48 protein-coding genes (1 of these 48 running past the window's edge) are annotated in these 57,671 nt (G+C 36.9%); 11 read left to right on the forward strand and 37 right to left on the reverse strand.

Annotation, left to right across the window (positions count from 1 at the left end):
- Positions 1-363 (reverse strand): CvfD/Ygs/GSP13 family RNA-binding post-transcriptional regulator (locus ACYT32_RS08945; protein WP_395265900.1); only part of this gene is annotated, 363 nt, incomplete at its 3' end.
- A 78-nt stretch (positions 364-441) separates the two neighbouring features.
- On the opposite strand from ACYT32_RS08945, the gene ACYT32_RS08950 reads away from it, so the two are divergent.
- Positions 442-1,437 (forward strand): NAD(P)/FAD-dependent oxidoreductase, encoded by a 996-nt coding sequence (locus ACYT32_RS08950; protein WP_395265899.1) that lies wholly within the window; start codon positions 442-444, stop codon positions 1,435-1,437.
- Positions 1,438-1,530: 93 nt separating this feature from the next.
- On the forward strand, positions 1,531-2,169 hold the full coding sequence (locus ACYT32_RS08955; RefSeq protein ID WP_395265909.1) for a DedA family protein: 639 nt from the start codon (positions 1,531-1,533) through the stop codon (positions 2,167-2,169).
- A gap of 9 nt (positions 2,170-2,178) precedes the next feature.
- On the opposite strand, the gene ACYT32_RS08960 is transcribed toward ACYT32_RS08955, so the two are convergent.
- The 6 genes from ACYT32_RS08960 to ACYT32_RS08985 are packed head-to-tail and all read right to left on the reverse strand — an operon-like array spanning position 2,179 to position 6,461.
- A complete protein-coding gene (locus ACYT32_RS08960; protein ID WP_395265897.1) occupies positions 2,179-2,781 on the reverse strand; it encodes a TIGR01906 family membrane protein in 603 nt (200 codons plus the stop codon).
- Positions 2,774-3,550 carry a TIGR01457 family HAD-type hydrolase gene (locus ACYT32_RS08965; RefSeq protein ID WP_395265896.1) on the reverse strand — a complete coding sequence of 259 codons (777 nt, stop codon included), beginning with the start codon at positions 3,548-3,550 and terminating at the stop codon, positions 2,774-2,776. The genes ACYT32_RS08960 and ACYT32_RS08965 overlap by 8 nt, the downstream gene beginning before the upstream one ends.
- Positions 3,551-3,555: 5 nt before the next feature.
- Positions 3,556-4,125, reverse strand: coding sequence for a YutD family protein (locus tag ACYT32_RS08970; RefSeq protein ID WP_395265895.1), 570 nt, complete (start codon positions 4,123-4,125; stop codon positions 3,556-3,558).
- 9 nt (positions 4,126-4,134) lie between these two features.
- Positions 4,135-5,502 (reverse strand): bifunctional metallophosphatase/5'-nucleotidase, encoded by a 1,368-nt coding sequence (locus ACYT32_RS08975; protein WP_395265894.1) that lies wholly within the window; start codon positions 5,500-5,502, stop codon positions 4,135-4,137.
- Between the two features lie 6 nt (positions 5,503-5,508).
- Entirely contained in the window at positions 5,509-6,120 is a 612-nt protein-coding gene (locus ACYT32_RS08980; protein WP_395265893.1) for a metallophosphoesterase, read from the reverse strand.
- Complete coding sequence (locus ACYT32_RS08985; protein ID WP_395265892.1) at positions 6,120-6,461, reverse strand: hypothetical protein; 342 nt, start codon at positions 6,459-6,461, stop codon at positions 6,120-6,122. Before ACYT32_RS08985 ends, ACYT32_RS08980 begins: the two co-directional genes overlap by 1 nt.
- A 66-nt stretch (positions 6,462-6,527) precedes the next feature.
- Here ACYT32_RS08985 and ACYT32_RS08990 point away from each other — a divergent pair, with 66 nt between their 5' ends.
- The 4 genes from ACYT32_RS08990 to ACYT32_RS09005 all read left to right on the forward strand — a co-directional run bounded on the left by ACYT32_RS08990 (position 6,528) and on the right by ACYT32_RS09005 (position 12,759).
- Positions 6,528-7,958 carry a glycerophosphodiester phosphodiesterase gene (locus ACYT32_RS08990; RefSeq protein ID WP_395265891.1) on the forward strand — a complete coding sequence of 477 codons (1,431 nt, stop codon included), beginning with the start codon at positions 6,528-6,530 and terminating at the stop codon, positions 7,956-7,958.
- A 65-nt stretch (positions 7,959-8,023) separates the two neighbouring features.
- Complete coding sequence (gene pepV, locus ACYT32_RS08995; RefSeq protein WP_395265890.1) at positions 8,024-9,421, forward strand: dipeptidase PepV; 1,398 nt, start codon at positions 8,024-8,026, stop codon at positions 9,419-9,421.
- 116 nt (positions 9,422-9,537) lie between these two features.
- Entirely contained in the window at positions 9,538-12,276 is a 2,739-nt protein-coding gene (locus ACYT32_RS09000; RefSeq protein ID WP_395265889.1) for a transglycosylase domain-containing protein, read from the forward strand.
- A 177-nt stretch (positions 12,277-12,453) separates the two neighbouring features.
- Positions 12,454-12,759 carry a hypothetical protein gene (locus tag ACYT32_RS09005; protein ID WP_395265888.1) on the forward strand — a complete coding sequence of 102 codons (306 nt, stop codon included), beginning with the start codon at positions 12,454-12,456 and terminating at the stop codon, positions 12,757-12,759.
- Positions 12,760-12,814: 55 nt separating this feature from the next.
- On the opposite strand, the gene ccpA is transcribed toward ACYT32_RS09005, so the two are convergent.
- Positions 12,815-13,816: a catabolite control protein A gene (ccpA, locus tag ACYT32_RS09010; protein WP_395265887.1), complete on the reverse strand. Its 1,002-nt coding sequence runs from the start codon at positions 13,814-13,816 to the stop codon at positions 12,815-12,817.
- A 172-nt stretch (positions 13,817-13,988) separates the two neighbouring features.
- On the opposite strand from ccpA, the gene ACYT32_RS09015 reads away from it, so the two are divergent.
- Entirely contained in the window at positions 13,989-15,089 is a 1,101-nt protein-coding gene (locus tag ACYT32_RS09015; protein WP_395265886.1) for a M24 family metallopeptidase, read from the forward strand.
- A 482-nt stretch (positions 15,090-15,571) separates the two neighbouring features.
- On the opposite strand, the gene ACYT32_RS09020 is transcribed toward ACYT32_RS09015, so the two are convergent.
- The 4 genes from ACYT32_RS09020 to murI form a co-directional block, all read right to left on the reverse strand.
- Positions 15,572-15,874: a hypothetical protein gene (locus tag ACYT32_RS09020; protein WP_395265885.1), complete on the reverse strand. Its 303-nt coding sequence runs from the start codon at positions 15,872-15,874 to the stop codon at positions 15,572-15,574.
- A gap of 2 nt (positions 15,875-15,876) precedes the next feature.
- A complete protein-coding gene (locus tag ACYT32_RS09025; RefSeq protein ID WP_395265884.1) occupies positions 15,877-16,284 on the reverse strand; it encodes a DUF948 domain-containing protein in 408 nt (135 codons plus the stop codon).
- A gap of 66 nt (positions 16,285-16,350) precedes the next feature.
- The gene (locus ACYT32_RS09030) at positions 16,351-16,950 is read right to left on the reverse strand and encodes an XTP/dITP diphosphatase (protein ID WP_395265882.1); all 600 of its coding nucleotides are present in this window, start codon (positions 16,948-16,950) and stop codon (positions 16,351-16,353) included.
- Positions 16,947-17,753, reverse strand: a complete 807-nt coding sequence (murI, locus tag ACYT32_RS09035) for a glutamate racemase (protein ID WP_395265880.1) — start codon at positions 17,751-17,753, stop codon at positions 16,947-16,949. Before murI ends, ACYT32_RS09030 begins: the two co-directional genes overlap by 4 nt.
- A gap of 133 nt (positions 17,754-17,886) precedes the next feature.
- Between murI and ACYT32_RS09040 the strand changes: the two genes are divergently transcribed.
- The gene (locus tag ACYT32_RS09040; protein ID WP_395265878.1) at positions 17,887-18,366 is read left to right on the forward strand and encodes a DUF2507 domain-containing protein; all 480 of its coding nucleotides are present in this window, start codon (positions 17,887-17,889) and stop codon (positions 18,364-18,366) included.
- A gap of 113 nt (positions 18,367-18,479) precedes the next feature.
- Here the strand turns inward: ACYT32_RS09040 and ACYT32_RS09045 are convergent, their stop codons facing one another.
- The 22 genes from ACYT32_RS09045 to pglZ form a co-directional block, all read right to left on the reverse strand.
- Positions 18,480-20,507, reverse strand: a complete 2,028-nt coding sequence (locus tag ACYT32_RS09045; protein ID WP_395265877.1) for a hypothetical protein — start codon at positions 20,505-20,507, stop codon at positions 18,480-18,482.
- Positions 20,508-20,620: 113 nt separating this feature from the next.
- The gene (gene trxA, locus ACYT32_RS09050; protein WP_395265876.1) at positions 20,621-20,932 is read right to left on the reverse strand and encodes a thioredoxin; all 312 of its coding nucleotides are present in this window, start codon (positions 20,930-20,932) and stop codon (positions 20,621-20,623) included.
- Between the two features lie 67 nt (positions 20,933-20,999).
- A complete protein-coding gene (locus tag ACYT32_RS09055; RefSeq protein WP_395265875.1) occupies positions 21,000-23,354 on the reverse strand; it encodes an endonuclease MutS2 in 2,355 nt (784 codons plus the stop codon).
- A 53-nt stretch (positions 23,355-23,407) separates the two neighbouring features.
- Positions 23,408-23,950 (reverse strand): CvpA family protein, encoded by a 543-nt coding sequence (locus tag ACYT32_RS09060; protein ID WP_395265874.1) that lies wholly within the window; start codon positions 23,948-23,950, stop codon positions 23,408-23,410.
- Between the two features lie 111 nt (positions 23,951-24,061).
- The gene (locus ACYT32_RS09065; RefSeq protein ID WP_395265873.1) at positions 24,062-24,361 is read right to left on the reverse strand and encodes a DUF1292 domain-containing protein; all 300 of its coding nucleotides are present in this window, start codon (positions 24,359-24,361) and stop codon (positions 24,062-24,064) included.
- 10 nt (positions 24,362-24,371) lie between these two features.
- A complete protein-coding gene (ruvX, locus tag ACYT32_RS09070) occupies positions 24,372-24,806 on the reverse strand; it encodes a Holliday junction resolvase RuvX (protein WP_395265872.1) in 435 nt (144 codons plus the stop codon).
- A complete protein-coding gene (locus ACYT32_RS09075) occupies positions 24,807-25,064 on the reverse strand; it encodes an IreB family regulatory phosphoprotein (RefSeq protein ID WP_010018752.1) in 258 nt (85 codons plus the stop codon). It abuts the gene before it with no gap.
- Between the two features lie 63 nt (positions 25,065-25,127).
- Positions 25,128-27,764: an alanine--tRNA ligase gene (gene alaS / locus ACYT32_RS09080; protein ID WP_395265871.1), complete on the reverse strand. Its 2,637-nt coding sequence runs from the start codon at positions 27,762-27,764 to the stop codon at positions 25,128-25,130.
- Between the two features lie 247 nt (positions 27,765-28,011).
- On the reverse strand, positions 28,012-29,358 hold the full coding sequence (locus ACYT32_RS09085; protein WP_395265870.1) for a DEAD/DEAH box helicase: 1,347 nt from the start codon (positions 29,356-29,358) through the stop codon (positions 28,012-28,014).
- Positions 29,359-30,315 carry a DHH family phosphoesterase gene (locus ACYT32_RS09090; RefSeq protein WP_395265869.1) on the reverse strand — a complete coding sequence of 319 codons (957 nt, stop codon included), beginning with the start codon at positions 30,313-30,315 and terminating at the stop codon, positions 29,359-29,361.
- Positions 30,308-31,444, reverse strand: coding sequence for a DNA polymerase IV (dinB, locus tag ACYT32_RS09095; protein ID WP_395265908.1), 1,137 nt, complete (start codon positions 31,442-31,444; stop codon positions 30,308-30,310). Before dinB ends, ACYT32_RS09090 begins: the two co-directional genes overlap by 8 nt.
- A 15-nt stretch (positions 31,445-31,459) precedes the next feature.
- Complete coding sequence (gene zwf / locus ACYT32_RS09100; RefSeq protein ID WP_395265868.1) at positions 31,460-32,899, reverse strand: glucose-6-phosphate dehydrogenase; 1,440 nt, start codon at positions 32,897-32,899, stop codon at positions 31,460-31,462.
- A gap of 165 nt (positions 32,900-33,064) precedes the next feature.
- Complete coding sequence (locus ACYT32_RS09105) at positions 33,065-33,196, reverse strand: hypothetical protein (protein WP_395265867.1); 132 nt, start codon at positions 33,194-33,196, stop codon at positions 33,065-33,067.
- A 96-nt stretch (positions 33,197-33,292) separates the two neighbouring features.
- Complete coding sequence (gene yajC, locus ACYT32_RS09110) at positions 33,293-33,775, reverse strand: preprotein translocase subunit YajC (RefSeq protein WP_395265866.1); 483 nt, start codon at positions 33,773-33,775, stop codon at positions 33,293-33,295.
- Positions 33,776-33,872: 97 nt separating this feature from the next.
- Entirely contained in the window at positions 33,873-35,015 is a 1,143-nt protein-coding gene (gene tgt / locus ACYT32_RS09115) for a tRNA guanosine(34) transglycosylase Tgt (protein ID WP_395265865.1), read from the reverse strand.
- 9 nt (positions 35,016-35,024) lie between these two features.
- Positions 35,025-36,062, reverse strand: a complete 1,038-nt coding sequence (gene queA, locus ACYT32_RS09120) for a tRNA preQ1(34) S-adenosylmethionine ribosyltransferase-isomerase QueA (RefSeq protein ID WP_395265864.1) — start codon at positions 36,060-36,062, stop codon at positions 35,025-35,027.
- A gap of 745 nt (positions 36,063-36,807) precedes the next feature.
- Positions 36,808-37,845 (reverse strand): Holliday junction branch migration DNA helicase RuvB, encoded by a 1,038-nt coding sequence (ruvB, locus tag ACYT32_RS09125; protein ID WP_395265863.1) that lies wholly within the window; start codon positions 37,843-37,845, stop codon positions 36,808-36,810.
- A gap of 13 nt (positions 37,846-37,858) precedes the next feature.
- Positions 37,859-38,449: a Holliday junction branch migration protein RuvA gene (ruvA, locus tag ACYT32_RS09130; protein WP_395265862.1), complete on the reverse strand. Its 591-nt coding sequence runs from the start codon at positions 38,447-38,449 to the stop codon at positions 37,859-37,861.
- Between the two features lie 3 nt (positions 38,450-38,452).
- Entirely contained in the window at positions 38,453-40,384 is a 1,932-nt protein-coding gene (gene mutL, locus ACYT32_RS09135) for a DNA mismatch repair endonuclease MutL (protein WP_395265861.1), read from the reverse strand.
- A 15-nt stretch (positions 40,385-40,399) separates the two neighbouring features.
- Positions 40,400-43,045 carry a DNA mismatch repair protein MutS gene (gene mutS, locus ACYT32_RS09140; protein ID WP_395265860.1) on the reverse strand — a complete coding sequence of 882 codons (2,646 nt, stop codon included), beginning with the start codon at positions 43,043-43,045 and terminating at the stop codon, positions 40,400-40,402.
- Between the two features lie 13 nt (positions 43,046-43,058).
- The gene (locus ACYT32_RS09145; protein WP_395265859.1) at positions 43,059-43,862 is read right to left on the reverse strand and encodes a TIGR00282 family metallophosphoesterase; all 804 of its coding nucleotides are present in this window, start codon (positions 43,860-43,862) and stop codon (positions 43,059-43,061) included.
- Between the two features lie 121 nt (positions 43,863-43,983).
- Positions 43,984-46,503 (reverse strand): BREX-1 system phosphatase PglZ type A, encoded by a 2,520-nt coding sequence (gene pglZ / locus ACYT32_RS09150; RefSeq protein ID WP_395265858.1) that lies wholly within the window; start codon positions 46,501-46,503, stop codon positions 43,984-43,986.
- A 165-nt stretch (positions 46,504-46,668) separates the two neighbouring features.
- Between pglZ and ACYT32_RS09155 the strand changes: the two genes are divergently transcribed.
- From ACYT32_RS09155 to ACYT32_RS09165, 3 genes are all read left to right on the forward strand, one after another.
- Positions 46,669-48,486: a DUF262 domain-containing protein gene (locus ACYT32_RS09155; RefSeq protein ID WP_395265857.1), complete on the forward strand. Its 1,818-nt coding sequence runs from the start codon at positions 46,669-46,671 to the stop codon at positions 48,484-48,486.
- Positions 48,487-48,595: 109 nt separating this feature from the next.
- Positions 48,596-50,197, forward strand: a complete 1,602-nt coding sequence (gene pglX / locus ACYT32_RS09160; protein WP_461793430.1) for a BREX-1 system adenine-specific DNA-methyltransferase PglX — start codon at positions 48,596-48,598, stop codon at positions 50,195-50,197.
- A 514-nt stretch (positions 50,198-50,711) separates the two neighbouring features.
- Positions 50,712-51,800: a tyrosine-type recombinase/integrase gene (locus ACYT32_RS09165; RefSeq protein ID WP_395265855.1), complete on the forward strand. Its 1,089-nt coding sequence runs from the start codon at positions 50,712-50,714 to the stop codon at positions 51,798-51,800.
- Between the two features lie 55 nt (positions 51,801-51,855).
- Here ACYT32_RS09165 and ACYT32_RS09170 read toward each other — a convergent pair whose 3' ends face one another.
- The 3 genes in view from ACYT32_RS09170 to brxC are tightly spaced (at most 36 nt apart) and all read right to left on the reverse strand, a layout consistent with a single transcriptional unit that may run on beyond the window.
- The gene (locus tag ACYT32_RS09170) at positions 51,856-52,170 is read right to left on the reverse strand and encodes a hypothetical protein (RefSeq protein WP_395265854.1); all 315 of its coding nucleotides are present in this window, start codon (positions 52,168-52,170) and stop codon (positions 51,856-51,858) included.
- 36 nt (positions 52,171-52,206) lie between these two features.
- Positions 52,207-55,341: a BREX-1 system adenine-specific DNA-methyltransferase PglX gene (gene pglX, locus ACYT32_RS09175; protein ID WP_395265853.1), complete on the reverse strand. Its 3,135-nt coding sequence runs from the start codon at positions 55,339-55,341 to the stop codon at positions 52,207-52,209.
- A gap of 16 nt (positions 55,342-55,357) precedes the next feature.
- Positions 55,358-57,671, reverse strand: the 3' portion of a protein-coding gene (brxC, locus tag ACYT32_RS09180) for a BREX system P-loop protein BrxC (RefSeq protein ID WP_395265852.1). Its footprint extends 1,340 nt past the window's final position; the window shows 2,314 of its 3,654 coding nt (coding positions 1,341-3,654); its start codon lies off the right edge, out of view — the gene reads right to left on this strand; its stop codon occupies positions 55,358-55,360.

The following is a 57,671-nucleotide window of genomic DNA, read 5'->3' on the forward strand; positions in this document are numbered from 1 at the left end:
TCTTTTTTCTGAAATCCGCTCTTTAGCAGCTTTTACCCACTCGCTTTTATGGTCAGCGACTGTCTTATATCCAATATGATTCCGATAATTTGTCCAGAAATGCTTATGTAAAATAGGTCGGCCGATTTTCTCCGGTTCCAATGCTCTAACCGACAAGCTGATTTTTTGATTGTATTCATCGATTCCCATTACAATGACTTCAATCTGATCACCAACTTGATATTGCTTTTCAAGGTCTGAGACGAAGCCATGTTTTAGTTCTGAAATATGAATCAAGCCTTGATGGTCATCATCAAGCTTTACAAAAACTCCATAGGACTGAATACCAGAAATGGTACCAAGAAACTTTTCTCCAATTCGCATCAATTTTCCTCCCTTTTTGATTTTCAAGTGTGCAACAATATATCTATACTAATATAACAGAAAACGGTGACTAATTTTATGAATGACAAAACTTATGACATTTCTATTATCGGCGGTGGTCCTGCTGGGATCTTTGCAGCCTACTTTGCCGGACTACGCAATCTTAAAACGGCCTTAATTGAAAGCTTGCCTAAACTTGGTGGTCAACCAGAGACTCTCTACGCTCAAAAACATATCTACGATATCGGTGCTTTACCCAAGATCTCTGGTACTGATCTAACTCAGCAATTAACTGACCAACTAGCTTTAATGGACTCTGACCAATATCTCAATACTTCGGTTTCTTCTATAGTAAGAAAAGATGGCTTATGGGAATTAACTACTAATAAAGAGACTATCTATACCAAGGCAATTATTATTGCTATCGGTAACGGAGCTTTCAAACCTCGTAAACTAACTTTCGATTATGACCCTATTATAGAAGAAAACAATAATCTCTCATACTTCGTCAATGACATCAATGATTATAAAGATAAAGATGTATTAGTTGCTGGTGGTGGTGACTCCGCTGTTGACTGGGCCATCAATCTTTCTAAAATTGCAAAACATACATCCCTGATTCATCGTCGTAACAGATATCGTGCCATGGAATCCAGTGTTGACCAATTGGATCATTCGACAGTCGAACAATTGAATCCATATATTATCAAAGACGTACAGCTAAATCCAGAGCAACCGCAAAAAATCGACGTTACTCTCAAGATGATCAAGTCTGAAGAAATAAAAGTTGTCACGGCGGATAAATTACTCGTTAACTATGGTTTCATCTCTGATTCTAAAATTTTGAGAGATTGGAATCTAGAACTGGAAGGTCCTTTCATTAAAGTCACCTCAGAAATGGAAACCAATTTACCAGATGTCTTTGCAATAGGTGATATCGTCACTTACCCTGGCAAACTACAATTAATTGCCACAGCCTTTGCTGAAGGACCAATGGCTGTTACTAAAGCCTTAAGAAATCTCTATCCTAACAAAGATTATTTCGAACACAGTACCTCGATCTTTGAGAAATAATCCTTAATTTACTTTATTTTTAAAAATATTTTAAGTTAAGCTGGTATAATAAAGTTTAATTTGAATTCTGGAGTTGATTGATTGAGCTACATAATGGGTTTGGTTGACTTTATCTTACATATTGACCACCACATGGTTAATATCGTAAATAACTTTGGCCTTTGGACATACTTAATACTGTTTTTAATTATCTTTATTGAAACTGGAGTCGTTATCTTACCATTTCTTCCTGGTGACTCACTGATTTTTGCAGCCATGGCTTTGGCTGCTAATCCAAAGTATGGATTGATTGGTTGGTTAATGTTTTTGATTTTCCTAGCCGCGGCGGTTTTGGGAGATTCAATGAATTATGAGATTGGCGAACACTTCGGTGAATACGCGACGAGGAATAAATATCTCAGTAAGTTAATCAATAAAGAGCATTTAGATGAAGCGCATCGGTTCTTTGAAAAACACGGTGGCAAAACAATCGCCATCGGTCGTTTCATCCCCTTGATCAGAACTTTTGTTCCATTCGTAGCTGGTAGTGGAACAATGCATTATGGAATCTTCTTGAAATTCAATTTTATTGGAGCCTTCCTCTGGGTATTGATCTGTTCTGCTGCTGGTTATCTCTTCGGTGGGATTCCAGTGGTACAAGATCATTTCTCAATGATCATTATTGGAATCGTTATTGTCTCATTGATTCCAATCCTTATCACTGCTATTAAAAATCGTAAAAAAAGAGCTTAGGGAAAATCCCTAAGCTCTTTTAGTTTTAGCTTGCCAAAAGTTCCAACCTTCGAAGATGATGAAGAACAATACAAAACACTGGGTGAAAAACTCTTCTGGCAAGACATTAATGATTGGATCCTTATTCGGATCAAATAACCAATCGCTGTTTCTGAATAAGACTTCATGAAAAACAACGAAGAATTCATCAAAGTTGAGTAACATCAAAACGGCTAATACAATACCGACAATGCCGATCCACAAAAAGACTCGATTGAAATGAGCTCTAACTTTACGAAACTTGGCTACAATAATCCCTGAAATGATAAATACGCCAAAGTTCAGTAAGAAAAGCTTTTTACAATCTAAAAAGTGCAATCGACCGGCTGGCGAAGAAGCAAAATCACTCAGATGCCAATGCCAATTAAACGGATTGATCAAATAATCCATCATCTGGGCATAATTTTTCATAATCGTGCCGTACTTCATCCCGACCGCTTGCTCTAAATAGTAATGTTTAATATCAAAAGCAAATAATCCATAACTAGCAAAAATCGTAATACTGATTGCCGCCGTTAAGATAAAAAAAGCTAAAGCAATCGTATAAAAGAAATCCTTTTGCGAATTAGACATCCCATTGATCCAGACTTTCTACTTGATGTGTTGGCTTGATTGGTGCATTGTCAATGTCTTCATGCGTACTGACACCAGTATTGACCCACAGTGTATCAACACCGGCATTGATTCCACATTTAATATCAGTATTATAATTATCGCCCACAATCACGGCTTTTTTAGGATCAAAATCACAGGCTTTGACTGCAAAATCAATAATATCACGTTCAGGTTTACCGATATAATGAGCCTTTTGTTGAGTCGAAGTTTCAACCAATGAAATGACTGAACCAGCTCCTGGAACTAGACCACGTTCGTTAGGCAAGTTAGTATCAGCGTTCGTTCCAATAAAGAAGGCTCCACGTTTGATTGCTAAAGTTGCTAATTCAAATTTATGATAGGTTACGTCATAATCTAAACCGACGATCACCACATCAGGATCATACTCATTCAATTTGATACCTGTACCAAAAACAGCTTTCTTTAAACCAAATTCACCGATCACATAAGCACTGTGATTCTCGATCTCATCACCAAACATATTTTGAATATATGCAGCAGTTGCTAAAGATGGCGTCAAAATTTGTTGCGAATGGGCGGTAATCTGATGATTGTTGACCAAATTATCAGCCACTTGCTGTGGAGTCTTGGTTGTATTGTTTGTAAGGAAATAATAATCAATCCCTGCTTGGTTCAAATTGTCGATGAAAATTTTAGCTTCAGGAATCTTATCCTTACCACGATACATTGTTCCATCTAAATCAATTAAATATGTTTGATACTTCATTTATTCTATTCACCTATTTTTCTAATTTTAAAAGCTTTCTTGGTTGAACTAGTCGTTTTCTTAGTTGGCACATGCCGTTTGGAAACTTTATTGTTCTTATGCTGCTTGTTACGGACTTGTTTTGGCTTATGTTGTTCAGCCTTTTTACCGGTCGTTCTAGTCTTGAATTTATGATTGTGCGTACTATTATGGGTAACCCGATTCGTACTCTTACGATGATGACGCTTCAATGGCGCTTTCTTAACTTTTTCCAAAACAAAATAAGCGCAGCCAAAATTACAGTACTCTAACAAATAATCTTCCAGATGAGAAATACGATTATCTAAGGTACTCTCTTGTCTTTCATCTTCATAAAAACCCTTAAAACGTAATTGGTCATAGCCCCAATCGCCAACAATAAAATCATACTTTTCCAAAACATTATTGTAACGTTCTTCAATTCGTTCCTTATTAAAGCCACCGTCATGGTTTTCTACGACTCGATACTGGGTTTTATTAATAGTTATCAAATTATCATCCAGTTTGATCAGATCGACCAATTTTGTGGCTTCTTTATTGTCCTCAATTTCTTGCAAGTAATCACCTCAAATCGGATATTTTTTCTTCAAGTAATCGCCGAATACATTTCGCAAGAATTTAGGATACATAATTTCATTATCGCCCGCGATTTCAATCGAAGGAAAGTATGGTACAAACAAATAATGATCCAATAAAGCTAAAGTATATTCTCGATCTTTTTCTAATTCTTTACCATTTATGTAGACATTTCGTTTACTATCTATTTCTATGCCACGATAAACCAGTTCGCCAAATATCTTACCACGAAAACCCATCCCTTTTTGTAAATGATTACGCAAAAAGAGTCGATTCTTTTCCATTTCCATAACTAATCGCCAAACATTGTCCCCTGTCATCGTTGTTTTCAAGACATGAATAGCATGTGGCAAGACATCATGGAGATTTTTCTCAGAAATAATTCCTTTTGGCAAATCGGCTAAAAATAACCCTGAACTCAACACTGCTACGTCAGTTTGAGCAAAGTCTTGAACGGCACTTAAAGCCTCTTGAATAATGGAGTTGGAATCAAGATAATTGCTGCTTAATGTCTTGGGCAAATTGGCGACCTTCTTTTGATCCAGTAACTGTTCACCCAAATCAAATTGTTGCTTGATCCACTTTTCGTCGCTGGGCAACTGGTTCAAACTATCTGTCGCCACGGTAAAAGCTGACTTCTTAACTATTTTTTTATCGTCATCCAATTCTAGATTAATGGTCCCGATATTTTGCCCGTACTTACCGGCAGCTGCCAACAAAACACCATTATCCAGTTCTCCCTTAGGAAATAAGTGATGGGAATGGGAACCGATGATCAAATCAATTTCTGGATGCTTTTGGGCAATCAAACGATCCATTGAGACACCTAAATGCGACAATAAAATGATTACATCACAGTCTTCAACCAAACGTAACGACTTAGGCAGCATCTCTTGAATTAATCTAATATCCCAATTTAACAAAGGATAAGTCAAAATATAAGGTGCCGTTAAGCCCATCACTCCAATTTTGGTACCTTGCTTGGTGGTGAATTTCTCCACTGGCTTAGCAAAATCAGCCAAACGAGATGGATTTTCTTCATAGAGATTGTTCAGAACTACTGGAAATTGGGCGTGATCATACAAATGTTCCAACTCTTCATGACTATTGCCTAGGCCCTCATTATTTCCAATCGTTACCGCATCATAATGCAAGGGATTCATCCATTCAATATTGGCTTGACCATTGGTAGCTTCAGTCAACGGATGAGCTCGGTCAGAGGCATCACCAATGTCGAATAAATAAAACTCATCGGCTAGACTTTTTTGGCGTGACTCGTCAATAAAACGGGCCACTCTCGGAAAGTTTTCGAAATGGGAATGTAAATCGTTCGTATGCACTATTTGAATTTGTTCCATAATATCCTACTTTCTTTGCAAATTAGCCAAATCCTGTTTCTTCTTATCATACATCTCCAAAATCTCTTCGCCTCGTAATGGTGAACCCCAAGGCAAATCTTCTGACAAGTATTCTCTTTCAGGTGCATCGACACCCACATTGATATTTTCAGCAATGGGCACGCTGTAGTGATGAATATGACCATGTAAATTGATGATCTTTTCAACCTTGCCTAAAAGCATGGGATAATGCGTACAATAAAATTGATGATGATCAAACTTTAATAATGAGCCGACATCTTCAAATTCAAATCTAGGCTTGCCATCACTTAAAAGCTGATTATGTTTATCAACATATTTGAAGAGTGAACGATAGTCATGATTGCCTTTAATTAAAGTAATATGACCATTCAATTGGCGCAAAATTTCATATGTTTCTTCATCAGTTGGCGTATTCTTAGGACGCATCGAAATGTCCCCCAAATGGTAGACGCGATCATTTTCATCAACACGAGCATTCCAGGCCTCAATCATGGCTTGATTCATTTCCTCGACGTTACCAAAATGGCGTGGGGCAAAATTATTTGGCTGTAACAATTGATAATGATAAAAATGTGTATCAGCGATAAAATAATTCATTAGTTATTTGCTTCTTCCTTATTATCTGAAGTAATATGATTAGCTTTCAAAATATCATTGAAGGCATCCAAGACTTTACCAGCAGGTTTCTTATATTCAACCCATTCTTTTAAATTCATTGGTGGAACGGTATAATTTTCGTTAACGTAATCCTCGTAAATGCTGACAGCTGAAGAATGTGGAATATTAAGTTTGAGAATCCGTACTTCTTTAATCATTCCCAACTCGGCAGCCTTCTCAGCACGACCGTTCATTACGATATTGGCAAGCTCGTAATATTTGGTGCCATCGTTACGAGTTATCTGCTCAATCATATCTAAGGTTTGTTTTTCATTGTCCATTTATAAATACCTCACAATTTACTACTGTCTCTAGTATATAATATCTAAAAAATTAGGGAGTTAATTATGGTCTCAAAAAGTTTCAATCTTTTTAAAATACTACTGGCCTCGTTTATCTTTATTTTTGCCAGTGGCTTTACAGTCATCGGCCATCGTGGTGATCCAATCAATGCCCCCGAAGAAACCTTTGAAAGTTTCGATAAAGCTTTTTCTGAAGGTGCTGATTACGTGGAATTGGATATTCACGAGTCCAAAGATAACGTCTTAGTTGTCTCACATGATCGTGACTTAGAGCGGGTAACGGGAACTTCCGCAATCGTGTCCGAACATAACTTTTCTGAACTCGCTCAACTTCAACAAAAAAATGGTGAACCGATCCACAGTTTGAATCAAGTTTTTCAGCATTATAAGAATAATCCTAAAGCAAAATTTCTCATTGAAACGAAGAAAACCAAAAAGGGTAATCCTCAAAATATGGAGGAATTACTCAAACAAGTTATCGATGAAAATGGCATGCAAGATCGAGTTATGTTCCATTCCTTCTCTGTCCACAGCATGGAAAACGAAGCTAAACTGATGCCTGACATCCCAAGAATTTTCATTGCTGGTTCCACCAAACGGATCAATTTCGATATTTTGCAATATGTCACTGGCGTCAATTTATCTTCGAACATCGTCACACCAGAAATTATCAATACCATGCACTTCATGGGCAAAAAGGTCTATGTTTGGGATGAAATGAATGAAAGTCCCAAAAAATGGAATACTTTGATCAACATGCCTATTGATGGAGTGGTGACGAACTATCCCGCAACTGGTAATGAATATCGGGAATTGAAAGATCAATCTAAATCTGAGGCTTTGAATCAAAATGTTTATTATTTCAGCAGTCAAAAAGAAGTTATCTATGAGAATCCCTATCGCCTGATCAAAACTGATAAGTATGTCACTCCCCTAGGAGGATATCACATCACTAATATTATTAAGTTTAATGGCGAAAAGTACGTGCAACTAGGTGAAAATAAATTTGCCAACGCAACCGGCTTCAATTCAGAGTTTGCTCTGAAAGATCTGCGGCAATACTTTGGCTCTAAGGCAGTTTTCCGCAATCAACAGCCTGATAACTACCTTTATAGCGACCCGAATGATTCAAGTTCAATCGTCAACCGTTTGAATGTCAATCAACCACAACAAATTATTACGGTCCAAAAAATCGGTACGCAAACTTGGCTGAAATTAAAAGATGGCTGGATCAATGCTAGAAATGTTTTGATCCAATTGAATCCTGAATCATATCTCGGCAACACTTCTTTAGCCGGTTATCAAGAATTACCGACTGGCCAAAGAATCAAAAACATCGACTTGCGCCAAACTTTTGCTAACTTTAAAGTTCCGACGGATCAATCGATCAAAAATGCTGATTTAATCAAGGATGTCAACAATTTTTATATCGACTTTTCCTCGCTTCATGACACCGATTCCATAAACAAAATTTAGGTAAATTAGCCTTTAATGGCAACCTTTGGTAAAATATAAAAAAATCGTGTGGAGGTCAAAGATACATGTCTATAGATTGGGAGAAAGAAGTTTCACATCGTTCAGATGAATTGATAAATGATCTTTCAGAATTAGTAAGTATTGACAGTTCCAGAGATATTGAACACAAAACTAGTGATTTTCCACTAGGACCCGGACCAGCCAAAGCCTTACAGACGTTCTTGCATTTTGCGGACCGTGATGGCTTTGCAACCAAAAATGTCGATAATTTAGCCGGGAGAATCGAATTAGGAGATAGCGACGAAGCTATTGCAATTTTATCTCACGTCGATGTCGTTCCTGAAGGTCCAGGCTGGGACACTAACCCATTTGAACCGGTAATCAAAGACGGTAATTTTTATGCTCGTGGAGCTGCTGACGATAAAGGACCAGGTTTAGCCGCTTACTATGCTATGAAAATTATCAAAGAACTAAATTTGCCAATGAAAAAAAGTATCCAATTGATTCTTGGTACTGATGAAGAAAGCGAATGGGTCGGCATTAACCACTATATGGAAAAAGAAACTATGCCTGAAACTGGTTTCTCACCTGATGCTGAATTCCCTGCCATTAATGGCGAAAAGGGAATCGTTTCCTTTAGAGTTACTTTCGACAAACCAGTTATTAATTTGGTTAAACAATTTACAGCTGGTATTAGACCTAACATGGTTCCTCAAAATGCTGAAGCAAAACTCGATTTAAATGTCGTCTCTGCGGAAGATGTCAAAGCTAAATTGAACCAATTTCTCGACAGTCATCCCGAAATCAAAGGAAGCGTCGAAATTAACGACGACGTTGCCACGCTTAAAATCATTGGTAAAGGTGCTCATGCGATGGAACCATTCAATGGTATCAATGCAGCTACCTATTTAGCCAAATTGCTGACTGAATTTGACTTAAATGACAGCGAACAGACTTACTTTGGATTCATTGCTGACAGATTACACTTAGACTTTGCGGGTAAAAATCTTGGTATTGCCAACAAAGATGAAGTTATGGGTGAATTAACAGTTTCTCCTAATATTTATGAATACGACGCTCAAAAAGCCAGCTTGCTCTTAAACATTCGCTATCCTAAGGGTGATACTGGCGAAACATTGACTGAAAAAATCAATCAAGCTTTGCCAAATAATATTTCCGCAGCCATTGAAGGTCACAATCAGCTACCTCACTTTGTTGCTAGTGATGATCCATTAGTACAAGCCTTAGTAGGTGCCTATCGAGACCACACTGATGACCAAACCGAACCATTTACTGTCGGTGGCGGAACTTATGGACGAATTTTGAAACATGGTATTGCCTACGGTGCAATGTTCCCTGGCGATGAAAATGTCATGCACCAACCTAATGAATATATAAATATCGATAAGCTATTAAAATCAACTGCTATCTACGCAGACGCCATTTACCGCTTAGTTAAGTAAATACTTGAAAGTTCTGTAGAGGTTCTTTTCTACAGAACTTTTTTTGTTTTTACACTTCTAAATCGATTTTATTATATAATTACGGTATGTAACTTTTTAAGGGAGCTTATTTAAAAGTGAAAAATTTATGGAATAGCATTGTCAACAGCTTTAAAAGTATCCATAGCTGGTCGGACTTTGCTAAGAGAGCTAATCTAACTATTGAAGTTATCAGAAGAATCATTCTTTATTCACTTGCGGGACTTTTGATTCTTGTGAGTTTATCAATCGGTTTAGGTTTAGGTTACGTGTCTGCTTTGACTTCCCAAGTAGCTGTACCTACTAAACATGAAATGAAGACTGAACTTCAAGATGTTAATAATTCAGCTACTTTATATTTTGCTGATGGTCAAAAAATTGAAAATCTTCAAAAAGACTTAGAGGGTAAGAAAATTTCTCTTTCTCAAATGTCACCATATTTGACAAAAGCAATTATCTCCACTGAAGATAGTGACTTTTATCGTCATAAAGGTGTCGTTCCTAAGTCAATTTTTAGAGCGGTTATTTCTGACGTTACCGGTATTGGGGCGCAAACTGGTGGCTCAACCTTGACTCAGCAAACTGTTAAAATGCAGATGCTTTCGTCTGAAACTACATGGAAACGTAAGGCTGTCGAAATTTTTCTAGCCATGCGTGTCGATAAATACTTTAGTAAAAAAGAGATCCTCGAAGACTATTTGAATGCAGCCACTTTTGGGCGTAATAATAAGGGACAAAATATCCAAGGGGTCCAAGCGGCAGCACAAGGATTATTTGGCAAAAATGCTAGTGATTTAAATATTGCTGAATCAGCTTTTATCGCCGGCTTACCACAAAGTCCTTCGATATATACCCCATATGACTATTCTCAAGATGGTTCTAAGGGTAAGTTCAAAGATGATATCAGTCTAGGACTCAAACGTAAAAATGTCGTTTTGTATCGGATGTATCGTGACAATCAAATTACAGAAGCACAATACAATCAGGCCCGCAAATTTGATCTCAAGAGCGATTTTCTCAAGCCTGCATCAGCAAGCACAAAGGAAATCAAATACGGTTATGTTTATAACTTATTGACTCAACAAGCTCGAACAATTTTGATCAAGCGTTTAGTTAAAAACGATGGTCTCAAGTATAGTGATATTAAAAAAGATAAGAATCTTTATGAAAAGTACTATACTCAAGCCGATACTGAATTGCACAACAAGAACTATCAGATTCACAGTACGATCGACAAAGATATGTACATTGCTATGAATCAACAAGTTCAACAATTTAAGGGTAATCTTGGAACAAGCCATACTGACGATGCAACCGATCCTACGACTGGTAAACCAATCAAGGTCGCTGAACCAGTACAAAATGGTTCGGTGCTGCTCGATAATAAGACTGGACAGGTAATTGCTTTCGTCGGTGGTGTTAACTTCAAGAAATCGCAATTGAACCATGCTTTTGATACTCAAAGATCACCTGGTTCATCAATCAAGCCACTGATCACCTTTGCTCCAGCAATTGAAAATGGATTAATTGGAACCCAAACGATGCTCGCCGATTTCAAGACGAAATATAAAGGCTACTCTCCAACTGACTATGGCGAAACGATTCAAAACCGCTTTGTTTCAGCTCGAGAGACTTTGGAAGAATCTTACAATATTCCATCGGTTAACCTTTATAACTACATCAGACAACACGGTGTCAGCTCGAAAAAATACATGTCGAAGATGGGCATTAACTTAACCGACAAAGAATACAGTCAACTAGGTATTACTTTGGGTGGTACTGCCAATGGTGTGACAGTCTTACAACAAGCTAGTGCTTTCTCAACTTTCGCTAATAAGGGTGTGCATGTCGACCCTTACGTGATCACAGATGTTACTGCACCTTCTGGTGAAAAGATCTATCAACACAAAGGTAAAAAGACCAAGGTCTTCACCAAAGAAACTTCATATATCATTAAAAATATGCTTCACGGCGTTGTTACTAAAGGTACTGCTTCAGCATTATCATATGAGGCTAACTTCAGTACGAAGAACCTCTTTGGTAAGACTGGTACTTCAAATGATTACCGTGATAACTGGTTCATTGGTAGTACTCAAGGTGTCACTTTAGCTTCATGGATCGGTTACGATAATTTCTACGGAAATAATTACAATCTAAGTAGTAATTCAACCGATATTAACCAAGAGTTGTGGGCGAATATGGCTAATGCAATGTATCAAGAAAATAAGAGCTACTTTGACACTGGTTCAACTTTCCAAAAACCTAGTGGTGTTAGTTCTTATAAAGTTGATAAGGAAACTGGTACTTACACTGGCTCGATTGGCTATAACGGTATTACAACCAAGGTCAACCAACATACAGCAAATTCGCTTTACTACAAAGGTTCACCAAAATCGATGTCTTACAGCGACTTTGCTATCGGTGGTAAAGAAAAGAACTACAAGCTATTCTGGGACAACTACTTTGGACGCGATAATGGCTACGCCGTTGTTAAACAAGTTGGTTCGAGTGACAAGTCCGCTGAAGAATTGGCGAACGAAAATGGTAGTGGACGGACTTCTGGCTTTAGTAACAGTACTAACAGCAACGATTCTGCCCAAGTTACAACTAACCGCAATAGCTCGACAGAGACTTCTCAGAATAATTCCACGACTACGAATGGAACCACCGAAACCGGAACCGGATCAGGTACAGGTTCTAGTTCAGGAAACGAAACAACAGGCTCCACTTCAACTGGTAATTCTGGAACAACTTCAACTGATAATTCCAATGCTTCCACCGGCGATACAGTCATAGGCAATGCCGAAACTGGTAATACGCCAAGCGTTGGTGAATAGATAATTATTGATTTATCGTATTTAACCAAATGCTCCCCGATTCTTAATTGAACCGGAGAGCATTTTTTATTTCACAAAAGTCATTTTCAAATAACAAATTGATTAGATTACTTTTTCAATTAGCATCTTGTGCTAAAATAAAAATATTACTTTGAATCATGAGGAGATAAATCAGGCATGTATTTCAGTCCAAGTTTTCTACAAAATACCCTCTACATCGTGGCAGTAATTTTAGTTGCTTTCATTGGTGTAGTGATCGGTTATAAATTAAAGCACAACATTAAGTTATGGGACAAGAGCATGACCTTAGCTACGATTGTTTTGCTAAATACCCTCTACTCGATTCTTGGCGGTTTCGTTGACCTACCATACGAATTAAGCTCAGTTATCACAGGTGGACTTTCACTAGTAGCTTTCGGCTATATTGTGGTAATCATTTGGGACTTGCACAAGCAAAAAAGTGCTGACAAAAAGAGGACCTAATTTAAATTAGATCCTCTTTTATATTAATTGATCAAAAATTTGTCAAAAACTCTAGTTATTTTGTTGAACCACGTTTGACAATGCTATATGGCAATTTAATAGTATTTTCATCGATTTGTTCTTGATTCATCATCTTTGTAAGCAGACGCATAGAAACGGCACCGATATCATAAAGTGGTTCCTCGATTGAACTCATCTTTGGACGTGTGACTTCACAAAGAACTGTATCGTTACTTGTGATAAGTTCGAAGTCATCAGGGATCTTAACTCCAGCTTTAATAGCTGAGTTCAAAATACCTGCTGCCAACAAGTCATCAGTGACATAAGCTGCTGTAACACCACTACTTTGAATGGCATCCCAAATTGATTCACCTGCTCTGACAGAATATTCTGCTTCAAAGACCAAGTTAGAAGAGAAATTCAAACGAGCTTTCTTCAAAGCCTTCTTGTAGCCATCTAATCTGTATTTACCATCGATAGGATTTTCAAGGCTACCACCGACAAAGGCGATCTTCTTGTGACCATTTTGAGCCAACTGACCAACAACACTAGCTACGGCATCAGTAAAATCAATGTTTACACTAGCACTTTCATTGTTTTTGTCGACTGAACCGGCTAAAACGATTGGTGTCTTTGAGTTAGCAAGGATACGTTTCAATTTCTTAGACAATTGTTTGCCCATGTAAATCAAACCGTCAACTTGTTTTGATAACAAATTATTCAAGATTTGTTCTTCATCACCAACAGATTCTTGTAAACTAGTTAAGATAATATTGTACTTGTACATGGAAGCAACATCGTCAATACCCTTAGCTAAAGATGCATAATATAGATTAGTGATATCAGGTAAAATTACACCAATAGTTGTACTCTTCTTACTTGCTAAACCACGAGCAACCGCATTAGGACGATAATTTAAACGATCAATAACTTCCAAAACACGTTTTCTTGTTTCTTCCTTTACATTGGCGTTGCCGTTCACAACACGTGAGATAGTTGCCATTGAAACATTAGCAGCTTCAGCTACGTCATAGATTGTAATCACTTTTTTGTCCATTAATATTCACTCTCTCAAACAATATTTTCATTAATTATCTCTAATTTAGCAAACATCTTTACATTTTGCAAGCGGTTTCTACTTTATTGGGGTATGTTTTCATATTTTTTCAAAAAGAAAATCATTTTCAGTGATATACTACAGATAAATCTTTACGTAAAGGAGAATTTTCATGAAGAAACAACTCATCGCACTACAAGAATATTTGGCGCAAAATAATCTCGATGCAGCCTATATCTCTAATCCAACTGATATCAATTATTTTACCGGGTTCTATAGCGACCCTGTGGAAAGAATTCTTGCCCTTCTAGTTTTCCCAAACAAAGATCCATTTATGTTTGCCCCTCAACTAGAGGTTGAAGCAGCCAAAGAAGCTGGCTGGGACAAAGACGTTTTCGGTTATCTCGATCACGAAGATCCATTTGCATTAATGGCAGGTCATATTAAAGACGTGGCCGGTTCTCCAATCAACTGGGGAATTGAAAAAGACGACATGTCAGTTCAAAAGCTCGAAGCTTTGACTAACCAATTCCCAGACGCAAAATTCCCAGTGAACCTCTCACGCTACATGGAAAATGCCAAGCTAATTAAAACTCCTGAAGAAATTGCTGAATTAAAAGCTGCCGGTGAAGAAGCAGACTATGCCTTTTCAGTAGCCTTTAATGCAATCAAAGAAGGACGTACTGAACAAGAAATCGTCGCTGAAATTGAATATGCGATGATGAAAAAAGGCGTTATGCACATGAGCTTCGACACCATCGTCCAAGCAGGTGCCAATGCGGCTAACCCACATGGTGGACCAGAAAAGAATCCTATCAAGAAAGACGAATTGATCTTATTCGACCTGGGAACCGTTCATAATGGTTATATCAGTGACGCTTCCAGAACCGTAGCTTTTGGACAACCAAATGAAAAAGCCCTCGATATCTACAAGGTCGACTTAGAAGCCCAATATGCAGCAATGGACGCTGCTAAACCAGGCATCACCGCCGCAGAGCTAGACAAAGTAGCCAGAGACATCATCAGCAAAGCCGGTTATGGCGAATACTTCATTCACCGTTTAGGACACGGAATGGGAACTTCAGAACACGAATTCCCATCAATCATGGAAGGCAATGACATGGTCTTAAAACCAGGCATGTGCTTCTCAATCGAACCAGGAATCTATATTCCAAACGAAGCCGGAGTAAGAATCGAAGACTGCGTTTACATCACAGAAGACGGTTGCGAACCATTTACACATACATCAAAAGAACTGAAGTATATTAACTAGAGAGCGAAACAAGCCTGGGAATTTCTGAGGATTTACCTAGACCTATGAATTGCACGCGTTTTTTGCGTGTGATTTATAAGTCGTAGTAAACCGCAAGAAATTGGCTTGTGTAGCTCATTTCAATAGAGAGCGGAGGCCGACGTTCTGATTTCGAGCATTTGCCTAGCATCACGAATTATCCACGCCCTTTGTGGATGATTTGGGATGCGTAGCAAAGCACAGAAATCTGTCGGCTGCAGCTCGTTTTCAATAGAGAGCGTAACAAGCCTGGGAATTTCCGAGCACTTGCCTAGACCTCTATGAATTTTAACTTTCTACCTGCCACAACCCAACACCGGTAATTCTCTTTCACCATTCAAAATTGAGAATCCTTAAGTTGTGGCAGATAAAGCATCAACCATTCACAAAAATACAAAGCATATGAAAAGGCCACAACTGATTAATCAGTCGTGACCTTTTTAGTTTGATTATCATAATTAAGACTAAGCTTTAGGATCAATTGTTGAATCTTCATTAAGATCATCTTCGTCAAAAACTATATCTGACGTATCTTCATCAGATTTGATCTTTGACATTTGATCTTTCAACTCATCTGTTTTTTCATTAAAGGAATTTACCAGATCATTGTTGGTATTTAGTCCAACCCCACCGTTATTGAAGTCTCCACGGATGGTTTTAATATTTTCAATGATTTTTTGTCCCGATTCACTTGTCAAATACTTAGAAACAGCATAACCAGATACGCAGCCCAAGACTAGGCCCAATACGAAATTATTTTTTTTCATAATTATCTCTTCTTTCTTGGCCATATCTTAGCAGCAGTTTTGGCAACTGTGGCTAGATTACCTAGTGTCATCAGATTCTGAAAGTTAAAGCCACCGTTTGGCTTCTCTTCAGTAGCTTTAGCTGTTTTCTTACCGATATTTTCAACTGTATCAAACAATGGATTCAACTTCTCTGCCTTACTGTTAACGTCAGCAACTAATGTATTAGTCTTATCGACCAACTTAGTACTTTGATCCATGATTTGTTCTGTATTCTTAGTCAGAACATCAACCATTTTCGTTGTTTCCTTCATTGTTTCTTGCAATTCTTTTAGTAACTTAGCTGTTTGAACTAATGTCATAGCCAAGTAAACAACCAAAACTACAAAAGCGACCGCTGCAATTAAACCTGCAATTTGTCCACCAGTCATAATCTTACCCTCCTGTATTTTAATAGCACTTTCATACTAGCATTTTATCAATCTATCAGCAATAAATTACCAATTAATCCAGCTCTGCCATTCTTGCTCCAACTTTCGAATGGCATTGCCACGATGACTAATTTCATTCTTTTGATCAACTGTTAATTGCGCCAAAGTTTTCTTTAACTCAGGGACGTAGAACAATGGATCGTAGCCAAAGCCATCATCACCCTGTGGAAATTCACCGATCAAACCTTTGATCTCACCTTCGACAACTAAATCGTGGTCATTTTTAGGATTAGCAAATACCAAAGTCGATACGAACCGCGCCGTCCGCTTTTCCTTAGGTACTCCACCTAATTCGCTCAATAATTTGGCATTATTAGCAGCATCATTATGATCACCAGCATATCGAGCCGAATATATCCCTGGGCGTCCATATAAGGCGTCTACTTGCAATCCAGAGTCATCTGCAATCGTTGGCAAATTAAACCGCTCCATCACTGCATGAGCCTTAATTGTGGCATTCTCCGCAAATGTTTGACCAGTTTCTTGGATTTCAGGCATAGCGGGCAAGTCTAAGAGAGTTTTCAAAGTAAATTCTTGATCATTAAAAATACGCTTGAATTCTTTAGCCTTGCCAGGATTCTTTGTTGCAATGATTATTTCTTTCATTGTTCTCCCCCAATTGATACTAATTTGATCTCATCTATTTCAGTATTTAACCAACGTTTGGCTAACTTGGCAAACTGATCAATATTAGCTGTCGCATATAATTTTAAACTTCTTGTCGATTGATCAGCCAATAAATCGTTTTTAATTAAATAACCCTTCGTGATTTCAACTGTATTGACGGCCGGATCTACTAAGGTCATCTTAGGTAGAAATTTATTGATCTGCGATTTCAACATTGGAAAATGGGTACATCCCAAGATCAAAGTATCAAACTGACTGTCCTTGAATGGTGCCAAAGTATTCGCAATTTCTTGTTGGGACTCAGAACTGTCCGCTGAATCATTTTCTACAATGGAAACAAATTTTTGTGCTGGAACTCCTAAAACATTGACGTCTTGATTTATTTCTGCGATGGTCTGATTATAGCTCTTCGAATTGATTGTTGACTCAGTTCCAATAATTCCAATATTATCCGTTTGAGTCGTTTTAACTGCAGCGATTGAACCTGGCCGAATGACACCAATCATTGGCACTGTAAATTCTTTTCGTAAAGTCACTAAAGCATTAGCTGTTGCCGTGTTGCAACCGTAAATGATCAGCTTGACATTTTTGCTGAGCAAATACTGTACCATTTCTCTTGTATAAGATATGATTTGTTCATGACTCTTGATTCCATAAGGCATTCGAGCCTCGTCACCGATAAAAATTACATCCTCATTCGGTAGTTGACTGATTACCTCTTTGACAACGGTTAGTCCACCTAAACCGGAATCTAATACTCCAATTGGTCTTTGATCACTCATAGTGTTACCCCCTGCCTTCATTTAAGCGAAATATTTGTATTCAACGAAATTATTTATGTCTATCTTTTACATTGACTTAAAAAGCAATTATTCTAATGATATAATGAATTGTCTGAAAAAAGGAGTTATAGCAATGGCCGCAAAATCAAAAGATCTTAATAAACCAACTTTAACCGATGCTCTCAAAAAAAGCGCGGATTCTGAAGGTAGCGATACCTTAACTGAAAACTACTTTGCTGTTTCTGTGTTACGTGACTTCATTCTGCCTGACTTGCTTGACAAAGATACTGTCGAATTATTGTATTGGGCTGGCAAGAATCTCAGTCGGCAATTAATTCTTGATATGGAAAGTTTACCTGAACTATTTGCTAAAGCTGGTTTTGGCAAACTAGAAGTCATCAAGCAAACACCTAGCAGTTATACTTACAAGCTAACTGGTCCGGAAGTCGAACAACGTTTTAACACCAATAATGACGATCCAGAATTTTCATTAGAAACTGGAATTGTTTCTGAAACTGTTGAAAAAACAATCTCAGCGTACTGTTTAGGAACATATACCGTCAACAGTAAAGCTAAAAGCGTGACAATTAAAATACAAATTGATCGAAACTAAAGTATACACCAAAAAACGATCAAAGTGAGTGCGTTTATTGCTTAAAAATCATCGCTAACTACTAAAAAGTGAGTCAACAAGCCTGATCCATCAAGGTTTATTGACTCACTTTTTTATAGTTCAATTTGAACTTGTACCAAACTAAGTTGTGGTAATTCGACTGGTATCATCACTTCGTCATCATTAATATGCAGCTTAACTTGTTTTTTAATGCAATTATTGCCACTGCGGTAAATGACCGTAGCCTCTGTGGCCTCGATCGGTTCTGCAGGATGCCAAGTAATCGCATCATAGTTATCTAAAGTAAAATTAGCTACCCAAAGCAAGAGTTCAGCTTCACTTTGAGTCACGACTAGTTTAGTATTGGGCATCTTTACTAAGTAATCTATTCCGGCCATCGAATCAAGCATCTGTTGCAAAACCACTTGTTTAAAGCCGATATACTCTGCTTCCCAACCATATTTATTATCATAATCGAGTGGCAAGATCAAAATGTGGTCGTCTATCAAGCTCATAACGTTGCCTAGTACTTGATGATGTTCATTATAAGCTTGACTCCAAATTTCAACATTAGCTTTAGGATCATAGTCTAATTGCAAGAAATTGCCGATATGTTGCAACATCGAGATGCGGGGATTTTCAACATCTGCAATTGTACGATTATCAATTGCTTCATAAGTTTGGTAACCACTGCGCGCTTTATGCCACTGGGCTTTTTGAATATGTAATAGATCGGCCAATTTCCTATCGAGCAAAACTTGGACTGATTCTCCATCGAGTAAAACTTTATTATCCTGCAACAATTGTGTAATTTCTTCATTGTTCAAATTACGTAAAAACTGACCGCTAATTGCTATTATTTCATCTTTAAAACTGTCACCCGACTTAAAAGGCGTGATGGTCGTAGAAAAGCCAAAACTGCTTAATAATGCGGCCCAACTAGTTTCTCTAGGCAACAATTCAGCTATCTCTAATCCAGCTTTGGTCTGTAACGTATAAGCAGAATCTTGATCGACCAATATTTTAATTCCTCTAGTCTGGCTCATTACTAGTGACTTAGAAGTCAACTGATTTAGAAAAGTTTTACTGTCGGCTAACATTTGCGCATAGTGATAATCATCAATGACCCCATTGCCACTCATATCAAAAATATTCATTAGTATCCCTTTAGCTCCAACTAGAATACTTGTTTCAATTTGAAATTGGGTAAACCGATTTGATTTCGTAAAAGGCGAATACATATAGTTTTCCAGTTCAGGATACAGAATTGCCTTGTCACCTAAGTATGCCGCCGTTGTTCTAGTATAATCTTCAAAAACTCGAGAATACTTCAAAGGAGCAATCTCGTTATAGGCTGGTAAATGCGGTCGAGCCACCAAAGGATGATCATTGCCACTCAGCGTTTCAAACAACTTTTGCCAATCTCTGCCCTCCACAGCATGCCAATCTGGTAAAGAAGTCATTAATGCCAGATTAGTTTCAGGGGAAACTTGATGGACTGCAGCTTCAATTTGAGCCACCGTCTCAATCATTTCTTGACGGGCGACATCTAAATAAACTTTTCTTTCCAAACTAGGTTTACCTGGCTTCAGAATTGCTTTAACAAAGGCATTTCGTGAGATTTTTTTACCCAATTTTTCTTGATAAAGCTGCATATGACGCTTACAAAAACAGGCTAATTTCAAAGGACTGTGATTAAAATGACGAAAATCATCTTCTAACCACAGTTCCTTCGGCTTCAACGTCGCATACTGGGCATAACACTTGCTCAAATAATCACGCCATTTCAAATCGCCTGGGCAGCCCATCGATTGAGCCTCTTTACCATCAATGTCTACCAGTGGATCAAATCCAATCTTAGGATTGATGACCTGTCCCCGATCACTGTGCATAATGGTTGAAAAAGGATTCAAGCTGATCGTAATTCCCTCAACTTGCAATTGAGCGGCCACTTTTTGAATCGCATCTAGCCACACTTGGGTCTCTTCTTTAGTTAAATGTCCTGCATTTATTTCTTCGGCATTCATAAAGAAGGTAACATTGTCGATCATGGCGTTTTGACAAAAGTCCAATAGCTTATCGTTCTTCTTTGGCGTATTATTTTGCGGATCTAGCGTATATCGCAGTGAGTACTGAAACATATAATCCCCCCGTATGTTGAAAATTTACATATCAGTATTATATAACTAAAACGCTTTCAATCTAAAATTTATTTTTTTGGCACAAAAAAGAGCAAGCTTGCGCTTGCCCTTCGTTAATCTGAATAACTATCAAGGATCTTAGTTAATTGTGCTTTGTTATGGAAGCCAGTCAATTTCTCAACAACTTCACCGTCTTTTTTGATGACAAGTGTTGGGATAGCCATGATTCCAAACTCTTTGGGAGTATTAGGATTAGCATCAACATCCATCTTCATAAACTTAACTGAGTCATCATTCTCAGAAAGTTCCTCAATTACAGGTGATTGCATCCGACATGGACCACACCAAGTTGCCCAAAAATCAACTAAGACAACCCCATCTTTAGTTTCCTCAGCAAAATCTTTATCTGTTACTTCATCAACCATTTATCTCACTCCTTTAATTAATTAGATATTATCATTATTAATTGTTCTTTAAAAAGAATTTGCACTTTTATAAATCAACAATTGTGGCACCAGAACCACCAGAGCTTGCAGGAGCGTATCCAAATGATTTAACTCGTGGATTTCTCTGGAGATAATTTGTGACACCTTTTCTGATAACACCCGTCCCAAATCCATGGACAATCGTAACTTGATTATAACCAGCTAACAGTGCTGAATCAATATATTGATCCAATTCCGCCATAGCTTCTTCGTAACGCTTGCCCCTAAGATCCAACTTGCTCGACAGACCAGAACTCTTAGTTCTTCTAACCATAGTTGGCTTTTTCTCAGGTTCTGGTTTAGATTTTTGAACCTTTTCCAATTCATCGGCACTGAATTTCATCTTCAAAATTCCCAGTTGAACCTCATACTGATTATTTTTATCTTTGCGAACGATCGTACCAATTTGATCATAAGTCAGTGCTTTGACATCATCGCCGACCTTTAACTCTTGACGACGTTTATTGCGACGGAGAACTCGGTTCTTCTTGATTGTTTCATCTTGGTGCAAGTTCTTCAAGTTAGTTTTAGCTGAAATGATCTGATCTTCTTTGATGGCCACACCATCACGTTCCATCTTATGGAGGTTTTCGATGATCTTATCAGATTCCTTTTTCGCCTGGGCTACAATTTGATTAGCGCGCACTTTAGCAGCTTGAATCTCTGAGTCTTTAGACTTATCCAAGGCTTCGCTCTTTTGTTCAAAGTCTTGTTGGACATCTTTATTTTTTGCTAATTGAACAGTCAGTTGTTCGTTTTTCTTCTCAAACTCTTTTCGACGATTCTCTAGATCAGCAATCATATTGTTCAAATCTTGACTTTCGCCGTCCATTAAAGCCTGTCCTCGATCAACGACACTTCTATCCATCCCTAAACGAGAAGCAATATTAAAGGCATTACTTGCCCCGGGGATTCCAATCAACAGCCGATAAGTTGGCTTCAATGATTTCTCATCGAACTCCATACTAGCGTTGATAGTTTCTGGGGTATTATAAGCAAAAATCTTCAATTCTGGATAATGAGTCGTTGCCATAATGTCACATTTTGACTGAGCTAACTTTTCCAAAATTGCGATGGCAATGGCAGCACCTTCTTGCGGATCAGTTCCGGCTCCAAGTTCATCGATCAAAACCAAACTGTGTGCTGATACTTTATGAATAATATTGATGATGTTATCCATATGAGATGAAAAAGTACTCAAATTCTGTTCAATCGATTGTTCATCTCCGATATCAACGAAGACTTCATCAAAGACCGCAATCTCACTTTCTTCACGTGCGGGAATAAACAGCCCTGCTTGAGCCATCAATTGAATCAAACCGAGGGTTTTCATTGTGATAGTTTTACCACCGGTATTAGGACCTGTGATCAACATCGTCTTGTATCCATCACCCAGCTTAATATCATTAGCTACAACCCGCTGTGGGTCGATCAGAGGATGTTTAGCATGTTCCAAGTCAACTACGTGATCTTTAGAAATAATTGGCTCAGTAGCCTTTATTTCCTTGGCATATTTAGCTTTAGCATTGATCAAGTCAAATTGAGCTAAGACTTCATTATTTTTTACGATTGCGTCGATTTCTGGACGTACTAAATCAGACAAATTGTTTAAAATACGAATTTCTTCTGATTTTTCAGACAATTTAGCTTCGTGCAACTGATTGTTCAAGCCCACTACTGCTTGTGGTTCAATGTAAAAAGTTTGGCCACTGGCACTTTGGTCATGAACCACGCCGCCAAATTTAGCCTTATACTCAGCTTTAACGGGAATAACAAACCGATCATCACGTAAAGTCACTAAGGCTTCAGTCAGATACTTAGTATTTTTACCCCGAGTAAATTGGGCCATCGTCTGTCTAATCTGGTCGTTTAATTTTCCCATATGGTCACGAATATACTTCAGATCATCAGAGGCAGTATCTAAAACACGGCCTGTTTCATCCAAAGAACGAGCAATTCTGCGAGTTAATTCAGGATTGTCGATCAGACGATCATTCAATTCATATAATTGACGCAACTCGATTTGATTATCTTTTAAATCTTCAAAAAATTCTTTTAATTCACTAGTATTCTGGAGGACTTGACCAATCGCTGCCAGTTCCGTTCCATTTAAATTTCCATCTTTTTTCAAACGATTAGCTTGGTCATGTAGATCAGCTAACTTTCTCACTGGGATCTCGCCCTTAATTCGAACGATATCAGCGCCATCTTTAGTTTGATCGATCAATCTTTGAACGATTGATTCGACTGACATCGGCATTAATTTTTTTAAGAGAGTCTTCCCACGCGTTGTGATTAGATATTTGGCAATCTCAGCTTTGATCTTGTCAAACTCCAATACTTTCAAAGCTTTATTATTCATATATCTCTCCTATTACAAAATAAGACTGAAACAAATTGTCTCAGCCTTAAAGTTTAAACAGCTCCAATCCAAAGATGACTCAGCATAGCGGTCAATAACGGCGTGCTACGAATCATCGCTGAAGCTACAAATGAATGTTGCAAAGCATGTTGAATACCTGCTACTGGGATCATCGCTACCATCAACAACACCATAAAGATAGTTGTGTAAGTAACAATCAAGCCAATAATACCTCCACTTAGAAGGTTCACGTCATTGTACATTGGAAAATAAGTCAGTCTTTTAAAGTAAAGGCCAACGAATCTAACAATGATCCATCCAATGAAACAAACAAATATAAAAGCAAAGGCACGGTAAAATGCATTGTCTAGTTCCATACCAACTTTTGTTGAGAAAAAGGCAAACTCGCTACCCAAACTTGCTGAAGGATAAGGTACGATCATTTCAAATTTTGGTCCTAAGCTTCGAAAAGAAACTAGGGCTAAGCAAAAGAATAAGGCATATCCAATTGCATAAAATGCCTCCATGACAAGTCCACGACGGGCACCAATATAAAATCCATAAATCAAAAGTAAAATAAGTAACAGACTAAGCATTATTTCCCCTTACTTCAATCATGCTAAAAAAGCGAATTTATAAATCATCATTATCTCTGACTTAAAACAACCAAACGATTGGCTTGCGCCAATCGTCGATTATTATCGGTCTTATTCATCCTCGTCACTTGTGAAGGTGTTCAAAACTTCTTGAACCATGTCCCATTCGTCAGGGTCTTCAATTGGATTCAAATCTCCAGCATCGACATCGCCATTTTCATCAGGCGTGAATGAGAATGCTTGAATTTCAATCTCATCAGCATCTTCATCGGCTTTAGGATATAAAAATACGTATGATTTACCATAATCATCTGATTCAAATGTAAAGAGAATCTTGTAGACTTCTTCATTACCTTGGTCATCACTTAAAATAACTTCATCTAAATCTTTTGGTGGTTGTTTTTCGCTCATAATTATCACCTTAATTTCGAGTCAGCTTGCCTTTTGCATCAAGATAATTCTGAAGAATCATCTCTGCGGCAATCTTATCGATTACTTTCTTTCGTTTTCTACGTGAGACATCAGCCTCATCGATTAGCATTCTTTCAGCTTGAACAGTCGTCAAACGTTCATCAATGAAATCGATGGGCAAGTGAAACTTGTCTTCGACCATTTTGCCATATTCACGAGATTTTTCTACTCGAGGTCCCTCAGTATTATTCATATTCTTTGGCAAACCGAGAACAATTCCAGTTGGCTTTTTGTCTTGGATGATTTCACCCAAACGATCTAAGCCAAACTCTTCTTTATCCTCATTGATACGAATAATCTCAACTCCTTGAGCTGTCCAACCTAAAAGGTCGCTGCAAGCAACCCCGACAGTCCTAGAGCCAACGTCTAAGCCTAATAATCTCATTTATTTACCTTGATTGAGATAACTTTTAACTAATTCCTCGATTATCTCATCTCTTTCATGTTTCAAAATCAAATTACGGGCATCATTATGTCTAGGAATGTATGCTGGATCACCAGAAAGTAAGTAACCCACAATTTGGTTAATCGGATTATATCCCTTTTCTTCCAGTGATTGATAAACACTTTGCAATGTTTCTTTGACATCTTTGCCTTTGTTTTCATTAAAGTCAAAACTCATGGTTTTATCAAGTGAACTCATGGCAAACCTCCATATAACTAAAATTTAAGTGACCGAAAAGCTTCAGTTCAATTATAGCCCACTTTAGAAAGATTTAATAATATCTTTAGCCATTTGTAACGCATTTGTTAAACCAGCAGGATTTTTACCACCAGCTTGCGCCATATCGGGACGGCCGCCACCGCCACCTTGAATTTCTTTAGATATTTTCTTAATCAAATCTCCAGCCTTAATCCCTTTTGCTTGGGCATCCTTATTGACTGCAACGACTAAACTAGCTTTATCTTCACCGCTAGCACCAAGGATTAAAATATCTGACTTGTTGTCATTCTTCCAATTATCGGCTAATTGTCTGAGTGCATTCATATCGGCAGGAACTATATTGGCGATAACTTTATAACCATTGATATCTTCAACCTTGTCAAAGACTTCGGCAGACTTTTGACTTGTCAATTGTGTTTGTAAGTTTTGATTATCGCGTTTCAAAGCTTTTATTTCATCGGCCATTTGTATTGCTCGGCTTGGAACATCTTTTAATTGGTTAACTTTAATATTTTTTGCGGTTTCTTGCAAGAGTTGTAATTGTTCATTCAAGTATTTGAATGCTTCTTCCCCTGTTACAGCTTCGATTCTTCTCGTACCGGAACCAATAGCTGACTCGGATGTGATCTTGAACAATCCCAATTCAGAAGTATTTCTGGCATGAGTCCCACCACAGAATTCAGTTGAAAAGTCATCGATTTCAACGACACGGACCATGTCACCATACTTTTCACTGAACAGTGCAATGGCACCCTTCTTCTTCTTAGCCTCTTCAATTGGTAAGACCTCAGTCTTAACAGGAATAGCGGCCCAGATCTTCTCGTTGATGATTTTTTCCAAATCAGCAATTTGTTGATCAGTTAAAGCAGCATTACTGTTGAAGTCAAAACGCAAGTAATCTGGTTCAACTAATGATCCCGCTTGATGAGTTCTAGGACTGACGACATCACGTAAAGCTTGATCCAACAAATGGGTAGCTGTGTGATTGTGACGAACTTTTTCACGGAAATCAACGTCGATCTCTAGTTTATATTTGGTATCGGCAGAAATTGCTGACATAACATTGACTAGATGAATATTTTGACCATTTGGAGCGTGTTGCACATCAATAACTTCGGCTACTTGGTTACCGTTTAAGTCATAGATATTACCAATATCGGCAACTTGTCCACCCATTTCAGCGTAGAAAGGTGTGGTATCAAAGATCAATTGAGCTTGACCTTCGGAAACCGTCTTAACTTCTTTGTCATCGACAACAATATCTTTTAGAGTACTTTCAGTTTCATTGTGATCGTAACCAATAAACTCACTTGGAGTCTTGATTTCCATCAAAGTTTCATCTTGCATACCCATTGATTGCAAGTTACCACGAGCTTCACGGGCACGTTGTTTTTGGGCTTCCATGTTCTCTTTGAAACCAGCCTCATCAACACTTAGACCTTCGTCGTTAGCATATTCACGAGTTAATTCCATTGGAAAACCATAAGTATCATAAAGCTTGAAAGCACTAGCACCATCGATGACTTTTTGGTCTTTCTTTCGCAAGTCAGCAATAACACCGTTAAGTAGAGCTAAACCTGCATCAAGTGTTTCTGAAAAGCGTTTTTCTTCTTGTTTGATAGTCTTAGCAATAAACTCTTGTTGTTGGCTGACTTCTGGATAATAACTTTCCATGATACGACCAACGATTGGCACCAATCTGTAAAGGAATGGTCCATTGATACCTAATTTTTTACCATTCAAAACGGCACGTCTGATCAAACGTCTGATAACATAGCCACGACCTTCGTTAGAAGGCAAAGCTCCATCGCCAATCGCAAATGAAACTGAACGAGCGTGGTCAGCAATTATCTTGAAGGAGATATCATCTTCAGCATTGTCACCATATTTTTTGCCACAAAGCGAGCTAACATCTTCAATCAATGGCATGAATAGGTCAGTTTCAAAGTTAGTCTTTGTACCTTGAATAACTGATACTAAACGTTCCAAGCCTAAGCCCGTATCAATGTTTTTATGTGGTTGTTCAACATATTGACCATTTGGCAAATGGTTTAATTCTGAGAAAACGATATTCCAAACTTCAAGATAACGTTCATTTTCGCCACCAGGATAATTCTCAGGATCGTCTTCAGCTAAATTATTAAATGATTGACCACGGTCATAGAAAATTTCTGAATCGGGACCACATGGACCTTCACCGATATCCCAGAAGTTATCTTCATCTTTTAAAATATGATCTTGAGCGATTCCTACTTCAGCCCATAGCTTTTGAGTTTCAGTATCTTTAGGATAAGTCGTTACGTAAAGACGATCTTTGTTCATCCCGATCCACTCTGGACTTGTTAAGAATTCAAAAGCCCAAGGAATGACTTCTTTCTTAAAGTAATCACCCACGGAGAAATTACCCATCATTTCAAAGAAAGTTTGGTGACGGGCTGTTTTACCAACGTTTTCGATATCGTTAGTTCTGATACATTTTTGAGCACTTGTAATTCGAGGATTATTAGGAACGACAGTTCCATCGAAGTACTTCTTCATCGTAGCAACACCAGAGTTAATCCATAACAAAGTTGGATCGTCATGTGGCACTAATGAAGCACTAGGCTCAATCATATGACCTTTTGATTGGAAAAAGTCTAAAAACATTTTTCTTATTTCTGCACTAGATAAATCTTTCATGTTATCTCCCTAAAAAAACGAAAAATCGCTGCAATTTCAAGGACGCCACTGCGCGGTACCACCTTGTTTGCAACGATTTTCGTTAGCCTCTCAACATTTTTATATACAATTTAATTTGGCAGCATCTTCATAGCGAATACTTAGGCCTTCCCACCGACTAGCCTTCTCTGAAAATATTCGTTACAAGATATATCCAAGGAAAATATTAACCATCAGATTAAAAATTGTCAATGTTTAAAGAAACTAACTAATTATTTTTATTACGTCTTGCTTCTCGTTCTTGTCGTCTATTTTGACGAATTTGAATCTTTCTTTGTTGACGATGTTCTTCATTGATCGCCTGTTTGATCTTCTTTTTATAGCCTGGTTTTCTCTTAGTCTTTTGCTTCTTAACGTAGCCAACTAACTTAGTATCAAGCTTTTCTTGTGTAGCTTTACGATTAGTCCGACGGTCACGTTCAGTTGCATCGACAATTTCACCATGTTTGATATCTTTGGGTTCAAACTTAATGCCTAAATGTTCGATCTCATCAACTTTGTGTTCTTCGCCTGGATCATAGATCGTAATTGCCGTTCCTGACATCTTATTACGACCAGTTCTACCAACACGATGGATGAAAAAGTCCAAATCGTCTGGTATTTCAGCATTGATAACGTGTGAAACCCCATTGATATCAATTCCACGAGCTGCTAGGTCAGTTGCAACGACATATTGAAATTCCATATTTTCAACTTGTTTCATCGCCCGTTTTCTTTCACGTGGCGTTAAACCACCATGAATTCGAGCCACTTTTAGACCTTGGTTACGGAGATATTGGTAAATCTCATCAACAGTCTTCTTCGTATTGGCAAAAATTAAAACCAAGTATGGTTCGCCTAAGGTTACTAGTTGATAAATCAATTGTTTCTTGTCACGACCATGACTAGACATCAACCAGTTATCCACATTCTTAGGAATAACACTGTCGTTTTTGATTTCTACTCGTTGAGGGCCATGCATATATTTATTCAAAAATGGCTCTAATTTTTGAGGAATGGTAGCTGAAAAGACCATCATTTCCCGGTCTTCGGGCAACTTATTAGCGATATGATCGACATCGTCCAAAAAGCCCATATCCAATGTCATATCCGCTTCATCAACGACGAATATTTGCACATTTTCGACATGCAGATCATTTTCACGAATCAGATCCCAGAGTCGACCTGGAGTTCCAATCGCAATTTGTGGTTGGTGTGCTTCTAGCTTTTTCTTTTGACGTTCACGGTCTGAACCGCCAACAAAGATAAAGGCATTATATTCTTCTGGATAATTCTTTAAAATTGCTTGAGTATCTTCGTAAATTTGGTAAGCTAACTCTCTACTTGGCGTAGCAATCAACAATTGAACTTCTTGTTCGTCTGTTAAAGCATTCATTGAAGGCAACAAGAAAGCATGTGTTTTACCAGAACCAGTTTCTGATTGCACGATAATATCTTTTTTCTTGTTAACAAGTGAAATTACTGCTTCTTGAACTGGCGTTGGCTCGTCAAAATTAATTTCTTTCAACGACTTATTGATTGCCTCGTTAAAATTATATTGTGAAAATTTAGTCATCTATTCACCCCTCTGATTGTATTCCGTGACTATTTCTATGAGTTCGGCAAACATTTGTTTAACTTCAGCAACGTCCTTAGCTGTGGCTCCACTAGCAAGTGGATGTCCGCCACCATCGTGATTTTTAGCTAATTCATTGATGATTGGGCCTTGAGAACGTAAGTGCATTCTAAAAGTTCCATCATCTTTTTGAACAGCTTCCATCCAGGTGCAGACTTCCTTTAAACGTCCTGGCGTTGAAACGACTGAATTGGCTTGCTCTTGATTGATGCCTAATTTCTTCATTAAATCTAGATCGATGATTGCATAAGCAGCTCCTGAAGCATCGATTATCAAGTTATCGAATAAGACTCCTTGCAACTTAGCTTGTTGTAAAGTGATCTCATTCATCTTGTTATTGATCGAGGCCGTATCCACCCCTAAAGCAATACAACGACCACCTACTTCCATCGTGTGTTGCGTCGTCGAAGGATACAAGAAACGTCCAGTATCTCCAACGATTCCAGCATATAGATAATAAGCAACTTCTTTGGTCAACTGCAATTCATCGCTGCTATCTATTAAGTCGGCAATGATTTCTGAACTGGAACTAGCGTCCGTGTTAACAAAAAGTTGATCTCCATATGCATCATCATTAGGATGGTGATCGATCTTAATTAAGAAATCTCCATCATCAAAACGTTGATCGTCAATTCGTGGTTGATTAGCTGTATCTGTCACAATGACTAAGGCACCTTGATAGTCCTCATCGTTAACTTCTTCAACAGTGGAAAGCCACTTTAAACCTTCAGTATTATTTCCACCAATTAAGACCTTCTTATCTGGGAAAGCTTGACGAATTGTCACAGCTAAACCAGCTTGGGATCCCAAAGCATCAGGATCGGGATTTTGATGACGTAGAATGATAATTCTATCATATTTTTTGATTGTTGCAATTATTTCAGCAAAGCTATTCATTATAGTAGTCGTCCTCCTTATAAGACAAATTCAAAGAAACCTCTTCAAACGATAACGGATCCAAATTGGTAATCGTGATCCCCAAAAGACGAATTTTTTGATCTGTTACCTTTAATTTATCATAAATATCCCTTGCAACACGATAAATATCAGTTTTTGTTTGAACATAGTCTTGAAAACTCATCCGTTTAGTGATGGTTTCAAATTCTGAATTGCGTAACTTGAGGACGACGGTTTTACCATGCTGGCGTTGTTTCTTTAAATCCTGACTAACTTTCTCTGCCAAAAAATGTAACTCCGCATCGATTTGTTCGTCCGTAACTAAATTACGATTATAAGTACGTTCACGGCCAATCGACTTACGCAAGCGATGTCCTTCAACAGGAGCGTCATCGATTCCATGGACACGTTTATAAATTATGTAGCCCATTTTGCCAAAGTTCTTCAAAAATTCATCTTGATCGATTTTTTGAAGATCTTCACCAGTATAAACATCCATCTCATGTAATTTCTTCTGCATGGCTTTACCAATACCATTGAACTTTTCGATCGGCATAGGTTTGAGGAATTCCTTAGCATACTTACCTAAAATAATCGTTCTTCCAAATGGTTTCCGATAATCAGACGCCATCTTGGCGAGAAACTTATTATAGGAAATTCCCACTGAACAAGTTAAACCAGTCTCCTTGACGATCCGCTGTTGAATGTAATTGGCAATTTTGATCGTATTGACCTCATGCAATTTATTTTCAGTCACATCTAAGTAAGCTTCATCCAGTGCCACTGTTTGGTAATTATCAGTCACATCGCCAAAAATATCGTGAATTTGATTAGAAACACTACGATATAGTTCAAAATTGGGCGGGGTAATAACTAACTTACTCTTAGGAATCAGATCAACCGCTTCTTGAGCTGGCATAGCTGAATGAGCACCGTACTTGCGGGCATTATAATTGGCAGTTGTCACAACTCCGTGATGTTGATGTTTTCTAGGATCTTGAGCCACGATCAAACATTTTTGCTTATATTCTGGATGTTCCCGTTCTTCGACGGAAGCGAAAAAAGCATCCATGTCAACATGGATGATCTTTCGATTTTCATTAATTTTTATCGGTATTTGTAAAAAGATAAGACGACACCGCCTTTAATCCCAGACCCATGAATTGCCGTCACGTTCCAAAAGCATTTCCGCAGAATCTGGTCCCATTGTTCCACTAAGGTAATTAGGAAAATCAGGTGTTTGACTATCCCAACGCTGTCTAATGACATCAATATACTTCCAAGTACTTCTCAATTCATTCCACAGTGTAAAGTGAATTCTATTACCAGATAAGATATCGATAATCAAGCTCTCATAAGCTTCACGAGCAGTGTCAAATTCAGCTTCTTCAGGGAACTTAATGAAGTTTTGGCCTGAATCCTTGTAATTAATACCATTGATCAAAATACTTTGACCATTGACTCTTTCAATCAATATTGTCACAACTGTATTAGGTCTGATACCCAATTCTTCAACCTTTTCATTGAAGACGATATCGATACGTGAAGACTTGGCTGGCATTCTCTTACCTGAACGAACGTAGAATGGTACCCCACTCCAACGGTCAGAATCAAATTGAATTTTACCAGCTGTAAAAGTTTCAATTTGTGAATCTTCAGCGACTTTGTCTTCTTGTCGATAAGCTTTTAAATCACCAAGCTTATCCGTGTCATATTGTCCTCGAACAAAATCTTGGTCAACTTCTTCAGGAGTTAACAACTTCAAACTATTAAAAATTTCGGTTCGATTTTCGTGGATAATTTTAGATTTTGTTGCTTCAGGATCGTCACTAGCCAAAGAAGCAATTATTTGCATAATATGGTTTTGAACCATATCACGTAAAACCCCGGCAGTTTCATAATATCCACCACGGTCTTCTACCCCAAGTGATTCAGCTAAAGTTACTTGAATATTAGAAACATATTGATTATTCAAAGCTGCTTCAAATTTAGGATTATTCGCACGAATATGAGGAATATCTTGAACCATTTCTTTACCTAAATAGTGATCGATACGGTAAATATCGTCTTCTGGGAAGGCCTTAGAAATATTACCGTTTAGTTCACAAGCGGATTCAAGGTCACGGCCAAATGGTTTTTCAATCACTAGTCGGTTATAACCTGAAGTTTTCAAACCTTCAGAGTTGATATGTTCTGCGACTGTTCCAAAGAAACGTGGAGCAATTGCCATGTAATAGACCCGATTGTGATCAGTTTCGAAACGGTCGTCCAATTTTGCAGCCAAATTCTTCAAAGCAATGTAATGTTCTGAATCATTGACATCATGTGATTGATAGAAAAAGTGTTGAAAAAACTCCTTCATAATTGATTCATCATCATTCTCAAATGTTTCTTTCAAAGAAGTGACAACAGTTTCACGAAAATAATCATCACTCCAAGGACGACGAGCCGTACCGATAACAGCGAAGTGATCCTTTAAGAATCCTGATTTATATAGACGAAATAGTGAAGGATATAATTTGCGGTGAGCTAGATCACCTGAACCTCCAAAAATTATAAAAATTGCTGATTTCTCTTTACCCATTTTAAACTCCTTTGAAGTCATCATGTATTTATATTTTAACTCATGAATTATTAAACATCTTCATTATTGACTTATTATTTTTACATTAAAAATATTAGACCTTAGAGCATACTTTAAGGCAAGTAAAAAGACATTGAACTTTCAATGCCCTTTTTTCTCAAAGAATCATGTTAAATACTTAATCGTTTCCTCAATTGTTGAAAATCCTTGCTGTTGACGAATTTCTTCCAGTTTCTGTTGCGATTGTCGGCTTAATTTATCAGCAGCAATCGGATCATTTTCCTTTTTATCAGTCAATTTTTCTCCAATTCTTTAAAAGCCACTAACTCGAAAGTGAATTAGTGGCTTTTTTAATTTTAACTTAGTAGACCATCAGTCCGACTAATTAAATAATTATTTTTCGTCTTTTGGTGTTTCTGTATCTGCAGCTGTTTCTTCAGGATTGTCATCTTCGACTTTAGCTGAATCTGTAGTTGCATCATCAGTAGTTGTTTCTTCTTTTGTTTCTACTTTGGCATCTTCTTTTGTTGCTTCAGTTGTTTCTTTTGCTGCTTTAGTATCCTTAACAGCATCAGTTGTAGCAACATCTGCTGGAGTTGTCCGACGAATGAAGTTCAAATCAAAAGTTAAATAAATTCCATCACAGTCAACTACGACTTCTTTATTTTCACGATCGATTGAAGCAATTTTACCTTTAATCCCACCAAGGGTAACGACCTTGTCGCCGACGTTCATTTCTTTCAACATTTCTTGACGCTTTTGTTGTTGTTTCTTTTGGGGACGAATTGATAGGAAATACATTCCCACAAACATAATCACAACGAAAATCAATAATGTCATATTTCCACCAGCGCTAGCTGCGCCTAATGTAAGCATATTCAAATTTTCCACCTCTTAATAATTTGCATAAGTATAGAGTAACAAATATCTGTGCTTGTTTCCAGACAACTTGTTTCTCTAAAACAAAAATCTTTTAAAAATTCTTTGCATTTTCTTGATTGAAACCATAATCTTCAAAAACATGTTCTCTAAATTCTAATAAATTGTCGTCCCTAATTGCTTGACGAACACCTTTCATCAAGTTCAGCAAGAAGTAAAGATTATGATAACTAGTTAAGTGAGTTCCAAATAACTCGTTAGCATTGATCAAATGACGAATATAAGCTCGGGAATAATTACGACAAACGTAGCAATCACAGTTATCATCCAACGGACCAAAGTCTCGAGCATACTTGGCATTTTTGACCACCAAACGTCCATGACTAGTCATACAAGTACCATTTCTGGCGATTCTAGTTGGCAAGACACAGTCAAACATGTCGATTCCTCGAATTACCCCATCGATCAATGAATCTGCTGTACCCACACCCATCAAATAGCGTGGCTTGTCCTCAGGTAACAGTGGCGTTGTAAAGTCTAGTACTCGGTTCATTTCATCCTTTGATTCCCCAACTGATAATCCACCGATCGAATAACCTGGGAAGTCCATGCTGACCAAGTCTTTAGCACTTACTTTTCGCAAATCTTCAAAACCGGCACCTTGAACGATACCAAACAATGCTTGCCAGTCGGGATTACGGTGTGCTTTAAGGCCACGTTCAGCCCAACGACTCGTTCTCGCAACTGACTTCTTGATGTAGTCATAGCTTTCGAAGAATGGTGGACACTCATCTAAGCTCATCATGATATCTGGTCCTAAATAATTTTCGATCTTAATGGCTTTTTCAGGCGATAAAAATTCACGGCGGCCATTCAAATGATTCTTGAAGTGCACCCCAGCTTCAGTAATATCTCTAGTATTAGCCAACGAAAAGACTTGGAAACCACCAGAATCAGTTAAGATGCCTTTGTTCCAATTCATGAATTTGTGCAAGCCGCCAGCTTCTTTGACAATATCTTCACCAGGTCGTAACCATAAGTGATAAGTATTGGCCAAAACAATCGTTGCACCGATCTTTTCCAAATCTTCCGGAGCCATATTTTTAACCGAAGCTTCGGTACCTACTGGCATGAAGATTGGCGTTTCAAAGGTCCCGTGAGGTGTTTCCAATAATCCCAAACGAGCACCAGTATGTTTTTCTTTCTTTAATAATGTGTATTTAACAGCTGGTTCCATAAATTCCCTCTACTTAATGAACATTGCATCGCCAAAACTAAAGAAACGATATTTTTCTTCAACGGCGTGACGATAAGCGTTCAAAATATTTTCACGGCCAGTAAATGCGGCCACTAACATAACTAAAGTTGACTTTGGCAAATGGAAGTTAGTGATGAATTCATCAACTACTTTCCATTCATAACCTGGTTTGATGAAGATATCCGTCCAACCAGAATCAGCCTTGATTTCACCGTCAAACTTTGTCCCAATCGTTTCCAAAGTTCTGATTGAAGTTGTACCCGTAGCGACGATCTTACCGCCATTTTTCTTCACGTCATTCAACGTCTTAGCTGATTCTTCATCCAAACGATAAAATTCGGAGTGCATAACATGTTTATCAACATCTGATTCCGTGACTGGTCTAAAAGTTCCTAAACCAACGTGCAATGTCACGTAAACTAATTTAACACCCTTGTCTTCAACCTTTTGAAGCAATTCTTTCGTCCAATGTAGACCTGCCGTTGGAGCAGCAGCGGAGCCATTTTCTTTGGCATAGACAGTTTGATAACGATCAGGATCGTCCAATTTTTCTTTGATGTATGGAGGGAGTGGCATTTCACCTAACTTCTCCAAAATTTCCATAAAGATTCCTTGGTAATGGAACTCAATGATCTTACCACCGTGTTCCAAATCTTCGATCACTTCAGCCTCTAGTTCGCCATCCTCACCGAATTGAACCTTCGTTCCGACTTTAGCACGACGAGCAGGCTTCATTAAAACTTCCCACTTGTCGCCTTCGATATTGTTCAATAACAATACTTCTTCGTGACCGTCGGTATCTTCTTTAGTTCCGTATAAACGGGCTGGTAAAACTCTTGAGTTATTCATTACTAAAGCGTCACCAGGGTTTAAGTAATCTAGGATATCATAGAAGTGTTTATCTTGGTATTCACCGGTTTGGTGATCAAGAACTAGCAGTCTTGATTGGTCGCGGTTCTTGATTGGTGTTTGAGCAATTAGTTCTTCGGGTAAATCGTAATCGAAGTCTTCTGTTGATAGTGACATGGTTTGTCTCCTTTTTATTTTTAAATTTTTTTAGTTGTGGTGGGGATTATGGTATTGGTTCACTGCCGGCTTCCGTTCGGCTCTGAGGGGTCTGGAACGCCATGGGCATCGCTTTGAACCAATTGAAGTGCACAATTGTTTCAAAGTCGAGCCTTGTTCTAAGTGCGCTTCGCCCACTAAGAACAATTTCATGGCTGAGACTCCTCAGAGCTCTCACTACAGCCTAGGTTGTTAAAACATGTTTGGATATCCCTCAAGTGAACAAGTTCAAGAGATAAACCCAGTTCAAAGGCAAAGAATAAGGTCAAAAACTTAAAAGCCTAAAAGCAAAACGAACTGAGGTTTTTAATAACTATCAATGTACTGAATTGATATAAATATAAGTCAATTCAGTACATTTTTTGGTCTTGATCTTGTCCTTTATCTTTTGCCCTTAAGCACTAAGGTTTTCCAGCTTCCACTCTTACCAAGCGCAATCAAGAATGTGGGACCCATATATATATCACTAACAAATAAAGTATGCAGTAGCTTTAGTCAGGAGCGGAAGTTCTGGGGGATATCAGTGGTGAAATTTTACTTAATTGGCGGTTTTTGCCAATTTAGTAAAAGGACGAGCTTGAAGACAAGCGGTTTTCTTGGCTCCAAGTCGGCCCACCACGTTCCATATCCCCCAGAACTGCAGCGGATGACGGCAGTGAACCACCCTGTTATCTCTACTTAGATACGCCAAAACGAGTAAATTGCTTTACTCGTTTTCATCAGGGTATGGCATCCCCATGTGTTCATAACCTTTTCTTGTGACTACTCGTCCTTTGGCGGTTCTTTTTAGGAATCCCATTTGCATTAGATAAGGTTCATAAACTTCTTCGATTGTTTCTTGTTCTTCACCGATGTTAGCGGCAATTACTTTTAGCCCTACTGGGCCTCCGTTGTACAATTCGATGATCATCTCTAAGATACGGCGGTCGATATGGTCTAATCCGGCATCATCAACTTGGAGTTGGTTCAAAGCGGACTCGGACATTTCATAATCGATCGTATCTTTGTTAGCGACTTGGGCAAAATCTCGGACTCGTTTTAAAAGTCGATTGGCGATTCTAGGGGTTCCTCGTGATCGTCTAGCAATCTCATGAGCGCCTTCTTCGTCAACATTGATATTTAAAACGTTGGCAGAACGAAAAACAATCTTCGACAATTCGTCTATGGTATAGTACTCCATTCTTTCCACAATTCCAAATCTATCTCGCAAAGGTGCGGATAATTTTCCGGCTGCGGTAGTAGCACCAATCAAGGTATATGGTACTAATTGATGATGCAAGGAACGGGATTCGCTGCCTTGACCAACGATAATGTCGATATAAAAATCTTCCATAGCTGAATAGAGAACTTCTTCGACGGCTCTAGGCATACGATGGATTTCATCGATAAACAGCACGTCACCGGGTTCAAGTTCATCTAAAACAGCTACCAAATCACCAGATTTTTCGATGGAAGGTCCAGTAGTGGTATGGATATTTACCCCCATTTCATTGGCGATGATCATGGCTAAGGTTGTTTTACCTAACCCTGGAGGTCCGTATAACAAGACGTGATCTAAGGTTTGTTGCCGTTGTTTAGCGGCTTTGATATAAACTGCCAATTCTTTTTTGGCTTTTTCTTGACCTAGATACTGATCAAAGCTTTGTGGTCGTAAAGTTTGTTCTACGATATCTTCGATATTGTCGAGTGAATCGGCATCGGTCAATCGTTCATCTTGATTTTCATTAGACTCGATTTTGGACACTCCATTCTATATTTTATTTGCTCAATAATTTTAAGCCGGCTCGAAGATATTCATCAGCACTTGATAAATGTTCTTTTTCCAATTGCGACTTAACTTTTGTAACTTCTTTAGGTGAATACCCTAGAGACTCTAAAGCGGCCAATCCATCCTCTAATTCTTGATTGCCTGTACTGAATTCTGCCGGAGCTTCGCCTAATGTCATTTGACCTTCAGCTGTAAACTTACCTGACAAATCAAGAATAATTTGTTGAGCTGTCTTTTTACCGATTTTAGGAAATTTAGTTAAATATTTAACATCGTTATTTTCGATGGCATGAATCAATCCTTGCAAGTCTTGGCCGGCTAAAATTGCTAAAGCACTCTTAGGCCCAATTCCAGAAACACTGATTAAATGTAAAAAGATATTTTTCTCATTCAAATCATAAAAGCCATATAAAGCTTGCTCATTGTCACGAACGACCTGTTCAACATAGACCGTTGCTGTTTCATTTTCCTGATAACGATAAGGATTAGCTACTTGAACTTTATAGCCAACACCTTTGACATCCACCACAATATATGAAGGGGTTACTGCTGCTATTAAACCATTTAAATATTCAAACATAATTTATTCACTCTCTCTTGTATCGTGTGGATCTTGAATTCTCTTAAACATTTTTTCGAGATCTTTATTACTGAATTGGACTAATACTGGGCGGCCATGAGGACAATTGTAAGGATTCTCAGCCTTTGTTAGATTCTCTAATAACTGATGAGCCTCTTGGTCAGTAATGTGATGATTGGCCTTAATTGCCCGTTTACAACTCATCATAATGGCATTTTTTTCACGAAACGCCGCTACACTGATTTTAGAATCATTCAACACATAGTCAACCATTTCTTTAATCGTCGACTCTTCTTGACCGGCAACGAACCAAGTTGGATGAGTATTGACGACAAAACTATTCTGTCCAAAGTCTTCTAGATATAGGCCAATACTTTCAAGCAACGGCTTCTTTTCTTTGATCAGAATACTCTCCGCATTTGGATAATCTAACACGATCGGTACTAATAATTTCTGCTGGTCAGTCGAAACTTTACCTATTTCCTTACGATAATACTCGTAATTAACTCGCTCTTGTGCGGCATGCTGGTCGATTAAATAAAAACCGTCTTCACTCTCTGCCACAAGATACGTTCCATGAATTTGACCGATATAACGCAAATCGGGAAAATCTGAAGTCGTTGACGTATCTTGAGCCTTTGAGTCGATCACTTTGACATTCTTAGCCGTTTCAGCTTGCATTCGTAAATCCCAAGCGTGCAGATGCTCTGGATCATTAAAAATTGGCATCCCTGTCATCGGAGTCTCTACCCGTCGATTGACACTGTTTGTTGGTGGCAAAGCAGGCTCATCGTCATCCGATACAGCGTCAATTGTCGCATTAGTCAATGGTTCATTGATCTTATCGATTGAGACAATATCATCCAGGCTGATCTGTTCGGGACGATACGTATCAACTGTTTGATCAGAATCTTTCCGACCAAGGTTCTTAACTGCATCGGGAATCAAATTTTGTCCAGACAAGCGTTGTTTGATACCTTCACTGATTAGATCTCCAATATGACCTTCATTGGACAGTCTAACTTCTTGCTTAGTGGGGTGAACGTTGATGTCGACTAACCCTGGGTCCATCTGTAAATTGATCACCGCAATTGGAAAACGAGCAACCATTAATTTAGAACCATACCCACGAATAATGGCATTCGTCAGTTGAAAATTCTTAATATAGCGTCCATTTAGAATAATTGAAATATAAGAACGATTAGACCGAGTCGTATCAGGTTTTGAAAAATAACCCTTGATCTCATAGTCGGGATCAGAATTCTCAAATTCCAACATATGACTCGCAATCGTTCGTCCATAAATCCCTGCAATTGTCTGTTGCAAGTTGTCGTTACCAGAAGTCCAGACTAAATCTTTTCCTTCATGAATCAAACGAAACGATATATCTGGATGTCCCATGGCTAGACGATCAACAATATCAACAATCTTATTCAATTCGGTATGGAGTGATTTAACATACTTCAACCGAGCTGGGGTGTTAAAGAACAAATCTTCCACCGTCATCGTGGTTCCCTTTGAGCGAGCAAAAGTTTCTTTTTTGAGTAATTCATTACCAGAGAACTTGGCTCTAACCGCTGACTTACCATCAGTACTTGTCACAACCGTCAACTTAGAAACTGAAGCAATGCTGGCTAAAGCTTCACCACGAAAGCCTAAAGTTTTGACGTTAAATAAGTCGTGATCATTACTGATTTTACTAGTCGTATGCGGTAAAAAGGCGACTTCAACGTCATCCGCTGAAATCCCCTTTCCATTATCATTAACTTCAATTGATTTTAAACCCGCTTGTTTGACAGTGATCAATACTTGCGTAGCCTTCGCATCGATGGAATTTTCCACCAGCTCTTTAACGACTGATGCTGGGCGTTCAATAACTTCACCAGCCGCAATCTGGTTACTAAGTTCAACTGGCAGTTCATGAATAATACCCATTTTTTCCACCTTCTTTTATTTAAGTTTCTTTTGCCATTTGTAAAGTAAATTGATGGCTTCAATTGGTGTAATTCCCATTAAATCTTGATTGTTCAATTCTTTCAATACTTGTGACTCTTTAGTTGATAACTTTTTAGTTGGCTTACTTACTTCGGGGAAAAGTGACAATTGTTTTTCATCGCCCGAAATATCAGTGACCATTTTTGATTCCGTAACGGTTTCTGATTCAGGTTGTGCATTCAAAACGGCTGCTGGTTCGTTAATCGATTCGGAAGTCGTAGTGTGAACTGAACTTTCTTCCAAGCTGCTAAGAATCTTACGTGCCCGAGTCAAAACATCATTTGGCAAACCGGCTAACTTAGCAACGTGAATTCCGTATGACTTATCCGCAGGTCCTGGCAAAACCTTGTGCAAAAAGACCAAGTCGCCATTTTCCTCGGAAGCATCTACATGCACATTTTTCAACCCTGGCAATTGACTTTCTAGTTCCGTCAACTCGTGATAGTGCGTGGAAAAAAGCGTCATTGCTTTCACATTCTTGTCGATATATTCAATGATTGCTTGTGCTAAAGCCATTCCGTCATAAGTTGCTGTACCACGGCCAATTTCGTCAAAAATAATCAAACTATTAGGCGTAGCATTTTTCAAAGCATCATTTGCTTCACGCATCTCGACCATGAAAGTTGAATCCCCAGAAATCAAATCATCTGCAGCACCAATTCGAGTGAAAATATGATCAAAAATTGGCATCTTCGCTGAGTCAGCCGGCACAAAACACCCAATTTGAGCCATGATGACAGTCAATGCCATCTGCCGCATGTAGGTACTCTTACCAGACATGTTGGGACCAGTGATCAAGAGAATATCAGTCTGATCATCAAAATGGACATCATTAGGAATATAGCTGTTGTTACTCAAAACCTTTTCCACAACGGGATGACGACCATTGGTAATATCTAATTCGTTTTTATCCACAAATTCAGGTGCAACGTAGTGGTATTCTTCACTGACCACTGCAAAACTTTGTAAGACATCTAGTTGTGACAAAATATTTGCCAAAGCTTGAATGCGACGAATCTGGCGCTTAACTTTCTTACGAATTTCATCGAATAGATGGTATTCCAAACTCTTCGACTTCTCTTCCGCCTCTAAAATTAAACTCTCTTTTTCTTTTAACTCCGGCGTGATGTAACGTTCAGCGTTGACCAAAGTTTGCTTTCTTTGATAACGATCTTCCGGAACCTTATCGGTATTTGCATGACTGACTTCAATATAGTAACCAAAGACCTTGTTGTAACCAATCTTCAAGTTGTTGATACCTGTTAGTTCTTGTTCCTTGGCCTTCAGAGTGGCGAGCCATTGTTTACCATTTTTGGAAGCGTCCAAATACTTATCTAACTGTTCGTTGTAGCCGGCTTTGATCAATCCACCACCAGTTACTGAAATTGGCGCATCTTCAACTATAGCTTTATCAATCAATTCACGGATATCGGCTACTTCATCGATTTTTTCCACAAAGGCTGTTAATTCATCGTCACCAATATCTAACAAAATCGATTTAATCTCAGGAACTTGTTCCAACGATGTTCGTAATTGAATCAAATCTCGTCCATTGACAGTTCCATAAGCAACTCTTCCGGCCAAACGTTCCAAATCATAGACTTTAGTTAAGTAATCCTGGAATGATGATCTTTGGAAATAATTGTCCAAAAAGACTTGCACGAAATGTTGTCTTGCCAATAATTTGTCGACACTGAGCAATGGCCGAGCTAACCATTGTTTTAACAAACGGCTCCCCATCGCTGTTTTCGTCTCGTCTAGCAACCACAATAATGTCCCAGACTTCTTATTAGTCCGAATATTTTTAAACAGTTCCAAATTACTTTGAGCCGAATGATCCATCAATAAATAGGAAGAAGTTTCATATGATTCGGCAGCCTTCAAGTGATCGAGCGACCGCATTTGCGTTTTGATCAAATAACTTATCAACAACTTAACCGTATTTACTTCGGCGTCAGAAGTGATCTTTGAGAAATCAAAGCTATAATTTTGATCCAATTCATCCAACTTAGACACGAGGATGCCATATTTATGTAATTGTTCCAAATAAGCTTGTGGAAAACTACCTGAGACAACCGTTTCCTTGGTATCAAGGTTCTGTAATTCATTCGTCAAATCTAATTGACTGGTAACAGAAGTAACTTTGACCTCACCGGTGGATAAATCTGCATAAGCTAAACCAAAAACGCCCTTATCAGACGTGATAGCCGTGATGTAGTTATTATCTTTCCCTTGATCAGCTTTGTCCATGATCGTTCCTGGTGTTACAACCCGAGTAACTCCACGTTTGACCATTTTGCCTTCAGCGTCAGCAGGATTTTCCAGTTGATCGCAGACTGCAACCTTATAACCTTTATCCACAAGTGTATCGATGTAACTTTCAATCGCATGATGAGGCACACCACACATAGGAATACCCTCATCAGCTTTTTTATTGCGGGATGTTAAAGTCAATTCCAAAATTTGCGAGCCTTTGACAGCATCGTCGTAGAACATTTCATAAAAATCACCAACACGATATAACAAAAAAGCATCCGGATATTGTTTCTTATACTCCAGATATTGCTCCATCATTGGTGTTTCTTTAGTCTTTTGAGGCATGAATTCCCTCCGTTTAATTCAAAAATGATTGATTGTTTGGTGTTATAACATAGTTTTTAATGCTACGAGCATTATTTGTTTGATCATTAATATCAATTACGGCAAAACCAATCTGCATCCGACCATCTTCGTCAACGTCAAACTTATTCGGACGTTGAGTCAAGAAACGGTTGATGATCGGTTCTTTTTTGTCACCCAAAATACCATCGTAAGAACCAGTCATCCCAACATCAGTTAAGTAAGCTGTTTGCTTGTTGATAACTTGTGCATCGTTTGTTTGGACATGGGTATGCGTTCCACAGACAGCTGAAACGCGGCCGGTCATGTAGTTAGCAAAAGCAATCTTTTCACTGGTTGTTTCAGCATGGAAATCGACAAACTTGATTGCATCTTTATCCAAACTAGCAATCAACTTATCGGCTGCCAAAAAAGGGTTATCCAATGGCTGCATCAAGGCGGTCCCTTGCATATTGATCACATAAACTTCTTTAGTATTAACTTTTATCTTCAAAAAACCTCGTCCAGGAACATTGTCCCCAGAGAAATTATATGGACGTAAAATATTTTTCTTTGGATCATCGATAAAATCAAGAATCTCACGCTTATCCCAAGTATGATTCCCTCCGGTTACGACATCTGCACCAGCTCGAGTAATCTTTTGATAGTCAGGTTCCTTCGTACCTTTACCACCAGCAGCGTTCTCGCCATTGACAATCGTCAGCTGTGGCTTAACCTTTTTCTTAATTTCAGGCAGATACGTTTCGATTGCCTTAATGCCGATAGAACCTACGACATCACCCACGAAGAGTATTTTCATTATATTTTTATCCCCAATCTTTACTTTGATATTGTATCAATTTTGAAGAAAATTAAAAAGACCAGACGAACATCTGGTCGTATATTATCATAAATTTTTCTAGATAATTATATAATCCTAACTAAAAATCAAAGTCCCCAAAAGTGGCTATATCCATGCTGTACTCAGTTTTACTTACATCACCAGTATTGGTGTTTTCAATTACGAAATAGTACTTACTATCCTTATCATATTGCTTATCAATTAAATTAATCGACAAATCCATCATTCTATCTTCAACTTTGGTTGCTGCTAAATTTGCATTAATAACAGTTTTTGCAGAAATCAATTCATTATTAGAATTTTGGAAATAAACTTTATAAGTTGTTGGTCTATTAATTTGATCAATAGGTTTAGCCTGCAACAAGCGTACTGGTACCTCAAGAGAAGTGATATTTCTATTTGTGCTCATCAATTGTAATTCAACGTCTACAGCTTGGGATTTATTTGAAGTTGTTCTTACTTCTAACAAGGGTACTAGCATTTCTTGAAGTGATGCTCCACCATGAACATAATTAACCGTTCCAGCAGATTTGAAAACATTTGCGGTTTGTGGATAATAAACCAAACGCCGATCATCATTATTCAAAATATCAGCTAAACTTTGCTTACCAACACCGGGTTCGTCAATTCGCCTATCAGTCACGATGTAACGTTGCGACTTCAGATCACCCTGATCCACTTCTTCAGATATCTTATCAGTATCAGTCAGATTTCCATCACGATAAATATATCCATGATCTGCCGTCACATAAAAATGATTTATATTATTAGTTCTTAATCGATTAATCACATTTTTAATTTCTTTAATTGCATCTGCGGTGGCTTTGAAGACATCATCCTCAGTTTTTTTATTATCACCAATAGCATCAATTTGATTATGATAAATATATACAACTTCTTTACCAACAAAAAGACTTTTTATCTCTTTAGTGGTAGCGCCTTTTATATCATCAAGTGCATAAGCAGCACTATTAACATTTTTTTCAATCAATATCTGTGATCGTTTTTCACGATTAGTTGCTTCTTTTCCATCGACTAACAGTGCCTTGCCCTCTAATCTCAAATTATTATTTGGCAATAGAGCAGGCATCCCCATATAAGTAACTGAAGGTAATCCAGAAATTAAATAATCCATTTTTTGTTCAGTAACTTGGTCATCCATTGTGAGTTCTTTTTCTAATTCTTTAGCCGCTTCAAATCTAAAAGCATCAGATATTATTACAACAATTCTATTTTGTTCTCGTTCAATGTAATTTCTATAGAAATTTCTCTGTAAGTTTCGACTAGGCAAGTTTTTATAATTGAGCTTCTCAGTCCATGTAAAATCAAAAGAATTCAAATAATCATCCGCATAAGCCCTTTCAACTAATTCTTTTGTTTTGACAAAGCTTTCAATCATTCCAGATTTTTGATAACTCAAGATGAAACGTCTGTAGTAAGTATCAACCAAATAACCATCTTTGACATAGGCATTAATCATTCCATCTGTGGTATTGGCTGGTTTTCGACCAATTGACGACAACAAATTCCACGCATTAAGAAGCATCTGATATAACACACGATATTCATGACCATAGTGCATTTCTAAACGGCGTCTAACTAGTTCGGGGAATGTTAAACCATCAATTCTACTATCGTAGTCTGATAATAATAGCCTACCTTGTTCCCATAGCATTAATTTACGGTCAAAAATACTGAAGGTACTTGATTTTGCCAACTGATCGATACTGATATCTTTTAATAAAGCATACTTATCTCCACACTGGGCCCAAACTTCATCGGCAATTTCTTCAAATTTATCTTCATCATTAAAATTACTGTTACTGAATTGACTCATAAAAGTACTTACATTGGCATACTTGGATGACAGATTGAATTCACTAATTCTCTTAGGTATAGTCACTTCCATTTGATTAAATGCTTCTGTAATAAACAAGGCTGAAGATAAATCCAGCAAGTCAGTTTTTGTTTCGTCATAACCAAATATTCTACTGGTATACTTCCAAAAACTCCCTAAAACATTATATCTAGCAAATTCATCTAAAAGATCCTTTTTGTATATTCCATTGCTTAACACGATTTGTAAAATATCAAAGAAACTTACAATAATGCGATTAGAATTAACTAACGTTGCCAAAATCCCAAGTTCAGGATTTTTTAAATAGCTATTCACATCATATTTGGAGAATTTATTTCTTCGATTCTTATTTGCAAAGAATTTTGCATGAGTTTTAACAAACGTTCTTAATTGCTCAGGTAACCCTAAGTCGCGACGAATCATCTCTTGAGCATCTGCCGTAAAGGTATCTGAATACAAAATTATATCTTTAAGATGATTATCACTAATAACTGGTTGTTTTTCTGGTGAATAAACTAAAAAGTTTTCATCAGCTGGGGCATCCAACAATTGCAATTTAACTTTTAGTTGTTCCCCCGTATGCAATATCACTACTTGGGCTAAATTTTTCAATTCAGCTTTGATATTATCTATCTCATCAGTAAATTCTGCGTTATCGTCATACCAAAAAATAATATGACTACCCTTTTTAAATTTTCTTTTTAAATTATCGATAACTTGGTCATTTTTGACATCAGCCATGCTAGTGCCTCTTTTCACTCTTACTAATTACATATAATACCTTATCCATACTCTAATTTTGACCTTCCAATAATAAATAATTTTAATTTTTTAAAAAACCGCAGATTTTCCTTGTGATAAAATATCATTATAATTTTCACAAGAATACAAAAGGGAGATTTGTATATGGCAACGTCGATCGAAGTAAATAAAAAGAATGTCAAACAACTATTAGCAAGCGGCAAAACCAAAAAGTTCGTAATTCCAGAATATCAACGGCCTTACGCCTGGTCCGATGAACAAATTCAAACCTTATTTGATGACTTAGTCGAATATACGCAAGAACACAACGATGAATCTGATGAAAGCGATGAAAGTACTTACTTTTTAGGAACCATAGTTGCGTATGAAAATGATCAGAAACAACAAGAAATTATTGATGGCCAACAGCGAATAACCTCATTATTCCTTTTATTGCGTGCTATTTATACTAAATTAGAGTCAATGACGGAAACACCTAAATCTAAAAACTTTAAAGCACAAATTGAATCGGCCCTTTGGCAACAGGACTTATTGACAGCCGAAGTAGATTATAACAAGACTTTGATCGTGTCCAAAGTTATGGGCGACGAAGGTAACGAAACATTTACTGATATTTTGGTAACCGGTAAAACTTCTTCCAACGCAAACGACAACTATTCACTAAACTACAATTTATTTACAAATCTGATTGAAGAATATGCTAAAGAACAGCCAGAGTTATTCTATTGGTTTATAAGTAACGTTCTTAACAGAGCTATTTTGCTACCTATTACAGCTGATTCTCAAGATATGGCTTTGACTATCTTTTCAACCCTTAATGATCGAGGATTAGCCTTATCAGACGCAGATATTTTCAAAGCAAAGATATATAACCATCTTGATAGCACTACGAAAGATGATTTTATTGAAGACTGGCAACAATTGAATGACGATGCTACAGCAGCGAATGAAAGTATCCAAAAATTATTCTATTACTACATGTTCTACTTACGTGCCCTGGAAAACGACCGAAAGACGACTACTCCTGGTATTAGAAAATACTATTCAAAAAACAACTTCGAAAAGATATATCAGAAGAATGTTATGAGCAATCTAAAAACCATTTTAAATTTATGGGTTGTTATTAATACTAAAACAGCAATTTCAGAACCATGGTCAAATAACATTAAAATCCGTCAAACTCTTGATTCACTAACATCATATCCTAACGAATTTTGGAAATATCCAGTGGTAATCTACTATCTTAAATATCATGACCAAACAAACTTCGAAGAGCTATTTTTAGATTTCCTTCATCACCTTCTAGCCGTTTTATGTGCCCGTTACGTCATTACTCCAACTATCAATGCTGTTAAAACTGGTATATTAAATTTGAATGCTGAAATCATAAATTCACCTACACCTAAATTTGATTTTAGCCCTGTTGATAGAGATGAATTAAAAGAAGACATAAAGAATGCACATCGAAATACCGTTCGAATGATCTTAAAAATTTTGGCTTATCAGCGACAAGAAGAACTACTACCAGAAAAATGGGAAATTGAACACATTTTACCCCAAAAATTTCAACCAACTTATTTTACTAAAATTTCTGATAACGAAGTAAAAAGATTGATTGAACATATAGGCAACAAAATTCCATTTGAAAAAAAATTGAATATTACCGCTAGTAACGGTTATTTTCAAAAGAAACAAATTAGTTATCAAAAATCTAAAATCAAGATCCTACTTGAATTATCTGAATCCAACAATGATTGGGGAATTGAAAAAATTCAAGAACGTGATCTTAGAATTTCAAATGAATTATCCGATTTACTCTTCTCCTGGGGTTTAAATACCCCTACATCCACAGCCTCTTTGATCAATATTCCTAGTGAACGATTGAATGATTACAAGAGTTTCATCAAAATGTTCCACAAAGAAGACAATGACGATTCAAGAAAAGCCTTTCTAACTATGTAAAATTCTTGTTATACCAACGTTCAGAAAATTTCTGAACGTTTTTTTATTTTCTCTTATATCGTTCACTCCAAACTATAATCGAGGGGTTATTAAGTCCATCGTAACCGATATTGATGAAGCTGACTTCGATGTTTCTCAGGGTGGTCAAGTTGAGATCATTGGGTGGATTTATCAGTATTACAATACAGACAATAAAGAAAAAGCAATTTCATCCCCTAAATCACATAAATTTAGAGATACTGAAATTGCTTCTGTGACCCAAATCTTTACCCCTGATTGGATTGTCAAATACATGGTTCAAAATTCGTTGGGTAAACTTTGGATAAAATCGTTGATTGAAAAAGATGATTCACGTACTGAGGAAGAAATTGCATCCACTTTTAATTGGAAATACTACATGTCAGAAGCAAAACAACCAGATAACGTAGTTATAGCGTTAAAGAATATTGATGAACCACTTAAAGATATTAAACCAACCGATATTCAAATGATTGATCCATCCATGGGATCTGGTCATATCTTGGTATATGCCTTCGATGTATTAATGCAAATTTACAAATCAGAAGGATATTCTGAACGAGAAGCATCAAAATTAATTGTTTCAAATAATTTACATGGCTTAGATATTGACACTCGTGCATTCCAGTTGTCATACTTCGCTGTTTACATGAAGTTAAGACAATACAATAGACGTGCATTATCAAGTAATATCAAACTCAATATTTATGACGTCCCTGAGACAAATGAGACCAATATTGATGATTTTGAGCCTTTGTTTGAGAAATTATCAAATGATTCTATTGATTCCATAAGATCATTAGTTAACTTATTCAAAAATGGTAATGATTTGGGATCTCTTATTCAAACTCAAAATATTGATTATTTAAGCCTTACTAATGATCTAAATAAAGTTAATATTGATCAATTATCGTTTGAAATAATTCCTCTTTTACATCAAGTGGAAATGTTAATTAATGTTTCCAAACTACTTGGTTCTTATTATCATGTCGTAATAACCAATCCACCTTATATGGGATCATCAAGAATGGATCTATCATTAAGTGATTTCTCTAAAAAGTATTATCCTAATTCAAAATCAGATTTATTCTCAATGTTCATCGAACGTTGGAATAAATCCATCCTTCCTGGTGGATATAATTGTATGGTTACCATGCAATCATGGATGTTTTTATCCAGTTTTGAAAAGATGAGGACCCATCTGTTGGAAAATTACACAATTTCCAATCTTATGCACATGGAAAATAATGTTATGGGAATTGCATTTGGCACAGCAGTCGCTGTTATCAGAAATACTAAAATACCTAAATTCATCGGAACATATCACCAAATCAAAACAGCAGACGCATCTAATAAAATTCCTACATCGGTTCCAATTCCTGGAAATAGGTTTAATCGAACTAACCAAGCGAACTTTAGTAAGATTCCTGGTAGTCCTATTGGCTATTGGGTACAAAATTCGATATTTGATTTATACATTAATTATAGAAAAGTTGAAGATATTGCTGATGTAAAGAAGGGGAGTTTCACAGGCGATAATAATCGATTTTTAAGAAGATGGACGGAAGTGACTAGTAACAATATCGGATTCAATATTAAAGATGCTTCAACTTCTGTTAAGTCTCAAAAAAATGGTTTCCGTATAATAAGGGTGGTGAATACCATAAATGGTTTGGAAATAGGGACTACGTAATAAATTGGTTTAATGATGGTGAAGAATTAAAAAAATTCCCCAAATTTGGGCTTAGAAATCCGCAGTATCTCTTTAAAGAAGGAATCACATGGTCTTCCCTCAGCTCAGGGTCTCCATCCTTCAGATATTCTGAAAATGGTTTCATTTTTGATAGTAAAGGACCAATGATATTTACAAAAAAAATATATTATTTATTAGGCCTGCTTAATTCAAAAGTCAGTGACTATATTCTAAATGTTTTATCACCAACACTAGACTACAATCCCACGGCAATACGAAATATTCCGTTCATTTATAATAATGTTAACTTAGAACATACTATTAATATTATTAAAAGCTCTATAATTTTATCAAAACTAGATTATAATTCATCCGAATGGTCATGGGATTTCCAACAACATCCATTCCTAAATCACATCGCTGATGATAAACAATTATTCAGTACAAAATTATTGGAATATAGTTACGTATGTGCCAAAATTGTGACAACTGTTCCGTTCGGGGGGCACAAATAATGGTCAGTTATCGTAAAAGAGGAAACGTTTGGCAGTACGAAATATCGTATAAAGATCAATTTGGAAAATATAAAAAGCTCCGCAAATCAGGCTTCACACACAAATCAGAAGCTATCTTAGCAGCCAGTCAAATCCAAATCGAGCATCCTAATTTATCTAGTGCAAAATCAAGCGAAGAGCCTTTAGTCAGTTACTACAAAAGATGGATCAATATATTCAAAAAAAATGTTGTTTCAAAAATAACATATAACAAATATCAAAATACTGCTAACCATATTTATGAAATATTTGGCGAAATGCGACTTAAAGATCTTACTAAAATAAGATATCAAGAAGGGTTAAATACTTTTGCCAAAACTCATGCAAAGCGCACTGTATCATGCTTTCATAAACAAATTAGAGCTTGCTTGTTAGAGGCTCTAGACGAAAAAATTATCATTACGGATCCGACTAGAAAGGCAGTCATTACTGGAATTGAGCGACCTAAAACCAATAAATTTTTAAGTTATCAAAATTGGTCAAAGTTAATTCAAAATCTAAATACTAACAGAGCCGACGAAATGATTATTTATATTGCGGCTGTTACCGGCATGAGATACGGTGAAATTGTCGGTTTAACAAGTAAAGATATTGATTTCAAAAATGACTATATCAGCGTAAATAAAACTTGGGATTATAAATATAAAACAGGTTTTATGAAAACTAAAACTAAATCTTCAATTAGAAAAATAGCTATCGATGACCAAACAATTATGAAGTTAAGGGGCTTTATAAATTCACATATTATTCAGAAACAACAACCAATATTCATGAACGAAAATCAGCATATTATGGTAAGTGCTGAGATAAATAAGTCATTAACAAATAAACTTGAATCATTAAATATCCCCCGAATAACCTTTCATGGATTAAGACACACGCATGCTTCAGTCTTACTCTACAAAGGTGTTAGCGTACTTTCAGTTTCAAGAAGATTAGGCCACAGTAATATTACAACTACTCAATCTACCTACCTTCATATCATCAAAGAATTGCAATCCCAGGACCAAGATAAGATTGTTTCCATCTTAAATACTGTCACAAAATAGTTGGCACTTTTTTTGGCACAATAAAAGACTCTCCCACTTGGAAGGGCCTTTTTATTTAGTTATATTTTGACAAAATTTTCTCGCCATTTTGTAATTTTTCATAATTTACAACCACACCATCATCTAAATCAAGTGCAATCTTTTCGTTGGCCAAATGTTGAATAACAGTATCATATTTTTTAATTTCAGATAATTGTTTTGTCACATGTGCAAGTTCTTTTTCTAATTTCTTTTTTGTCTTGATCACAGTTTCGACATCTATGAACTGCTCTAATTGATTCAGACTAGTTTCATATTTACCTTGCAATGGATGCAAATAGTTGCTCCGGATCATAGCTAATTCGTTTTCATCATATCTATGTAGATACATCAAAGCCTTGAATCCATTTGCTTTACCACTTGAAAATTACCAATAAATTGGACGTTTTTGATATATCTTTTTGTGATCCTTAAAGAAGTCTTCCACAAAGTATCTTCGAATTGAATCTTCATCACTATCAGCTTTTTTACCAACAACGGATGCTATATATTGTAAATTATCAGACAACGTTTCTTTGCCAAAGGTAACGGTCAAGAATTCTTTTAACCGATTGATAATATCACGTTCATCATCAAAGTATTTGGCATCGTTCAACATTAATAAATTATCGTCATTTGGCACAAACATTTTGTATTTAGATGCGTCCCACTCACCACCGGCAAATGCTAAACCATCAGTATCCAATGAATAACGACCAAACACTACACCGATAAAGTATGAGAGAAATGATTTGATATCGCGTTCTTTGTCAGCTAATCGTACCGATACATCTTTGTCAGCAACTTCAGGCGTTAATTCATCTTGTAAGCCATAAAGATCTATAAAAATCTTGTTCAACTCTTCTTCATTGGACTTCAGTTGATTAAATCTATCTTGAGCTTCTGACTTCCAAATATTAAAAGCATTTTCTACCTTTCCATCGACTTCTGTTCGCTTATCATCAGCGATGTGATTTAGGAATGGATGTTGTTGGAAATCCCATGAAGTTTCAAAGGAATCCCAGTCTTTTTTTGATATAGAAATATTCACTGTAACTATTGAATTAATATCTCCATTATCAAAATCTTTAAATGGCATTTTTGCAACCTGGCCATTAGTATAATGCATTGTACTCATTGTTAACTTCGCCAAGTAATTAAATACAGTGGAATTCAAATACGCTAACATTTCATTAAGGTTATTACCAAAGTAACTCGGACCAGAAGCATCAAAAATAAATCCACGAGGGGTATATCTCGCACTGAAAGATCCTGAAGTTAGGTCAGTCCAACTTAAATTTGGTTTAAAATAGAATTTTTCATTCTGAATATTTGCTTTTCCATTATTCTTTATTCTATAACCATCATTTAACCAGTTAATGATATATATTTGATTGCCATACCATTTTCTAAAATTGCCACCTTTATTCAGAGGAATCCAGTAACCAACATTATTAGAAACTTCGTGCCAAAATCTGTAATATAGAGCATTCTTGCCCGTATCGAGTCCTTTTTTTGAGTAACCATAATCACTAATTTTTTTAGATTTTTGAAAAATAGAAAACACGTTACTACTTGTCCAATAAGCAATAGGACTACCAGGAATCTTACTAAAGTTCGCTTGGTTAGTTCGATAAAGATAACCACATTCAGGATTTTCGATGGCTTCAAGCGTCTTTTCTTTCTGTACTTCCATACCACCTTTAAAGTCAGATAACTTAACGTATACACCATCAGTATTATCAGATGGCGTATTTTTAATTACAAAGGTGTTAATTGGCACAGTGGCTTCTTCGAAGGCAGAATATTCCATTTGAATCAAACTTGAAATTTTTTTATTTTGAACTAAATAAGTTCGCAACTTTTCATAAGTCTTAATAAACATCCAGACAAAAGGAGTCATATAGGCAGAGTAGCCATTTTGAGCTAGCCACGTTGTATTGTTATAAATAAATACAGAGAATAGATCACCTGCATAATCAGCGTAATTCTTTTTAACGTAAGCCTTTAGGTTCTTATCCATCTTGTTCAAATAAGGTGGATTAGTCGCAACTACGTTGTATTTGATGCTCATATCTTCAGCTAAATCAAGAATCCTTAGGACAGTGTTTTTTGCTTCTTGAATTCCATAAAGATCAATTCCAGTTTCGGGAATATTTTCAACTGCAGTTCTCAACTGATCAAAATCATACTTTTTATCAATTCTGATGATAGATCCCAATTCTTTGGCATCTTTAAATTGACTGACCAAGTATTGTAAATCATCCTTGATTTCGGTTGATACACGATCAAAGAATTCTGGATTGATGTCGTCACTTTCGACGAATACGTGAAGATTAGGCTTAATATCAGATTTTCTTAGAATTCTACGATTATACTCTCTAGCTTTCATCATTAAAGAAAATGAGGCTAATTGGAAAGCTCGTTGATCAATTTCCAAACCATACAAATTTTTAGTGATAATATTTACCGCGGCATCACGAGCAGAATAACCTTCTTCAAGATATATCTTCATAAAGATATCAAAAGCGTAAATTAAAATGTGCCCTGAACCCATAGCGTTATCCATTAATTTAATATCTTGAATATCTTCATTACTATTTGGCACAATATCCAATTTTTCAGGGAGTAAAAATTTCAAATCATTTTTAATTTTGCTATCAGGATGACGTTCTAGCCAATACTTTCCTAATGAGTTATCAACCATATAGCGAACTACCCAATCGGTTGTAAAAAGTTGTGTAGCAGCAGGTATGTCGCTCTTTTTAACAGCACCACCACTAATATTAACGACTTCATCATGGAGTTCTGTATTGTAATACTGATAAATCCACCCAATAATTTCAACTTGACCACCTTGAGAAACATCAAAGTCAGCTTCATCAATATCGGTTACGATGGACTTAATAACCCCACGATTATAGTTTGGAGTGAACAATAATTCTGCATAATCGTTAGTCTTTTCAAACAAATATGGTAGGTTCTTGTTCAAAGCATTTACTTGTTTAATAAACAACATTTTATACAGATCATCCATTTTAAGAGGATCTTCAGTTTCCCAGGCATCATCGATCAATTGTCTATCATCATCGGAAAATGCCCCTAGATCAGCTTCTAAGCTCAATGGATCAATCATAATATCTGGTTCGTTACGATTCTGTGTACTTGATAAAACCCTAGTTCTGCTTGGTAAGTAATCATTAACTTCCATAAACCGAATTGCCACAATTCGATTAAACCAAGTGTAAGCAACTTCTTCAGTTAAATCTGTAAAGGCGGTTTGATAATCACTCTTTTTGGCACGAGTTTTTAATTCTTCAACTAACTTACGACGTTTTGGAATATCTTTGCCAACCAATGGCACCTTATCATCAACATAATATTCGATTTCATTAGTTGAAATTTCCAGCTTGTCACTGATACCGTCTTTAGTTATTCCAAATAATCCTGCTCGTTGCCTTACCATCTCTAGTAAGTTTTCTCTGGAATTTATGGCAAACTTTTTTATTGCATTCTTATCCATCTGAATACCTTTCCTATTATAATTCTAAAATAATTTTCTTCTTCTCTTTAAGTTGATCAGCAAGAACCTTCTTTAATTTATCTAATTCTCTATCAATGTCTGATTCATCATTGATATACCAAGTTTTAGCAACACCAAGTGATTTCAAATTCAAATGTGTTGGTGTTATTTCTTCGGTTGGAGTTGATTCATCATCTGACTTTTCTCTTTCATTACCAGTATTAGCATCTTCATGCTTGTTTCTTAATTTCCGTTCTTTTTCAGCTTGTTCACGTTCAGCCCGATTTCTCTTTATACCAAGCTTATCAACTAAGCTCTTATAACGATTACCACAAACTGAAGCTTTATTATCCATAACCATCAGTTTATCTAAATCGACTGAATCGATGGCTTCTTGAGTTATTCTTTCAAAATCTTTATTGATTCCCGCTTCCACTTCATCAGCAAATCCATTAGCGCGAGCATAATCAAGTGCACTTTCTTTTTCAACTTCAATAATCGATTTCATTTTTTCAAGTTGTTTATCAAACTCTATGTTGTAGCTTTTATTAAAACTTTCGTTTAATTCCTTTAATCGATGCACTTGTCCATTGGGTTTATTGGACAAAAGAATCTTTTTAATATCGGCAACTATTCTTGGTACTTCACTTCCTGATATAAATGCATCTGAATTATTGTAGATATTTAACATCTTTTGGGCATTTTCCCAAATACCTTGTTGACTTTCGCTATTATAGAATTCAATAATCCCATCATCTTCCATATCGTCATGCCAATCAAGTAAGTCATCTTTTTCCTTGCTTGCATAATCATAAAAATTATCAGCATCACTAATATCATAGAGTCTCTGGAACATTGCACTGCCTTTTTCAAGAAGATTCTTACCAGGATAATAATTAGGCATCGAATTATTTCTCTTTAAAATAAGCATATTAGATTTAATCTTTTCCTTTAATTCACTCATAACTGTATCATCCTCATCATTTGAGAATGTAAGTTTGTTAAAGACTTCATCAGCAATTTCAAGCACATCACGTTTTTTGTCAGCTGAAATTTCACGTCGTGGTTCAAACTGAACCTTGTCAATATATGACTTCTTAGTAAAATATTGTGAAATTGTCAAAGGATCAGTCTCTGAACTCCAACTTATTGAGGCATTGTTAACATATAGTTTTAATTTAGCATCAACAAACAACTTTGCAGCCAGCCATTTAATATCAATATCTTTATAACCGTATGGAATCTTACTAAACTTATCCAAAATCGACTTATATGATATCTTATTTCGACCATCAAAACTTCTAGTAATACTGTCCATAAGAGCTTGAGTAGCCTGATTATTTTCATCAGTTTTAATTTTAAGGTCATTTTTCTTAAACAGAGTCACAATATCTTTTTCACTTTTTGTAACTTCAATATAGCTAAGGTTCCGATAGACCTCATCGATTAATTCTACTTCTGCGTCATTTAAACGTTTGAAAAAATCTTTTCCATTGTTGGCCAATTTCTTACCAGAAATATAAATGTCAGCTTGTTGTAATGCTTCCATCAACTCTTTCGTTGAATTGTTTGCCAAAGTGCCACTCTCTGAAACCTTCACACTTATTATTTCACGAGATCGTGCATCGTTTGACTGATTATTATTATCCCGTGCAAATTTACGGATTTTTAGCATTTGATGCATATCATCGATATATGAACTCTCCTCAGGCATATCAATAATAATTGGTGGTTGCGTGGGATCAATCGACAATCTAATTAGTTCTGTCTCATCTTGATGATAATCACTTTCAGGTGTATTTATCTTGATGCTCATTTCATTATTAGTGGCTCCAACCGGATAATCATCAACGTAGGTATTGAAGGAGAATGTATACTGATTGTTCAATTTAGGATAAACAAAGCGTTTAGAAATATTATTAGTTGTAAATAATTGATTACCAATATTCTCTGAAATTTCACCTGGATCAACATTTTGTTTAGAAATTTGTTTACTAATATCTTGCTCAGCATCTGTTAGAAATTCGTAACCATGAGTTGTTTTTTCTACTAACTCTTGATTAATCAAAATAGCTAGAGCCTTTTTAACTTTATTTTCTAATTCAATTCGGTCAGTATCAATTGAATTAATCATTAGAGTTGTTACGTTATTCAATGTGGCATCAAAGTTTTTAACATACTTCACCATAAATAAAGTTTCCAAAACTTCCACAGCGAATGGCTTTGGTTCATTATTAGGATTGATTTTCTCATTATCGATTGCGTGTTGAATAACAATCGCATGCGTATGATCCAAAAATTGTTCCAATCCCCTGAAGAAAACACTATAT

The organism is Companilactobacillus sp. FL22-3, assembly GCF_054881455.1.

Bases quoted from the DNA above. Each gene is read 5' to 3' on its own strand.
- ACYT32_RS08950 (WP_395265899.1), top strand. From the start codon at position 442: ATGAATGACAAAACTTATGACATTTCTATTATCGGCGGTGGTCCTGCT.
- ACYT32_RS08955 (WP_395265909.1), top strand. From the start codon at position 1,531: ATGGGTTTGGTTGACTTTATCTTACATATTGACCACCACATGGTTAAT.
- ACYT32_RS08960 (WP_395265897.1), bottom strand. From the start codon at position 2,781: ATGTCTAATTCGCAAAAGGATTTCTTTTATACGATTGCTTTAGCTTTT.
- ACYT32_RS08965 (WP_395265896.1), bottom strand. From the start codon at position 3,550: ATGAAGTATCAAACATATTTAATTGATTTAGATGGAACAATGTATCGT.
- ACYT32_RS08975 (WP_395265894.1), bottom strand. From the start codon at position 5,502: ATGGAACAAATTCAAATAGTGCATACGAACGATTTACATTCCCATTTC.
- ACYT32_RS08980 (WP_395265893.1), bottom strand. From the start codon at position 6,120: ATGAATTATTTTATCGCTGATACACATTTTTATCATTATCAATTGTTA.
- ACYT32_RS08985 (WP_395265892.1), bottom strand. From the start codon at position 6,461: ATGGACAATGAAAAACAAACCTTAGATATGATTGAGCAGATAACTCGT.
- ACYT32_RS08990 (WP_395265891.1), top strand. From the start codon at position 6,528: ATGGTCTCAAAAAGTTTCAATCTTTTTAAAATACTACTGGCCTCGTTT.
- pepV (WP_395265890.1), top strand. From the start codon at position 8,024: ATGTCTATAGATTGGGAGAAAGAAGTTTCACATCGTTCAGATGAATTG.
- ACYT32_RS09005 (WP_395265888.1), top strand. From the start codon at position 12,454: ATGTATTTCAGTCCAAGTTTTCTACAAAATACCCTCTACATCGTGGCA.
- ccpA (WP_395265887.1), bottom strand. From the start codon at position 13,816: ATGGACAAAAAAGTGATTACAATCTATGACGTAGCTGAAGCTGCTAAT.
- ACYT32_RS09015 (WP_395265886.1), top strand. From the start codon at position 13,989: ATGAAGAAACAACTCATCGCACTACAAGAATATTTGGCGCAAAATAAT.
- ACYT32_RS09020 (WP_395265885.1), bottom strand. From the start codon at position 15,874: ATGAAAAAAAATAATTTCGTATTGGGCCTAGTCTTGGGCTGCGTATCT.
- ACYT32_RS09025 (WP_395265884.1), bottom strand. From the start codon at position 16,284: ATGACTGGTGGACAAATTGCAGGTTTAATTGCAGCGGTCGCTTTTGTA.
- ACYT32_RS09030 (WP_395265882.1), bottom strand. From the start codon at position 16,950: ATGAAAGAAATAATCATTGCAACAAAGAATCCTGGCAAGGCTAAAGAA.
- murI (WP_395265880.1), bottom strand. From the start codon at position 17,753: ATGAGTGATCAAAGACCAATTGGAGTATTAGATTCCGGTTTAGGTGGA.
- ACYT32_RS09040 (WP_395265878.1), top strand. From the start codon at position 17,887: ATGGCCGCAAAATCAAAAGATCTTAATAAACCAACTTTAACCGATGCT.
- ACYT32_RS09045 (WP_395265877.1), bottom strand. From the start codon at position 20,507: ATGTTTCAGTACTCACTGCGATATACGCTAGATCCGCAAAATAATACG.
- trxA (WP_395265876.1), bottom strand. From the start codon at position 20,932: ATGGTTGATGAAGTAACAGATAAAGATTTTGCTGAGGAAACTAAAGAT.
- ACYT32_RS09055 (WP_395265875.1), bottom strand. From the start codon at position 23,354: ATGAATAATAAAGCTTTGAAAGTATTGGAGTTTGACAAGATCAAAGCT.
- ACYT32_RS09060 (WP_395265874.1), bottom strand. From the start codon at position 23,950: ATGCTTAGTCTGTTACTTATTTTACTTTTGATTTATGGATTTTATATT.
- ACYT32_RS09065 (WP_395265873.1), bottom strand. From the start codon at position 24,361: ATGAGCGAAAAACAACCACCAAAAGATTTAGATGAAGTTATTTTAAGT.
- ruvX (WP_395265872.1), bottom strand. From the start codon at position 24,806: ATGAGATTATTAGGCTTAGACGTTGGCTCTAGGACTGTCGGGGTTGCT.
- ACYT32_RS09075 (WP_010018752.1), bottom strand. From the start codon at position 25,064: ATGAGTTCACTTGATAAAACCATGAGTTTTGACTTTAATGAAAACAAA.
- alaS (WP_395265871.1), bottom strand. From the start codon at position 27,764: ATGAAAGATTTATCTAGTGCAGAAATAAGAAAAATGTTTTTAGACTTT.
- ACYT32_RS09085 (WP_395265870.1), bottom strand. From the start codon at position 29,358: ATGACTAAATTTTCACAATATAATTTTAACGAGGCAATCAATAAGTCG.
- ACYT32_RS09090 (WP_395265869.1), bottom strand. From the start codon at position 30,315: ATGAATAGCTTTGCTGAAATAATTGCAACAATCAAAAAATATGATAGA.
- zwf (WP_395265868.1), bottom strand. From the start codon at position 32,899: ATGGGTAAAGAGAAATCAGCAATTTTTATAATTTTTGGAGGTTCAGGT.
- yajC (WP_395265866.1), bottom strand. From the start codon at position 33,775: ATGCTTACATTAGGCGCAGCTAGCGCTGGTGGAAATATGACATTATTG.
- tgt (WP_395265865.1), bottom strand. From the start codon at position 35,015: ATGGAACCAGCTGTTAAATACACATTATTAAAGAAAGAAAAACATACT.
- queA (WP_395265864.1), bottom strand. From the start codon at position 36,062: ATGTCACTATCAACAGAAGACTTCGATTACGATTTACCCGAAGAACTA.
- ruvA (WP_395265862.1), bottom strand. From the start codon at position 38,449: ATGTTTGAATATTTAAATGGTTTAATAGCAGCAGTAACCCCTTCATAT.
- mutL (WP_395265861.1), bottom strand. From the start codon at position 40,384: ATGGGTATTATTCATGAACTGCCAGTTGAACTTAGTAACCAGATTGCG.
- mutS (WP_395265860.1), bottom strand. From the start codon at position 43,045: ATGCCTCAAAAGACTAAAGAAACACCAATGATGGAGCAATATCTGGAG.
- ACYT32_RS09145 (WP_395265859.1), bottom strand. From the start codon at position 43,862: ATGAAAATACTCTTCGTGGGTGATGTCGTAGGTTCTATCGGCATTAAG.
- pglZ (WP_395265858.1), bottom strand. From the start codon at position 46,503: ATGGCTGATGTCAAAAATGACCAAGTTATCGATAATTTAAAAAGAAAA.
- ACYT32_RS09155 (WP_395265857.1), top strand. From the start codon at position 46,669: ATGGCAACGTCGATCGAAGTAAATAAAAAGAATGTCAAACAACTATTA.
- ACYT32_RS09165 (WP_395265855.1), top strand. From the start codon at position 50,712: ATGGTCAGTTATCGTAAAAGAGGAAACGTTTGGCAGTACGAAATATCG.
- ACYT32_RS09170 (WP_395265854.1), bottom strand. From the start codon at position 52,170: ATGTATCTACATAGATATGATGAAAACGAATTAGCTATGATCCGGAGC.
- pglX (WP_395265853.1), bottom strand. From the start codon at position 55,341: ATGGATAAGAATGCAATAAAAAAGTTTGCCATAAATTCCAGAGAAAAC.